At 69.4% G+C, this 54,066-nt stretch carries 59 protein-coding genes (1 of these 59 only partly in view); 32 read left to right on the forward strand and 27 right to left on the reverse strand.

Annotation, left to right across the window (positions count from 1 at the left end; translation table 11 throughout):
- Window positions 1-2,624 (forward strand): zinc-dependent metalloprotease (locus AC1DTW_RS09395; protein WP_477980789.1); only part of this gene is annotated, 2,624 nt, incomplete at its 5' end.
- Between the two features lie 34 nt (window positions 2,625-2,658).
- Here the strand turns inward: AC1DTW_RS09395 and AC1DTW_RS09400 are convergent.
- The 4 genes from AC1DTW_RS09400 to AC1DTW_RS09415 all read right to left on the reverse strand — a co-directional run bounded on the left by AC1DTW_RS09400 (window position 2,659) and on the right by AC1DTW_RS09415 (window position 6,265).
- Complete coding sequence (locus AC1DTW_RS09400; RefSeq protein WP_477980790.1) at window positions 2,659-2,883, reverse strand: hypothetical protein; 225 nt, start codon at window positions 2,881-2,883, stop codon at window positions 2,659-2,661.
- A 147-nt stretch (window positions 2,884-3,030) separates the two neighbouring features.
- A complete protein-coding gene (locus tag AC1DTW_RS09405; RefSeq protein WP_477980791.1) occupies window positions 3,031-3,987 on the reverse strand; it encodes an ROK family protein in 957 nt (318 codons plus the stop codon).
- A gap of 125 nt (window positions 3,988-4,112) precedes the next feature.
- Entirely contained in the window at window positions 4,113-4,295 is a 183-nt protein-coding gene (locus AC1DTW_RS09410) for a hypothetical protein (protein ID WP_477980792.1), read from the reverse strand.
- A 146-nt stretch (window positions 4,296-4,441) separates the two neighbouring features.
- Window positions 4,442-6,265 (reverse strand): aminopeptidase P family protein, encoded by a 1,824-nt coding sequence (locus AC1DTW_RS09415; RefSeq protein WP_477980793.1) that lies wholly within the window; start codon window positions 6,263-6,265, stop codon window positions 4,442-4,444.
- Between the two features lie 220 nt (window positions 6,266-6,485).
- On the opposite strand from AC1DTW_RS09415, the gene AC1DTW_RS09420 reads away from it, so the two are divergent.
- Entirely contained in the window at window positions 6,486-7,127 is a 642-nt protein-coding gene (locus AC1DTW_RS09420) for a hypothetical protein (RefSeq protein WP_477980794.1), read from the forward strand.
- Here AC1DTW_RS09420 and AC1DTW_RS09425 read toward each other — a convergent pair.
- Window positions 7,058-8,467, reverse strand: a complete 1,410-nt coding sequence (locus AC1DTW_RS09425) for an NAD(P)/FAD-dependent oxidoreductase (protein ID WP_477980795.1) — start codon at window positions 8,465-8,467, stop codon at window positions 7,058-7,060. The genes AC1DTW_RS09420 and AC1DTW_RS09425 overlap by 70 nt on opposite strands.
- Window positions 8,464-9,846, reverse strand: a complete 1,383-nt coding sequence (locus tag AC1DTW_RS09430; protein WP_477981059.1) for a TAXI family TRAP transporter solute-binding subunit — start codon at window positions 9,844-9,846, stop codon at window positions 8,464-8,466. Before AC1DTW_RS09430 ends, AC1DTW_RS09425 begins: the two co-directional genes overlap by 4 nt.
- A 41-nt stretch (window positions 9,847-9,887) precedes the next feature.
- Here AC1DTW_RS09430 and AC1DTW_RS09435 point away from each other — a divergent pair, with 41 nt between their 5' ends.
- The 3 genes from AC1DTW_RS09435 to AC1DTW_RS09445 all read left to right on the forward strand — a co-directional run bounded on the left by AC1DTW_RS09435 (window position 9,888) and on the right by AC1DTW_RS09445 (window position 12,503).
- On the forward strand, window positions 9,888-10,589 hold the full coding sequence (locus AC1DTW_RS09435) for a response regulator (RefSeq protein ID WP_477980796.1): 702 nt from the start codon (window positions 9,888-9,890) through the stop codon (window positions 10,587-10,589).
- A gap of 79 nt (window positions 10,590-10,668) precedes the next feature.
- Entirely contained in the window at window positions 10,669-12,075 is a 1,407-nt protein-coding gene (locus AC1DTW_RS09440; protein ID WP_477980797.1) for an ATP-binding protein, read from the forward strand.
- Window positions 12,072-12,503, forward strand: a complete 432-nt coding sequence (locus AC1DTW_RS09445) for a hypothetical protein (RefSeq protein WP_477980798.1) — start codon at window positions 12,072-12,074, stop codon at window positions 12,501-12,503. Before AC1DTW_RS09440 ends, AC1DTW_RS09445 begins: the two co-directional genes overlap by 4 nt.
- Here AC1DTW_RS09445 and AC1DTW_RS09450 read toward each other — a convergent pair.
- Complete coding sequence (locus AC1DTW_RS09450) at window positions 12,470-13,207, reverse strand: cyclic nucleotide-binding domain-containing protein (protein ID WP_477980799.1); 738 nt, start codon at window positions 13,205-13,207, stop codon at window positions 12,470-12,472. The genes AC1DTW_RS09445 and AC1DTW_RS09450 overlap by 34 nt on opposite strands.
- Window positions 13,208-13,350: 143 nt before the next feature.
- Between AC1DTW_RS09450 and AC1DTW_RS09455 the strand changes: the two genes are divergently transcribed.
- On the forward strand, window positions 13,351-14,106 hold the full coding sequence (locus tag AC1DTW_RS09455) for a DUF3047 domain-containing protein (protein ID WP_477980800.1): 756 nt from the start codon (window positions 13,351-13,353) through the stop codon (window positions 14,104-14,106).
- Here AC1DTW_RS09455 and AC1DTW_RS09460 read toward each other — a convergent pair.
- Window positions 14,090-14,812, reverse strand: a complete 723-nt coding sequence (locus AC1DTW_RS09460; RefSeq protein WP_477980801.1) for an aspartate/glutamate racemase family protein — start codon at window positions 14,810-14,812, stop codon at window positions 14,090-14,092. The genes AC1DTW_RS09455 and AC1DTW_RS09460 overlap by 17 nt on opposite strands.
- A 163-nt stretch (window positions 14,813-14,975) precedes the next feature.
- Here AC1DTW_RS09460 and AC1DTW_RS09465 point away from each other — a divergent pair, with 163 nt between their 5' ends.
- Both AC1DTW_RS09465 and AC1DTW_RS09470 read left to right on the forward strand, forming a co-directional pair.
- Window positions 14,976-16,490 (forward strand): Do family serine endopeptidase, encoded by a 1,515-nt coding sequence (locus AC1DTW_RS09465; protein ID WP_477980802.1) that lies wholly within the window; start codon window positions 14,976-14,978, stop codon window positions 16,488-16,490.
- A gap of 18 nt (window positions 16,491-16,508) precedes the next feature.
- Window positions 16,509-16,955 carry a carboxypeptidase regulatory-like domain-containing protein gene (locus AC1DTW_RS09470; protein ID WP_477980803.1) on the forward strand — a complete coding sequence of 149 codons (447 nt, stop codon included), beginning with the start codon at window positions 16,509-16,511 and terminating at the stop codon, window positions 16,953-16,955.
- 30 nt (window positions 16,956-16,985) lie between these two features.
- On the opposite strand, the gene kynA is transcribed toward AC1DTW_RS09470, so the two are convergent.
- The 7 genes from kynA to AC1DTW_RS09505 all read right to left on the reverse strand — a co-directional run bounded on the left by kynA (window position 16,986) and on the right by AC1DTW_RS09505 (window position 24,343).
- A complete protein-coding gene (gene kynA / locus AC1DTW_RS09475) occupies window positions 16,986-17,828 on the reverse strand; it encodes a tryptophan 2,3-dioxygenase (RefSeq protein WP_477980804.1) in 843 nt (280 codons plus the stop codon).
- Window positions 17,829-17,838: 10 nt separating this feature from the next.
- A complete protein-coding gene (kynU, locus tag AC1DTW_RS09480) occupies window positions 17,839-19,215 on the reverse strand; it encodes a kynureninase (protein WP_477980805.1) in 1,377 nt (458 codons plus the stop codon).
- Entirely contained in the window at window positions 19,212-19,844 is a 633-nt protein-coding gene (kynB, locus tag AC1DTW_RS09485) for an arylformamidase (RefSeq protein WP_477980806.1), read from the reverse strand. Before kynB ends, kynU begins: the two co-directional genes overlap by 4 nt.
- A 73-nt stretch (window positions 19,845-19,917) precedes the next feature.
- A complete protein-coding gene (locus AC1DTW_RS09490) occupies window positions 19,918-21,417 on the reverse strand; it encodes a serine/threonine protein kinase (protein ID WP_477980807.1) in 1,500 nt (499 codons plus the stop codon).
- The gene (locus tag AC1DTW_RS09495; protein ID WP_477980808.1) at window positions 21,407-22,150 is read right to left on the reverse strand and encodes a metallophosphoesterase family protein; all 744 of its coding nucleotides are present in this window, start codon (window positions 22,148-22,150) and stop codon (window positions 21,407-21,409) included. Before AC1DTW_RS09495 ends, AC1DTW_RS09490 begins: the two co-directional genes overlap by 11 nt.
- Window positions 22,151-22,184: 34 nt before the next feature.
- The gene (argF, locus tag AC1DTW_RS09500) at window positions 22,185-23,117 is read right to left on the reverse strand and encodes an ornithine carbamoyltransferase (RefSeq protein WP_477980810.1); all 933 of its coding nucleotides are present in this window, start codon (window positions 23,115-23,117) and stop codon (window positions 22,185-22,187) included.
- Window positions 23,114-24,343 carry an aspartate aminotransferase family protein gene (locus tag AC1DTW_RS09505; protein WP_477980811.1) on the reverse strand — a complete coding sequence of 410 codons (1,230 nt, stop codon included), beginning with the start codon at window positions 24,341-24,343 and terminating at the stop codon, window positions 23,114-23,116. Before AC1DTW_RS09505 ends, argF begins: the two co-directional genes overlap by 4 nt.
- A 249-nt stretch (window positions 24,344-24,592) precedes the next feature.
- Here AC1DTW_RS09505 and AC1DTW_RS09510 point away from each other — a divergent pair, with 249 nt between their 5' ends.
- Window positions 24,593-24,928, forward strand: a complete 336-nt coding sequence (locus tag AC1DTW_RS09510) for a DUF3579 domain-containing protein (protein ID WP_477980813.1) — start codon at window positions 24,593-24,595, stop codon at window positions 24,926-24,928.
- 66 nt (window positions 24,929-24,994) lie between these two features.
- Here the strand turns inward: AC1DTW_RS09510 and rpsT are convergent, their stop codons facing one another.
- Window positions 24,995-25,300, reverse strand: coding sequence for a 30S ribosomal protein S20 (gene rpsT / locus AC1DTW_RS09515; RefSeq protein ID WP_477980814.1), 306 nt, complete (start codon window positions 25,298-25,300; stop codon window positions 24,995-24,997).
- Between the two features lie 162 nt (window positions 25,301-25,462).
- Between rpsT and murJ the strand changes: the two genes are divergently transcribed.
- The 12 genes from murJ (at window position 25,463) to AC1DTW_RS09575 (ending at window position 36,514) form a co-directional block, all read left to right on the forward strand.
- A complete protein-coding gene (murJ, locus tag AC1DTW_RS09520) occupies window positions 25,463-27,019 on the forward strand; it encodes a murein biosynthesis integral membrane protein MurJ (RefSeq protein ID WP_477980815.1) in 1,557 nt (518 codons plus the stop codon).
- Between the two features lie 10 nt (window positions 27,020-27,029).
- On the forward strand, window positions 27,030-27,911 hold the full coding sequence (locus AC1DTW_RS09525) for a SirB1 family protein (RefSeq protein WP_477980816.1): 882 nt from the start codon (window positions 27,030-27,032) through the stop codon (window positions 27,909-27,911).
- A gap of 90 nt (window positions 27,912-28,001) precedes the next feature.
- Complete coding sequence (locus AC1DTW_RS09530) at window positions 28,002-29,063, forward strand: AI-2E family transporter (RefSeq protein ID WP_477980817.1); 1,062 nt, start codon at window positions 28,002-28,004, stop codon at window positions 29,061-29,063.
- Complete coding sequence (gene hda, locus AC1DTW_RS09535; RefSeq protein ID WP_477980818.1) at window positions 29,060-29,731, forward strand: DnaA regulatory inactivator Hda; 672 nt, start codon at window positions 29,060-29,062, stop codon at window positions 29,729-29,731. Before AC1DTW_RS09530 ends, hda begins: the two co-directional genes overlap by 4 nt.
- Window positions 29,728-30,411 carry an HAD family hydrolase gene (locus tag AC1DTW_RS09540; RefSeq protein WP_477980819.1) on the forward strand — a complete coding sequence of 228 codons (684 nt, stop codon included), beginning with the start codon at window positions 29,728-29,730 and terminating at the stop codon, window positions 30,409-30,411. The genes hda and AC1DTW_RS09540 overlap by 4 nt, the downstream gene beginning before the upstream one ends.
- Before the next feature lie 23 nt (window positions 30,412-30,434).
- On the forward strand, window positions 30,435-32,087 hold the full coding sequence (pcnB, locus tag AC1DTW_RS09545; protein ID WP_477980820.1) for a polynucleotide adenylyltransferase PcnB: 1,653 nt from the start codon (window positions 30,435-30,437) through the stop codon (window positions 32,085-32,087).
- A gap of 15 nt (window positions 32,088-32,102) precedes the next feature.
- The gene (locus AC1DTW_RS09550; RefSeq protein WP_477980821.1) at window positions 32,103-33,248 is read left to right on the forward strand and encodes a serine hydrolase domain-containing protein; all 1,146 of its coding nucleotides are present in this window, start codon (window positions 32,103-32,105) and stop codon (window positions 33,246-33,248) included.
- The gene (gene folK, locus AC1DTW_RS09555) at window positions 33,232-33,735 is read left to right on the forward strand and encodes a 2-amino-4-hydroxy-6-hydroxymethyldihydropteridine diphosphokinase (RefSeq protein ID WP_477980822.1); all 504 of its coding nucleotides are present in this window, start codon (window positions 33,232-33,234) and stop codon (window positions 33,733-33,735) included. Before AC1DTW_RS09550 ends, folK begins: the two co-directional genes overlap by 17 nt.
- A complete protein-coding gene (locus tag AC1DTW_RS09560; protein WP_477980823.1) occupies window positions 33,732-34,085 on the forward strand; it encodes a DMT family protein in 354 nt (117 codons plus the stop codon). Before folK ends, AC1DTW_RS09560 begins: the two co-directional genes overlap by 4 nt.
- Window positions 34,085-34,753 (forward strand): deoxynucleoside kinase, encoded by a 669-nt coding sequence (locus AC1DTW_RS09565; protein ID WP_477980824.1) that lies wholly within the window; start codon window positions 34,085-34,087, stop codon window positions 34,751-34,753. Before AC1DTW_RS09560 ends, AC1DTW_RS09565 begins: the two co-directional genes overlap by 1 nt.
- A gap of 96 nt (window positions 34,754-34,849) precedes the next feature.
- On the forward strand, window positions 34,850-35,497 hold the full coding sequence (locus tag AC1DTW_RS09570; protein ID WP_477980825.1) for a DUF47 domain-containing protein: 648 nt from the start codon (window positions 34,850-34,852) through the stop codon (window positions 35,495-35,497).
- A 3-nt stretch (window positions 35,498-35,500) separates the two neighbouring features.
- Window positions 35,501-36,514: an inorganic phosphate transporter gene (locus AC1DTW_RS09575; protein WP_477980826.1), complete on the forward strand. Its 1,014-nt coding sequence runs from the start codon at window positions 35,501-35,503 to the stop codon at window positions 36,512-36,514.
- On the opposite strand, the gene AC1DTW_RS09580 is transcribed toward AC1DTW_RS09575, so the two are convergent.
- Together AC1DTW_RS09580 and AC1DTW_RS09585 are read right to left on the reverse strand one after the other, a co-directional pair.
- On the reverse strand, window positions 36,484-36,975 hold the full coding sequence (locus tag AC1DTW_RS09580; protein ID WP_477980827.1) for a TM2 domain-containing protein: 492 nt from the start codon (window positions 36,973-36,975) through the stop codon (window positions 36,484-36,486). The genes AC1DTW_RS09575 and AC1DTW_RS09580 overlap by 31 nt on opposite strands.
- On the reverse strand, window positions 36,972-37,514 hold the full coding sequence (locus tag AC1DTW_RS09585; RefSeq protein ID WP_477980828.1) for a GNAT family N-acetyltransferase: 543 nt from the start codon (window positions 37,512-37,514) through the stop codon (window positions 36,972-36,974). Before AC1DTW_RS09585 ends, AC1DTW_RS09580 begins: the two co-directional genes overlap by 4 nt.
- Before the next feature lie 195 nt (window positions 37,515-37,709).
- On the opposite strand from AC1DTW_RS09585, the gene rpsP reads away from it, so the two are divergent.
- From rpsP to AC1DTW_RS09615, 6 genes are all read left to right on the forward strand, one after another.
- On the forward strand, window positions 37,710-37,958 hold the full coding sequence (rpsP, locus tag AC1DTW_RS09590) for a 30S ribosomal protein S16 (RefSeq protein ID WP_477980829.1): 249 nt from the start codon (window positions 37,710-37,712) through the stop codon (window positions 37,956-37,958).
- Between the two features lie 43 nt (window positions 37,959-38,001).
- Window positions 38,002-38,610, forward strand: a complete 609-nt coding sequence (rimM, locus tag AC1DTW_RS09595) for a ribosome maturation factor RimM (RefSeq protein ID WP_477980830.1) — start codon at window positions 38,002-38,004, stop codon at window positions 38,608-38,610.
- A gap of 14 nt (window positions 38,611-38,624) precedes the next feature.
- On the forward strand, window positions 38,625-39,383 hold the full coding sequence (gene trmD, locus AC1DTW_RS09600) for a tRNA (guanosine(37)-N1)-methyltransferase TrmD (RefSeq protein WP_477980832.1): 759 nt from the start codon (window positions 38,625-38,627) through the stop codon (window positions 39,381-39,383).
- 148 nt (window positions 39,384-39,531) lie between these two features.
- Entirely contained in the window at window positions 39,532-39,885 is a 354-nt protein-coding gene (gene rplS / locus AC1DTW_RS09605; RefSeq protein WP_477980834.1) for a 50S ribosomal protein L19, read from the forward strand.
- A gap of 88 nt (window positions 39,886-39,973) precedes the next feature.
- Complete coding sequence (locus AC1DTW_RS09610; RefSeq protein ID WP_477980835.1) at window positions 39,974-40,657, forward strand: CoA pyrophosphatase; 684 nt, start codon at window positions 39,974-39,976, stop codon at window positions 40,655-40,657.
- A 31-nt stretch (window positions 40,658-40,688) separates the two neighbouring features.
- Window positions 40,689-41,678 (forward strand): CobD/CbiB family protein, encoded by a 990-nt coding sequence (locus AC1DTW_RS09615; RefSeq protein WP_477980836.1) that lies wholly within the window; start codon window positions 40,689-40,691, stop codon window positions 41,676-41,678.
- Window positions 41,679-41,783: 105 nt separating this feature from the next.
- On the opposite strand, the gene rsgA is transcribed toward AC1DTW_RS09615, so the two are convergent.
- Genes rsgA through AC1DTW_RS09630 form a run of 3 tightly spaced genes read right to left on the reverse strand, consistent with a single transcriptional unit; the run spans window position 41,784 to window position 44,339 of the window.
- Window positions 41,784-42,701, reverse strand: a complete 918-nt coding sequence (rsgA, locus tag AC1DTW_RS09620; protein WP_477980837.1) for a ribosome small subunit-dependent GTPase A — start codon at window positions 42,699-42,701, stop codon at window positions 41,784-41,786.
- A gap of 12 nt (window positions 42,702-42,713) precedes the next feature.
- Entirely contained in the window at window positions 42,714-43,046 is a 333-nt protein-coding gene (locus AC1DTW_RS09625) for a 4a-hydroxytetrahydrobiopterin dehydratase (RefSeq protein ID WP_477980838.1), read from the reverse strand.
- 6 nt (window positions 43,047-43,052) lie between these two features.
- Window positions 43,053-44,339, reverse strand: a complete 1,287-nt coding sequence (locus AC1DTW_RS09630; protein ID WP_477980839.1) for a M48 family metallopeptidase — start codon at window positions 44,337-44,339, stop codon at window positions 43,053-43,055.
- 44 nt (window positions 44,340-44,383) lie between these two features.
- Between AC1DTW_RS09630 and orn the strand changes: the two genes are divergently transcribed.
- Window positions 44,384-44,953 carry an oligoribonuclease gene (gene orn / locus AC1DTW_RS09635; RefSeq protein WP_477980840.1) on the forward strand — a complete coding sequence of 190 codons (570 nt, stop codon included), beginning with the start codon at window positions 44,384-44,386 and terminating at the stop codon, window positions 44,951-44,953.
- Window positions 44,954-45,307: 354 nt separating this feature from the next.
- Window positions 45,308-46,849, forward strand: coding sequence for a DEAD/DEAH box helicase (locus AC1DTW_RS09640; protein WP_477980841.1), 1,542 nt, complete (start codon window positions 45,308-45,310; stop codon window positions 46,847-46,849).
- A gap of 73 nt (window positions 46,850-46,922) precedes the next feature.
- Here the strand turns inward: AC1DTW_RS09640 and AC1DTW_RS09645 are convergent, their stop codons facing one another.
- The 4 genes from AC1DTW_RS09645 to AC1DTW_RS09660 all read right to left on the reverse strand — a co-directional run bounded on the left by AC1DTW_RS09645 (window position 46,923) and on the right by AC1DTW_RS09660 (window position 50,206).
- Entirely contained in the window at window positions 46,923-47,807 is an 885-nt protein-coding gene (locus AC1DTW_RS09645; RefSeq protein ID WP_477980842.1) for a transglutaminase family protein, read from the reverse strand.
- Window positions 47,807-48,154: an FKBP-type peptidyl-prolyl cis-trans isomerase gene (locus AC1DTW_RS09650; RefSeq protein ID WP_477980843.1), complete on the reverse strand. Its 348-nt coding sequence runs from the start codon at window positions 48,152-48,154 to the stop codon at window positions 47,807-47,809. The genes AC1DTW_RS09645 and AC1DTW_RS09650 overlap by 1 nt, the downstream gene beginning before the upstream one ends.
- 86 nt (window positions 48,155-48,240) lie before the next feature.
- On the reverse strand, window positions 48,241-49,137 hold the full coding sequence (gene gluQRS / locus AC1DTW_RS09655) for a tRNA glutamyl-Q(34) synthetase GluQRS (protein ID WP_477981060.1): 897 nt from the start codon (window positions 49,135-49,137) through the stop codon (window positions 48,241-48,243).
- A gap of 16 nt (window positions 49,138-49,153) precedes the next feature.
- Entirely contained in the window at window positions 49,154-50,206 is a 1,053-nt protein-coding gene (locus AC1DTW_RS09660; RefSeq protein WP_477980844.1) for a LysR substrate-binding domain-containing protein, read from the reverse strand.
- Window positions 50,207-50,321: 115 nt separating this feature from the next.
- Between AC1DTW_RS09660 and AC1DTW_RS09665 the strand changes: the two genes are divergently transcribed.
- Genes AC1DTW_RS09665 through AC1DTW_RS09675 form a run of 3 tightly spaced genes read left to right on the forward strand, consistent with a single transcriptional unit; the run spans window position 50,322 to window position 52,244 of the window.
- The gene (locus AC1DTW_RS09665; RefSeq protein ID WP_477980845.1) at window positions 50,322-51,041 is read left to right on the forward strand and encodes a pirin family protein; all 720 of its coding nucleotides are present in this window, start codon (window positions 50,322-50,324) and stop codon (window positions 51,039-51,041) included.
- A 48-nt stretch (window positions 51,042-51,089) separates the two neighbouring features.
- Window positions 51,090-51,500, forward strand: a complete 411-nt coding sequence (locus tag AC1DTW_RS09670) for a DoxX family protein (RefSeq protein ID WP_477980846.1) — start codon at window positions 51,090-51,092, stop codon at window positions 51,498-51,500.
- Window positions 51,501-51,539: 39 nt separating this feature from the next.
- The gene (locus AC1DTW_RS09675; RefSeq protein ID WP_477980847.1) at window positions 51,540-52,244 is read left to right on the forward strand and encodes a DUF599 domain-containing protein; all 705 of its coding nucleotides are present in this window, start codon (window positions 51,540-51,542) and stop codon (window positions 52,242-52,244) included.
- A 15-nt stretch (window positions 52,245-52,259) separates the two neighbouring features.
- Here AC1DTW_RS09675 and egtB read toward each other — a convergent pair whose 3' ends face one another.
- Both egtB and AC1DTW_RS09685 read right to left on the reverse strand, forming a co-directional pair.
- Window positions 52,260-53,546 (reverse strand): ergothioneine biosynthesis protein EgtB, encoded by a 1,287-nt coding sequence (gene egtB / locus AC1DTW_RS09680; protein ID WP_477980848.1) that lies wholly within the window; start codon window positions 53,544-53,546, stop codon window positions 52,260-52,262.
- 52 nt (window positions 53,547-53,598) lie between these two features.
- Window positions 53,599-54,066, reverse strand: partial view of a sulfurtransferase gene (locus AC1DTW_RS09685; RefSeq protein ID WP_477980849.1) — the 3' portion only. The gene runs 273 nt beyond the window's last position; only the last 468 of its 741 coding nucleotides appear in the window; the start codon falls outside the window, past its right edge; the stop codon is at window positions 53,599-53,601.

The raw sequence follows: 54,066 nt of genomic DNA on the forward strand, positions 1-54,066 counted from the left end.
CGGCTGCCCCGGTGCCCGCCGCCTCGGGCGTGCCGCCGGGCACCCCGCAGCCGGCGATGCCGCCACCGGGCAGCCCGCAGGCGTTCGCGGCGGTGATCCGCGACGCGAAGAAGACCGACGGGCTGTTCACGCTGTACCAGAAGGATGAAAGGGTCTGGATCGAGCTGAAGCCCGAAGACTTCGACAAGCCGTTCTTCCTGTCGCCGAAGATCGCGACCGGCATCGGCGAGGCGCGGGTCTACAGCGGGCGGATGGACGACGAGCACGTGATCGAGTTCCGGCGGGTCCACAACCAGGTGCAGATGATCGCGCGCAACACCGAGTACACCGCGCGCGCCGGCACGCCCGAAGGCCGCGCGGTGGCCGCCGCGTTCTCGCCCAGCCTGCTCGCGAGCACGCCGGTCGCGAGCCAGCCGCAGCCCGAACGCAAGTCGGTGCTGGTCGACGCGAACGCGCTGTTCGTCAACGACATGCTGGGCATCGGCATGCAGCTGCAGCGCAGCTACCGCCAGGGCTACGCCTTCGACGGGCGCAACTCGGCGATCACCGCGGTGCGCGTCAAGCCCGAAGGCGTGGTACTCGAGGTGCTGCAGCATTTCGCGACCGGCTCGATCGCGGCGCGCCAGCCGAACACACCGCCCGGCGCGCCGGCGCCGATGGTGCCGGCCACGCTGCCCGACCCGCGCAGCCTGTTCGTCACCGCCCACTACACGATCGCGCCGCTGCCGGCCCGGCCGATGGCGGCGCGCGCCGCGGACGCGCGCATCGGCTACTTCACCGCCTCGCACTGGGACTTCAGCGACGACCTGAACCACACGCCGATCGTGCGCAACGTGAACCGCTGGCGGCTCGAGAAGAAGGACCCGGCGGCCGCGCTGTCGGAGCCGGTCAGGCCGATCGCCTACTGGCTCGACCGCACGATCCCGCTGAAGTACCGCGACACGATCAGCGCCGGCATCCTCGAATGGAACAAGGCCTTCGAGCGCATCGGCTTCAAGGACGCGATCCAGGTCAAGATCCAGCCCGATGACGCCGATTTCGACACGCTCGACGGCGGCGCCTCGGTGCGCTGGCTGACGAACGCCTCACCGAGCTTCGGTGCGATCGGGCCCAGCCATGTCGATCCGCGCAGCGGCGAGATCCTGGCCGCGAACATCGGCATCGAGAGCCTGTCGTCGCGCTCGATCCGCGCCTCGCGTGCGCAGATCCTGAACGGCAGCACGGCCGACATCGCGAAGCTGATGCAGTTCGGCGGCGCCGCGAGCGACGAGGCCTACGACGCGCACGCCTGCATCAACGCCGAGCAGGCCGCCGATCAGCTCAGCTACGCGCTCGACGTGCTCGCCGCGCGCGGCGATCTCGATCCCGACAGCCCCGAAGCGCAGGCCTTCGTGCTCGCCTACCTTAAGGACGTGACGATGCACGAGGTCGGCCACACGCTCGGGCTGCGGCACAACTTCCGTGCCTCGCGCGCGCTCACCGACCAGCAGCTCTCCGACCCCGAGTACACGAGCACGCACGCGCTGACCGGCTCGGTGATGGAGTACGCGCCGGTCAACCTCGCGAGCCCCGGCGCGAAGCCCGTCGCGCCGTTCCAGACCACGCTCGGGCCCTATGACTACTGGGCGATCGAATACGCCTACAAGCCGCTCGCCGCGGCCGACGAGAAGACCGCGCTGGAACGCATCGCCGCGCGCAACACCGAGCCCGCGCTCGCGTTCGGCACCGACGAGGACAACTACCTCGGCATCGACCCCGACGCGCTGCAGTTCGACCTCGGCAGCGACCCGCTCGCGTTCGCGCGCAAGCGGCTCGCGATCGCGCGCGACCTGTTCAACCGCCAGGAGACGCGTGCGCTCGCGCCGGACCGCGACTACGCGGTGCTGCGCCGCTCGCTGAACTATGCGGTCAACGACGTCGCGCGTTCGGTCGGCGTGCTGGCACGCCAGATCGGCGGCGTGCGCACCTTGCGCGACTTCCCCGGCTCGGGCCGCGACCCGCTGCAGCCGGTGCCGGCCGCGGTCCAGCGCGACGCGCTCGACCAGATCTCGCGCGGCCTGTTCGCGGCCGACAGCCTGATCGTCTCGCCGGCGCTGCAGCGCCGCCTCGCGCCCGACTTCCAGGAGCGCGTCGATGCGCTCGAACGCGGCGGCGCGCCGGTCGTCACCGAATTCTCGGTGCCGGAACGCCTGCTCGGCGTGCAGCGCGCGCTGCTGAACCAGCTCATGGGCGACGAGGTCGCGGCGCGCATCATCGACAGCCAGGGCAAGGCCGCGCAGCGCGCCGATGCGCTGCAGCTCGCCGATCTCTACGCGCGCCTGGGCGGCGACATCTGGAGCGAGCTCGGCGGCTTCGACACCGGGCGCACGATCGACATCCTGGCGCCGCGCCGGGCACTGCAGCGCGAGCACCTGAACCGCATCTCGGCGATGCTGCTGCGCCCCGGCAGCGCCGGCCGCGCCGATGCGCGCAGCCTCGTGCGCGAGCAGGCGCAGGCGCTGCTGGTGCGCCTGAACGGCGCGTCGCATCGCGCGAACCTCGCGGCCGACACGCGTGCGCATTTGCGCGACAGTGCCGACGCGCTGTCGCAAGCCCTGTCGGCGCGCATGATGCGGCCGAGCTGAAGTTCGGGCGTTCTCTGCCGCCCGGGCGCCCGGCTCACTGAACGCGCGGCGCCGTCGAGGCGCCGGTCTGCGCCACCTTGGTCGTCGGCGCGAGGCGCTTGGCGACGACCACGACGCGTTCGAGCTGCACGATGCGAACCGGCGCTGCCGTCGTGGCGGCCATGCGGCGATCCGTTCCGGACACCACCGAGTCGATCGCCAGCGCACCGGCGGCGAGCAGGCAGAAGGTGAGGGCAGCGGAGAGGGTGCGGTCGATCATGGAGGCTCCTTGGGGTTCTTCGGCGCGGCCCGAGGGCTGCGTTGGAATGAACTCTAGGAGACCGGTCGCGTGCGCGACAGCGGCTTGCGATGGGCTGCAGTTTGTCGCTGTCGAAGCGCAGGAAAACAGGCTCGGGCGGTGTCGTTCTCAGTCGCGCCAGAGCCAGGCCGCGCCGCGCACGCCCGACGAGTCGCCGTGGGCGCTCTTCACCAGCTGCGTGTGCACGCGCTCGTCGCGATCCGTGCCGCTGCCGGCCCCGAACACGAACGCCCCCCACAGCCGCGGCACGTTGACGAGCAGGCTCTCGAGACCCGAGACGCCGCCCGCGAGCACGATCACTTGCGGATCGAGCACGTTGATGACCTGCGCGAGGCTGCGCGCCAGGCGCGACTCGTAGCGCCGCAGGCTCGCTTCGCAGCCGGCATCGCCCAGCGCGGCACGCGTGCCGATCTGCCACGCCTCGAGTGACTCGCCGCTGTGGGCCGCATGGTCGCGCGCGAGCGCCGGACCGCTGAGCCAGGTCTCGATGCAGCCGCGCCGGCCGCAGTAACAGCGCGGGCCGACGAGTTCCTCGCCCAGCGCCCACGGCAGCGGGTTGTGGCCCCATTCGCCCGTCAGCCCGTTCGGCCCGTTCAGCAGCGCGCCGTTCACGACGATGCCTGCGCCGACCCCGGTGCCCAGGATCACCGAGAACGAAGTCGACGCGCCGGCCGCAGCGCCGTCGGTCGCCTCGGACAGCGCCAGGCAGTTCGCATCGTTCGCGATGCGCACCGGGCGGCCGAGCGCGTCGGACAGATCGCGCTGCAGCGGTCGGCCGTTCAGGCAGTTGGAGTTCGCGTTCTTGATCAGGCCGGTGTCGGTCGCGCTGCCCGGCGTGCCGACACCGACGCTGCAGCCCGCCAGACCGAGCTCCGCTTCGGCGCGCGCGACCAGCGCTGCCACCGCGGCGACGGTGGCGGCGTAGTCGCCGGCGGGTGTCGGCACGCGTTCGCGCCAGCGGCTCGCACCGTCGCGATCGAGCACGATCGCTTCGATCTTGGTGCCGCCGAGATCGACGCCGATCGCGAATGGAGAAGGCGAGGGGGAGGGCGAAGGGGAAGACATGGCTGCGAAGCGTAGCAGCCGAAACGGGTCGCCCAAAAAAACGCCCGAGGCCCGGAGTCCGGTGGGCCTCGGGCGCGTGGACCTGGCAACGAGCCACGCCGGCCGGGCGGCGCGCGAGTCGAGGTTCAGCGGCCGGCGCTGTCGGCGCGCTTCGCGGTGATCACGACGCGATCGAGCTGCACGACGCGCACCTGCTTGGCGGCACTCGGCGCCGAGTGCGTTGCGAGGTGCGTGCTCGCCGCGTAGGTCAGCGAGCCGGTCGTGAGGATCGCGAAGGTCGCGGCGAGGGCGGTGAGGCGGCTGATCATGGCGGGGCTCCGGGTTCGTTGCGCTTCGGGGTGCGATGGAACGAACTCTAGGGGCCGATCGCGGCCGCGCGAACCGGTCTGCGATGAACCGCGTTGCCGCGCGGATGAACTGCACGGGGCGCCGATGGGCAGCGCCGCGTGCGAGCTCAGATCGCTTCGGTGCGCGTCATCAGCCACGCCAGCGCGGCGCCGTCGACCAGCGGCGCGAGCCGCGCGCGCACCGTCGCGTGGTAGGCATTGAGCCACTCGACCTCGTCGGTGCGCAGCAGCGCGCGTTCGATGCAGCGCGTGTCGATCGGGCAGAGCGTCAGCGTCTCGAACTCGAGGAACTCGCCGAACTCGGTGTTGCCATCGCCGCCCAGCCCCGCCGCCGGCACGTTCAGCACCAGGTTCTCGATCCGGATGCCCCAGCGCCCCGGCCGGTACAGCCCGGGCTCGATGCTGGTGATCATGCCGGGCTGCATCGCCATGTGCGCGTCGGGCACGACCTTCGAGATGCTCTGTGGCCCCTCGTGCACGTTCAGGAAGTAACCGACGCCGTGGCCGGTGCCGTGGCCGTAGTCGAGCCCATGCGCCCACAACGGCGCGCGCGCGATCGCGTCGAGCATCGGCGCCAGCGTGCCGCGCGGAAAGCGCGTGCGGCTCAGCGCCAGCGTACCCTTCAGCACCAGCGTGTAGTCGCGGCGATGCTGCTCGGTGATCGAGCCGATCGGCCAGACGCGCGTGATGTCGGTCGTGCCGCCGAGGTACTGGCCGCCGGAGTCGATCAGCAGCAGGCCGCCCTCGCCGGGCTTCACCTCGATCACGGCATGCGACTCGGGCGTCGCGTGATAGTGCGGCATCGCGCCGTTCGCGTTGAACGCGGCGATCGTGTTGAAGCTCAGGCCCTTGAAGCCGGGGCGCTTCGCGCGCGCGGCGCTGAGCTTCTCGTCGATCGTCAGCTCGGTGATGCGCTCGCGGCCCAGCGCGGCCTCGAACCAGGCATAGAACTCGCACATCGCGGCGCCGTCCTGCGCCATCGCGTCGCGCACGTGCGCGGCCTCGGCGGCGCTCTTGCGGCTCTTCAGCAGCGTGCTCGGGTTGATCGCCTCGAGGACGCGAACCTTGACCTGCGAGCGCAGCCCGAAGGTCACCCGCTTCGGGTCGAGCGCCAGCACCGCGTCGGGAGGCAGCGCGGCCAGCGCTGCAGCGGCGCGATCGTACGGCGCGATGTTCACGCGGTCGCGCGCGAGTGCGGCCTGCAGCGCAGCGCCGACCTTGCCGTCGCCGACGAACAGGGTCACGCCGCTCGCATCGAGCAGCGCGTGGGCGAGGAACACCGGGTTGAAGTTGACGTCGGCGCCGCGCAGGTTGAACAGCCAGGCGATGTCGTCGACCGTCGAGATGAAGTGGTGCGTCGCCCCGAGCCGCGCGACGCCCGAGCGCACCTGCGCGAGCTTGTCGGCACGCGCCAGCGGCGCATGCGGCGCGAGGTGCTCGTAGACCGCCGCGCCGGGCAGGCCCGGGCGCTCGGGCCAGACCGCGGCGAGCGCGTCGAAGTCGGTGCGCAGCAGAACGCCGGCCTGCGCGAGCGTCGCCTGCAGCAGTTGCGCAGCGGCGAGCCCGAGCACGCTGCCATCGACGCCGACGGTCGCGCCGCGCGGCACGTGCTTCGCGAGCCAGTCGACGTGATCGGTCGCGCCACCGGTCGCGATCTTCACGAGCTCGGTGCCAGTGCCCGCGAGCTCGGCTTCGGCCTGCACCCAGTAGCGGCTGTCGGCGAACACGACGGTGGTATCCAGCGTGACGACGAGCGTGCCCATCGAGCCGGTGAAGCCCGAGAGCCACTGCCGTCCTTGCCAGCGCTCGGGCAGGTACTCGGACAGGTGCGGATCGCTCGATGGCACCAGCACCGCGGCCAGTCTGTGGCGCTTCAGTTCGTCGCGGACGCGCTCGATGCGCAGGCGGTGCGTGGAGGTGCGGGTGTCCATGGTGTGGCTCCGGAAATGGGGGTCGGTTGTGCCGACAGAAGATTCTAGGGGCGTGTCCGGTGGTCGCGTCGCGCCCCGTATTGCCCGATGAGGACGCGTGCGCCCTCGATCTTCATCCACAAGGAGCCCATCATGAACTGCCATATCCAAACCACCGCCCTGCGTTTCAGTTCCAGCCTGATCAGCGTCATCGCCGTTGCCCGCAGGGCGAGGAGGCGCGATGGCGGCTGAACTCGTCTGGCGCGGCCTGGCGAACGGCGCCGTCATCTTCGCCATCGTGTGGGTTCTCCGCCGACGCGGTCAGCGCGCGGCCGGATTGCTCGCTGCCTTGCCGGTGCTCTGCGCGCCGGCGCTCTTCACCCTCTCGGTCGACCCCAGCCCGATCATCGCCACGGCGGCTGCCGTCGCGGGGCTGCATGCCACTGGGTTGACCGCCTCCCTGGTGCTGCTCTATGGCGTCGCGCGGCGTCCGCTCGGCACGCCGCTGGCGCTGCTGTTCGGCGGCGTCGGCGCACTGCTGATCGCCCATCTCAGCGGCGCGCTCGGACACGACCTGGCGCCGACGCTGGCGCTGGCCTTTGCGGCGGTCGGCCTGGCGCGGCGATTCGTGCCGCGGCTCGCGCCTGACGCCTCGATCTGTCCGTTCGTGCGTGGCTACCTCGACGGCCTGCTCGTGCGCAGCAGCTTTCTTGCGGTGCTGGCGATCGCACTGGCACCGCTCGGCGGCTGGCTGGCGTTGCCGCTGGCGACGCTGACGGCGGTCGCGGTGCTGGCCGCGATCACCGGCCGGTGTCAGCCCGGCGGCGTCGCGGGCTGTGCCGCGGCCGGCGGCTCGGCCACGACACGCGCGGAGCGCTCGTAGGTCCAGTAGGCCCAGGCCCAGTCGAGCATCACGGTCAGCCGATTGCGGAAGCCGATCAGGAAGTAGATGTGCGCAAAAAGCCAGAACAGCCAGGCGAAGAGGCCGGAGAAGCGCAGCGCACCGAACCACGGCACGGTCAGGTCGACGACCGCAGCCTTGCGGCCCACGGTCGCGAGGTTGCCGTAGTCGACGTAGCGGAACGGAAGCGTCGGTTCGCCGCGCAGACGCCGCAGCAGGTTGGCCGCGGTCGCGCGGCCCATCTGCTTCGCGGCCGGGCTCACACCGGGGACCGGCGTCGGCTTGCCGCGCGCTGGATCGACCGGGTGGCTCATCGCCGAGGCCAGGTCGCCGATCACCGCGATCTCGGGATGCCCGGGCAGGCACAGGTCGGGCCCGACGAGCACGCGGCCGGCGCGGTCGAGCGTCGCGCCGGCGCTCGCGGCGAGCTCCCGGCCGAGGCGCGAGCCGGCGACGCCGGCGGCCCAGATCACGGTCTTGCTCGGCAGGCGGTGCTGCGTCACGGTTTCGCCCTCGCGCGTCTCGTAGTCGACGCCATCGGCATCGATGCCGGTCACCTTGCAGCCGGTGCGCACGTCGACGCCGAGCCGGGCGAGCTGCTCGCGCGCGCGCCGCGAGAGCTCGGGCACGAACGCGCCGAGCACGCGCTCGGAGCCTTCCATCAGCACGACGCGCGTGTGGGTCGAGTCGATGCGCCGGAACTCCTGCGGCAGCGTGTGCTGCGCGATCTCGGTCATCGTGCCGGCCATCTCGACGCCGGTCGGCCCGGCGCCGATCACGACGAAGGTCATCCACGGCTCGCGCTCGGCCGCGTCGGTCAGGCGCTCGGCGCGCTCGAATGCGCCGATCACGCGTGCGCGGATCTTGAATGCGTCGTCGAGCGTCTTCAGCCCCGGCGCGAAGCGGGCCCAGTCGTCGTGGCCGAAATAGCTGTGGGTCGCCCCGGCGGCGACGATCAGGTGGTCATAGGGCAGCGCGTCGGCGTCGTCGCGATCGCCGTCGAGCAGCACGCGCTGCGCGGCGACATCGATGCCGATCGCCTCGGCCTGCAGGATCGTCAGGTTGCCGCGCCGCATCTCGCGCCGCAGCGTGTGGCGGATCGGCGCGCTGACCGCCGGCGCCGACAGGCCCGCGGTGGCGACCTGGTACAGCAGCGGTTGGAAGAGATGGTGATTCGTGCGGTCGATCAACGTGATCTCGACCTGCGCCTTCGACAGGCTGCGCACCGCCTCGATGCCGCCGAAGCCGCAGCCGATGATCACGACCCGAGGGACGGCGGCCCCTCGAGCGACGAGTGCGCCGGTCGATCCCGCGGCGCTCATGCGCTGATCTCCGAGGCCTGGCCCATCGCGCGCAACCGGTTGCCGACCATCTGGATGTGGCTGCGCAGCGAGTACAGCTCGTCGGCATAGCTCAGTGGCACGGTCACGCCCTCGACGCGCGCCTCGATCGCGTCCAGGTCGTGCAGCAGCTCGGCCGGCGGCCGCTTGCCGACCGCGTCTTCGACCTCGCGCAGCTGCGCGTACCAGCGGAAGATGCGCGAGCGGATGCGGAACTGGTACAGCGGCGGCAGCATCCGCGAGAGCGGGATCAGGATCGCGATGATCGAGACCAGCACCGGCCACATGCGCTCGACCAGGTTCGCCAGCCAGAACGGCAGGTAGCGCTGCAGCACCGGCGTGCCGTTGGCGTAGAAGCGCTCGGCCTCCTTCGCGAGCGGCTGCTCGGTTCCGCTGGCCTTCGGGAAGTCGCCCTTGCGCTGGAACCAGCCGGCGCCACCATGCACCTGCTGCGCCGCCTGGATGAACAGCTGCAGCAGCGCCGGATGCGTGTTGGCGCGTGCCAGCAGCGTGGCCGTCGGCGCGAGCAGGTGCACGTCGCGCGGCGGCACGTCGCTGGCCAGGTCGACCACGCCGCGCGGCAGCACCACCGGCGCGAGGAACGGGAACTGGCGCGAGTAGGCGTCGGCCTGGGCGAAGTCATAGAGCGCGATGCCCGGCGTCTGCAGCAGCATCTGCACGATCAGCGCCTCGGGCGCCGACGCGAACACCAGCGCGTCGATGTCGCCGGCGAGCAGGTCGACGGTGGCTGGCGTCTGCGCCTTGCGCACCAGCGTCAGGCTCTTCGCGTCGATCCGGTTCGCCTCGATCAGCTTGCGCATCAGGTTGGGCGCGCCGCTGCCTTTCGCGCCGATGTTCAGGCGCCAGCCGGGCAGCTGCGACAGGCTCGTCAGCGTCGGCGTGTGCAGCAGGCGTTGCGCAGAATCGATGCGGTAGAACAGCCAGACCGGCTCGTAGAACAGGCTGCCGAGCGACACCAGCCCGGCCTCTTCGTCGTCGCCGTCGGCCGGCGCGAGCGAATCAGCCTCCTTGCGCTGGCGGTCGCCGGCGCCGCCTTGCACGAACGCGATGTCGACGCCCGAGTTCGGGTCGTGGAGGAGACGCAGGTTCTCGGCCGCGCCGGCGGTCGTGCGCAGCTCGACCGCGATGCCATAGCCCTTCAGGATCTGCGCATAGCGCTTGCCGAACTCGGCGTATGCGCCTTGCTCGGCGCCGGTCGCGAGGACGACCTTCTTCGGCGGCGTCGGATCGAGCACCCAGTAGGCGAGGGCGAGCAGCGCCAGCGCCAGCACGATGAACGGGCCGAAGGTCGCGAGCAGGTCGCGGAACGAGAGCAGGGTGTGGCGCAGCGTCGCAGGCATGGTCGGCACGATACATCGGGTATGCGGGGTATGCTTTTCGGATGCGACTGCTGCTGGTGGAAGACGACCGGATGATCGGCGAGAGCCTGCGCGGCGCGCTGCGCCTCGAGGGCCACGCGGTCGACTGGGTGCGCGACCTGGCCGCGGCGCAGGCCACGCTCGCGAGCGAACACTTCGACCTCGTGCTGCTCGACCTGGGCCTGCCGGCGAGCGGCGCGCCGGGCGCCGAGACGCGCGCCGGCGGCGGCCTCGAACTGCTGCACGCGCTGCGCGCGCGGCACGACGCGACGCCGGTGATCGTGCTGACCGCGCGCGACGGCCCGGGCGACAAGGTCGCCGGCCTCGACGCCGGCGCCGACGACTACCTCGTCAAGCCATTCGAGCTCGACGAGCTCGCCGCGCGCATCCGCGCCGTGTCGCGCCGGCACAGCGGGCGGGCCGAGCCGGCGCTGGCGTTCGGCAGCGTCACGCTCGACCCCGCGACGCGCCAGGTCACGCGCGGCGGCGTGCCGGTGCTGCTCTCGGCGCGCGAGTTCGCGGTGCTCGAGGCCTTGATGCTGCGGCCCGGCGCGCTGCTCTCGCGTGCGCAGCTCGAGGACCGGCTCTACGGCTGGGGCGAGGAGATCGAGAGCAACGCGGTCTCGGTCTACATCCACCAGCTGCGCCGCAAGCTCGGCGCCGATTTCATCCAGAACATCCGCGGTGTCGGCTATTTCGTCGGCGGCGAACCGCCCAAACCATGAGCCCCCACGTCGCTACGCTCCTGCCCCCCGAGGGGGCACCGCCCTACTTGGGGCGGCCCGGCGCTCGGGCGGTGCCGAAATGAACTCGATCCGCGTCCGGGTGCTGCTGTCGGTGCTCGGGATGCTCGTCGTCACGGCCGTCGTGATGGGTGCGGTGACCTATCGCAACGTGCTGGCCGAGACCGAGGCGCTGTTCGACTACCAGCTGCGCCAGATGGCGTTCTCGCTGCGCGACCAGGGCGAGATCGCGCCGGCGCAGGCGAGCACGCTGGCCGACGAGCAGCTCGACTTCGTCGTGCAGATCTGGACCGAGGACGGCCGCATCATCTACCCGCCGCGCCTGCGCAACGACCTGCCGACGCGCGCGCTGCTCGGCCTGGCCGACGTCACCGTGCGGGGCAAGACCTGGCGCACGTTCAGTGTCGCGACGCGCGACCGCGTGATCCAGGTCGCGCAGCCGCTGCAGATCCGGCAGAGCCTCGCGGCCGGCGCGGCGCTGCGCAGTGTCGCGCCGCTGCTCTTCATCGCGCCGGCGATGGCGCTCGTCTTCTGGTGGCTTGCGGCGCGCACGCTGGCGCCGCTGCGGCGCGTGGCCGACGGCGTGCGCACGCGCGACGAGCAGTCGCTGCAGCCTTTGCCGACGGTCGGCTTGCCCGACGAGGTCGCGCCGCTCGTCGGCGCACTGAACGGCCTGCTGCAGCGACTCGATGCCTCGCTCGGCGTGCAGCGCGCGTTCGTCGCCGACGCGGCGCACGAGCTGCGTTCGCCGCTGACGGCGCTGAAGCTGCAGATGCAGCTGCTGCAGCGCGCGCCCGACGACGCGGCGCGCGCGCAGGCCGCGCAGGCGCTGAACGCCGGCATCGACCGCGCGGCGCGGCTGGTCGAGCAGCTGCTGGCGCTGGCCCGCACCGAGCCCGGTGCGTCGCTGGCCCAACCGGTCGACCTCGAGCTGGGCGAGGTCGTGCGCGCCGCGGTGGCCGAGACCGTGCCATTCGCGCGTTCGCGCGGGACGACGATGGCGCTCTTCGCCGATGCGCCGGTGCCCATGCGCGGCGATGCCGCGGCGCTGGCGGTACTGGCGCGCAACCTCGTCGACAACGCCGTGCGCTATTCGCCGCACGGCTCGCGCGTGGAGCTGCGTGTGTCGCGCCCGGGCGGCGCAGCGCGGCTGTGCGTCGACGATGCCGGGCCGGGCATTCCGGTCGAGGAGCGCGCCCGGGTGTTCGATCGCTTCTACCGGCATGCGGCCGGCGGCGAGGCCGGCAGCGGGCTGGGCCTGGCGATCGTGCGCAGCGTGGCCGAGCGGCATGGCGCGACGGTGTCGCTGAGCGAGTCGCCGCTCGGCGGGCTGCGCGTGGCGGTCGGCTTCGGGCCGGCCTCCACAGAGAAAACGACGCCGCCGGCGCCGGCTCTGCCTACACTAGCGGCCGTGGCGCCGGCCGGCGCCATTTCCCATCACGACACTTCTCCCCGAGGCGATTCATGAAACCTGGCGTTGCGAGTCTGGCGGTCACACTGATGTTGGCGACGAGCGCGTTCGCCGCGCCCCCGAAACCCATCAGCGTCGACAAGTCGGCGAATTTCCTGATCGACCCCGAGATTGCCGAGAAGATCTGGAAAGACAACATGTCGGCGCGTGTCGCCAAGCTCTATCCGACGAAGAAGTTCCGCTTCGTCAGCGAGGTGACCGGCGGCTTCAACGAGGGCAAGACCTGTGTCGTGACGGCGCGCGCGATGCTGCTGCCGGTCGTGCTGCTGCCGATGCAGGGCCGCAAGGTCATCTACGCGCCGATCAAGTCGGCGACCGCGTTCGACGCGATACCCGGCCTGAGCCGCGAGCAGTGCCAGGATCTGGGCAAGACCAAGCTGAAGGAAGCCGTTCAGTCGGTCACGTCGGCGCTGGCCGCCGGCTGATCGCGCGCGCCGGCGTTTTCGGTGCGCGCCGCCAGCAATTCGGCGGTGAGCCGGCCGACGTCGGCCGAGAAGCGCGCCGCGACCAGCTCGATCATCTTGAAGCCGAAGGCCGGGTTCTGGTAATAGAGCTGCTTCACCGTGCTCTCGTCGATCGACAGCACCGTGCTGTCTTCGGCGCAGCGCGCCGTCAGGCGCCGGCGCCGGTCGGGCGAGAAGAACGCGAGCTCGCCGAAGATCTGCCCGGGGCCGATGCTGCCGCCGATCTCGACCAGCTCGATCCGGCCGTCGGCCAGCAGGTAGAGCCGGTCGCCGATGTCGCCCTGCTTGAACAGCACGCTGCCGGCGCGCATGCGCTTGCTGCGCATGTAGGGCCGCAGCCAGACGGCCGACATCTCACCCTGGATCCGCACCGCCTTGACGCGCCGCGTCAGCCGCACCATCTCGCCGAGGCGGTACAGGTTGATCGGCAGCAGCGCCGCGTGCAGCAGCAGCATCGGGTACGAGGGGTGCAGCGCGCCGTAGGCGACGAAACCGATGTTGCTGCCGATCGCGAGCCAGCGCAGCGGGATCATCGTCTTCACGAAACTGCTGACGAGCACGAACGCGCCGGCCACGACGACGGAGAGCACCGCCAGCATCTCACTCGGCGACTCCACCGCCTGCGCGCCATAGCGGCCGGCCTCGGAAATCAGGTCTGCAAACAAGACAGCGGCCCTCTCGGTGAACGGGCGGCACGGCCCGCGTTGCTTTTGATCACTGGTTCGACATTGTGCGGTCGGCTCGCACGAATCGGTCAATCTCGGGTACAACTGCGGCGATGCGCCACCTCCGTACCCCCCACCGTCTCGTGAGTGCTGCGGCGCTCGTCGCCTTCGCGTTCGGCCCCGCCGGCGGCCTGACGGCGCGCGCCGCCGACGACCCGGCTTCGGCGGGCGCGGCCAGCGCGGCGATCGCGCCGTTCTCGAGCGCCGCGGTGGGCGAACCGCCGGCGGCCTGGAAGTTCGCGACCCTGCCGAACAAGGTGCCGACGAAGTACACGATCGCCGATCTCGCCGGCACGCGTGTGCTGAAGGTCGAGTCCGACGAGTCCTACGGCAACCTCGTGCACGCGATGCGCGTGCCGGTCAGCGAACGCGCCGTGCTGGCCTGGCGCTGGCGCGTCGACAAGCTGCTCGAGGAGGCCGACCTCAAGGCCCGCGGCGGCGACGATTCGGCGGCCAAGCTGTGCGTGTTCTTCGGCTTCGACGGCAGCAAGCTCCCGTTCGGCGAGCGCACCAAGCTCGCGCTGGCGCGCTCCAGCACCGGCCAGGACGTGCCGACCGAGACGCTGTGCTACGTCTGGGACAACAAGCTCGCGATCGACACCTCGCTCGCGAGCCCGTTCACGAAGCGCATCCGCTACATCGTGCTGCAGAGCGGCGCGTCGAAGCTGCGGCAGTGGATCGCACAGAAGCGCGACCTGGTCACCGATTACCAGCGCGTGTTCGGCGACGAATCCGAGGGCAAGACGCCCGACGTCACCGGCGTCGCGGTGCAGGCCGACGCCGACAACACGCACGGCCACGGCCTGTCGTACTTCGGCGACATCACGCTGACGCCTTGATCGTCGGCCCGGCGGCACGCCGCAGCGCGGCGCGTGCCAGCAGGCGGGTCGAGTCGAGAGTCGGCAATGGCGAGTTCGCGTCGTCGATGATCAACGGGATCTCGGTGCAGCCGAGCACGACCGCATCGCAGCCCGCGTCGCGCATCCGCGCGATCACGCGCCGGAAGCTTGCGATCGACGCGGGCTTGAAGACGCCGGCGACGAGCTCGTCCATGATGATGCGATCGACCTCGTCGCGTTCGGCGTCGTGCGGGCGCAGGTACTGCAGCCCGACGGCGCCGAGCTTCTCGGGGTAGACCTCGCTGTCGACGAGCCAGCGCGTGCCCGTCACGGCGAGGCGCCGAAAGCCGCGCGCGAGCGCTTCCGCGGCGACGACCTCGGCGATGTGCAACCACGGCAGCGGCGAGCGCGCTTCGATCTGCGGCAGCGCCTGATGGATCGTGTTGTCGGGGCAGATCAGGAAGTCGGCGCCGGTCTTCGCGAGCTTGGCGGCGGACGACAGCATCAGCGCACCGACACCCTCCCAGTCGCCGCGTTCGAGGCAAGCCACGTAGTCGGCGAGCGAGTGCGTGTGCAGCGAGATCTCGGGATGCGCATGCGCGCCGAGCCAGCGTGCGCCCTCGGCGCAGATCGTGCGATAGCACAGTGCGGCGCCTTCAGCGGAGCAGGCGACGATGCCGATGTGCTGCAGGTGGGTGGGCTTCATCGGAACTCGCTCGAGGGCTGGCACGAAGGGCCTCCAAAGCATAGGCCATCGCCCGGCCTTCTTAACCTTCGCTTAACCCGGCGCTAACCCAGCCCTAACCGGGCGCCCCTATCTTTGCTCGCATGCGGAATGTTCCGCGATGCTGTCCGAGCAAGGAGCGAACATGAAACTCAAACCCCTGAGCGCGGCGCTGGCCGCCGCGGGTGTGCTGGCCGTCGGAACGGCCGGCGCGATCGATTTGCCGGGCTGGCTGAAGGGCAAGCCCGCCGTCACGCAGGAGTCGCAGAACTCGGCCTCGGCCTACAAGGCCGTGTCCGACATCTCCGCGCCGCCACCGGTGCCGATGCTCGCGGCGCAGAACGTGCCGAACTACCGCGCGATCGTGAAGACCTTCGGCCCCGCGGTCGTCGGCGTCACGGTCGCCGGCATGCACCAGGCCACGGCGCAGGAGCAGGGTGGCTTGCCGCCCGGACTGGAAGACGACCCGTTCTTCCGCTTCTTCCGTGGCATGCCGGGCTTTCAGCAGCGCGGCCGCCAGGGTGGGCAGGTGCCGTTCAAGGGCATGGGCTCGGGCTTCATCATCAGCGCCGACGGGCTGATCCTGACCAACGCGCACGTCGTGCGCGAAGCGAAGGACGTGACCGTCAAGCTCAGCGACCGCCGCGAGTTCACCGCGAAGGTGCTGGGCTCGGACCCGAGCACCGACATTGCCGTGCTGCGCATCAACGCGAAGGATCTGCCGACCGTGCGGATCGGCGACGCGCGCAACCTCGAGGTCGGCGACCCGGTGCTCGCGATCGGCGCGCCGTACGGTCTGGAGCAGACCGCGACGCAGGGCATCGTCAGTGCGAAGGGCCGCTCGCTGCCCGGCGACAACACGGTGATCCCGTTCATCCAGACCGATGCGGCCGTGAACCCCGGCAACTCCGGCGGGCCGCTGTTCGACGGCAGCGGCACGGTGGTCGGCATCAACGCGCAGATCTACTCGCAGAGCGGCGGCTTCCAGGGCCTGTCGTTCTCGATCCCGATCAATGTCGCGATGAAGGTGAAGGACCAGATCGTCGCAACCGGCAAGGCCTCGCACGCGCGGCTCGGCGTGACGATCCAGGATCTGAACCAGTCGCTCTCCGAATCGTTCGGCCTGAAGCGGCCGGATGGCGCGCTGATCGCGAACGTGGCGCCGAACAGCGCGGCGGCAGCGGCCGGGCTCAAGTCGGGCGACGTGGTCACCGAGGTCAACGGTCAGCCGGTCGTGCGTTCGGGCGAGCTGTCGAGCCTGATCGGCCTGTCGGCGCCGGGCGACAAGGTCAAGCTGAAGGTCTGGCGCGACCGCACGGCGCGGGACGTCGAGGTCAAGCTCGGCGGCACCGACGCGCGCACGCAGCTCGCCGAGGCCGAGGACGGCGCGCAGCCCGGCCAGCTCGGCCTCGCGATGCGGCCGCTGACGCGCGACGAGCGCAAGGAGGCGAAGGTCGAGCAGGGCTTGGTGATCGAAAACGTCAGCGGCGCGGCCGAGGCGGCGGGCATCCAGCCGGGCGACGTGCTGCTCGCCATCAACGGCCGGCCGGTGCAATCGGTCGATCAGGTCAAGCAGGTGCTGCAAGGCAAGCCGAAGAGCGTTGCGCTGCTCGTGCAGCGCGATGGCGACAAGATCTTCGTGCCGGTGAACCTCGGCTGATTGGCGAAGGAGCGAGTCATGAGCAGGATCTTCCAGCGCGGCGGCGCCGCCTTTGCAGCGCTCCTCGGTGCGGTGATCGCGCTGCCAGCCGGCGCGGCCGACGGCCAGCTGCCGCCGGAGCGCCGGGCGGGCGTTGCGTCGTACTTGTCGGGCGGCATCGGCGCGGGCGAGGCCGAACGCTTCCAGGCGGCGTTCAAGCGCTACCCGCTGGTGGTACAGCTGTTCGAGAACGCCGGCGCGCGCGACGAGTACACCGCCGACGCACGCGTCAGGATCACCGACACGAAGGGGCAGCTGGTGCTCGACGAGCAAGCCGACGGCCCGTTCATGCTGGTGCACCTGCCGGCGGGCGACTACCGCATCTCGGCCACGCTGAAGGGCCGCAGCCTGGCCGAACACGTCGTGCATGTGACCGACAGCGGCCACGCGAAGACCACGTTCGTGTTCCCGAAGGACGTCGACTGAGTCAGACGAAGCGGGCGCGCCGAAGCCCGATCACAGATCGGTGCGCAGCTTCCAGATTTCGGGGAACAGCACGACGTCGAGCATCTTGCGCAGGTAGCCGACGCCCGAGGTGCCGCCGGTGCCGCGCTTGAAGCCGATCACGCGCTCGACCGTCGTGACATGGCGGAAGCGCCAGAGCCGGAAGGCATCTTCGAGGTCGGTGAGTTCCTCGCCGAGCTGGTAGAGGTCCCAGTGCGCTTCGGGGTCGCGGTAGGCGACCAGCCAGGCCTGCTCGACGGCGTCGCTCGACACGTAGGGCTGGGTCCAGTCGCGCTCGAGGTGCGAGGCCGGAACCGGCAGGCCGCGCCGCGCGAGCAGGCGCAGCGATTCGTCGTACAGCGACGGCGCCCGCCACGCTGCCTCGACGCGCGCGAGCAGGTCGGGCCGATGCGCATGCGGCTTCAGCATCGCGGCATTCTTGTTGCCGAGCATGAACTCGATGCAGCGGTACTGCGCGCTCTGAAAGCCGCTGCTGTTGCTGAGGTAGGGCCGGATCGCCGAGTACTCCGGCGGCGTCATCGTCGCGAGCACGTCCCATGCGTGAACCAACTGCTCCATGATCTTGCTGACGCGCGCGAGCATCTTGAACGCGCTCCCGAGCTCGTCGCTCGCGACGCACTTCACCGCGGCCGTCAGCTCGTGCAGCAGCAGCTTCATCCACAGCTCGGTGGTCTGGTGCTGCACGATGAAGAGCATCTCGTTGTGCGACGGCGAAAGCGGATGCTGCGCGTTCAGGATCTCGTCGAGGTGCAGGTAGTCGCTGTAGCTCATGTCCTTCGAGAAGTCGAGCTGCGCGCCTTCGTCGGCGACGATCTTTTCGGTTGGGTCGGTCATGGCCGTGTGCTCAGGTGACCGCGGCGCGCTGGTTGAAGCGGGCTTCGCGCCATTCGCCGCCGGCCAGCACCCCGCTCAGGTGATCTGCCGCGTCCCACACGTCGACGAAGCGCGTGTACAGCGGCGTGAAGCCGAAGCGCAGCAGGTCCGCGGAGTCGACGTCGACGGCGTCGGCGGGCCCAGCGCCGGGCCGCCCCAAGCGGGCCCGCACCCCCTCGGGGGGTGGCGTGGTACTCCGCGCCGGGGGTCCCATCGCACCGGCGCGGAAGTCGCCGATGACCTCCCGCGCGATGAGGGCCTGCATGATCGCGTAGCCACTCGGATGCGCGAAGCTGACCTGGCTGCCGCGCAGCGCCGCGTCGCGCGGCGTCACGAGCGCCAGGCCCTGGTCTTTGCAGCGCGCTTCGACGAGCTCGATGAACAGCGCCGTGAGCGCGGTCGACTTGCGCCGCAGCGCCGCCATGCCGCCGTGCGCCTCGGCCTTCAGGAACACATCGACACCGCATTCGAGCGCCGCCATCGACAGCACCGGCGGCGTGCCGCAGACGAAGCGCTGAATGCCCGACGCCGGCCGGTAGTCGGTCGTGAACGCGAACGGCGCCGCGTGGCCGAGCCAGCCCGAAAGCGGCTGGCGCAGCTGCTCGCGATCCATGCGGGCCGTGTGGCGCGGGTGCGCCCAGACGAAGGCCGGCGCGCCCGGGCCGCCGTTCAGGTACTTGTAGCCGCAGCCGACCGCGAAGTCGGCGTCGGCGAGCCGTAGATCGACCGGCAGCGCGCCGGCGGAATGGCAGAGATCCCAGATCACGAGCGCACCGGCAGCGTGGGCCGCCTGCGTGATCGGCGCGATGTCGTGGACACGCCCGGTACGGTAGTTGACCTGCGTCAGCATCAGGATCGCGAGCTCGTCGTTCAGGTGTGCGGGAATCTCGTCCGCATCGACCAGCTTCAGCACCAGGCCATGCTCGCGCGCGACGCTGTCGGCGATGTACAGATCGGTCGGGAAGTTGCTGCGCTCGGAGACGATGCAGCGGCGCGCCGCCGACGCCCCGCCCAGCGCGACCGCCGACTTCAGCGCCTTGTACAGGTTCACCGAGGTCGAGTCGCCGACGATCAGCTCGCCGGGGCCGGCGCCGACCAGCCTGGCGATCTTGTCGCCGATGCGCTGCGCGAGGTCGATCCAGCCGGCGGTGTTCCAGCTGCGGATCAGGTCGTTGCCCCATTCACGCTGCACGACTTGCGCGATGCGCGCCGGCGCGGCCTTCGGCAGCACGCCGAGCGAATTGCCGTCGAGGTAGATCACGCCGTCGGGCAGCAGGAACTCGTCGCGCAGCGAGGCGAGGGTGTCGGCGGCGTCGAGCGCGGCGCAGTCTTGTCGGGTCGTCGTCATGGCAGTTCTCGCAGGATCGCGCGCACCGGCGAGGCGTCGGCCAGCGTCAGTTTCAACGGCAGGGCGATCAGTTCGTAGTCGCCCGCGGGCACCTCGTCGAGCACGAGGTTCTCCAGCACGCGCAGGTCGTGCCGCAACAGCAGCGAGTGGCTTTCCAGCGTCTTGCTGTCGGCCGGGTCGACCGACTGGCTGTCGATACCGACCAGGCGCACGCCGAGCGACGCGAGCCACGCGATCGTCTCGGGCGCGAAGGCCGAGAACTCGGGCGACCATTGCGTCGGTGCCTTCCGGCAGGTGCGCACCAGCACGCGCGGCGGTAGCCGGTCGGCCGCGTGGGCGAGATGCGCTGGGCACACCAGCGGCCCGCAATCGATCGCATGGATCACGCGGCACGGGCCGAGGTACGGCGCGAGATCGACCGCGCCGATCGTCGGCGCACCGGGCCCGTAGTGCAGCGGCGCATCGGCATGCGCGCCGATGTGCGGCGACATCGTGATCGCGCTCAGGTTGACCGGGCAGCCGGGGGCGATCTGCGCGGTCCATTGCTGCGAGTAGCCGGTGTCGCCGGGGAACAGCGGCGAGTCGGGTGCGATCGGCGGGGAGATGTCCCAGAGCTTGGCAGTCGTCATGGCGAAGCGAAGGTAGCACCGGCGAATCGGGCGTGGTGTCGGTTTTTTCGCACACCGACCGTCGGCGTGCAGCTCAGTCGAGGGCGTCGCCGCGAGCCGCGGCCACGCGCACCACGGTCACGCTGCACTCGGCCTCGGCGGCGACCCGGGCCGAGACGCTGCCGAGGTGGCGCCTGAAGCTGCCGCTGCTGCGCGCGCCCATCACGATATGGTCGACCTGGTTCTTGCGCGCGTAGTCGATGATCGCCGTCGCCACGTCGGGTGCCTCGAGCACGTGGCAGGTCGCACGGCCCTCCGAACCTTCGCCGCCGGCGGCGGCGCGTGCCTGCTGCACCGGCCGGGCCCAGTGCTTGAGCTGCACCAGCAGGTTCACGTGCCGGCTGCCGCCGTCTTCGTCGAGCAGGTCGTCCATCCCGATGCGGTTCGTCTTCATCACCGTGACGCAGGCCAGCCGCGCACCGGGCTCGGTGTGCAGCAGCCGCTGCACGGCGGTGCGCACCGCGTCGAGCAGCCGCGGCTCGGCACCGGCGACGTCGATGGCGGCCATCACGATCGGGCTGCGCTCGGTCTGCGCGACGGCGCCGGCATCGGTGGCCGGCTCGGCGCCGATCGCGGCGAACCAGCGCCGGGCCCGTTGCAGCGCGCCATTGCGTGCCGTGCGCGTCGCCCGTTCGGTGAGCGCGACCTGGTCGGGGTGCTGCAGGTCGAACGCGAGCTGCGCCGCACTCTGGTGGCGGCGCTCCGGCTTGACCTCGAGACAGCGCAGGATCAGCTCCTGCAGCCACGGCGGGCAGTCGGGCCGCAGCGTGCGCGGCGGCACCGGATCGCGGTACAGGCGCTGGCGCAGGCCGCGAACGCTGCTCGGTGCGCCGAACGGCCGCATGCCGGTGGTCAGGTGGTAGAGCATCGCGCCGAGCGCGAAGAGGTCGCTGCGCGGGTCGTTGCGGACGAACTGGATCTGCTCGGGCGACATGTAGGGCCCGGTGCCCATCGGCAACTCGAATTCCTCTTCGAGCAGATCGGGCAGGTCGTCGTGGCGCGACAGGCCGAAGTCGATCAGCACCGCGTCGCCGAGCGCGCTGCCATCGGTGGGCGCGCGGAACATGATGTTGCTCGGCTTCACGTCGAGGTGGATCACGCGCTGGCGATGCAGCTCGTGCAAGGCCGTGGCGACCCGCGTGGCGATCAGCGCGATCTCGGCCAGCGGCAGCGGCGCGGCATCGAAGCGCGCTTTCAGCGAGTCGCCGGCGATGCGCTCCATCACGATGTAGGGCTGGCGCGTGAAGTCGCCGTGCGCGACGTAGCGCGGCACATGCGGGCCATTGAGCGCCGGCAGGATCATCTGCTCGACCTCGAAGCCGACGATCGTCGTCGGGTCGTCGCCGCCCATGATGCGCGGCACTTTCATGATCAGCGGCAGCGGCAGCGGCAGCGGGTCGGTCGAGTCGATCCGCGTGACGCGCCACAGCTGCGCCATCCCGCCCCGGTGCGTGCGCTCCTCGAGGCGGAAGCCGTCGATGACCTGGCCTGGCTCGAGCGGCGCGCTGCGGCTGGCGGGCTCGTCAGTGACCATCGATCAGGCGCGCGGCGAGCGACTCGGGCAAACCGGCGGCGCGCACCTTGGCGGCGGCGGTCTCGTGGTCGTAGGGCACGCGGTGAAAGGTCAGCGTGGCCGAATCGATCTCGAAGATGGCATAGCACGCGGCCGGATTGCCGTCGCGCGGCTGGCCGCACGAGCCGGGGATCGCGAGCCAGCGGCGCTGCGGCGACAGCGGGATCGGCACGCCCGGCACCGGCACGAAGCTGCCGGACTTGCCGGTGCCGGTCAGGTGGAAGAGCCGCGGCTCGTGCACATGGCCGCAGAACGTGAAGCGGCGCTTGCTCGCCTGCAGGCTGCGCACGGCCTCGGCCTGCCCGACGATGTACTCCCAGTCGGCGGGCGTGTGGGCATTCGCGTGCACGAAAAGCAGCTCGCCGTCGCTCAGCGACATCGGCAGCGCCGCGAGGAAGTCGAGCTGCTCCGGCGAGAGCCGCGAACGCGTCCATTCGACGACGAGCCGCGCGTCGGCGACCATGCTCGGCCGTGGGCCGCGCACGGCCGCCTCGTCGTGGTTGCCCTTGACCGCGATCGCGCCCCGGGCGATGTGGTCGCGCACGCGCTCGACGACCCAACCCGGGTCGGCGCCATAGCCGACGAAGTCGCCGAGAAACGCGAAGCGCTGCGCGCCCTGGCCGAGCGCATGCGCCAGCACCGCTTCGACGGCCTCGCGGTTGGCGTGCAGGTCGGCGATCAGCGCCAGCTTCATCGGCCTGCCTCTTGTCGCTCGGCCGCTCGGGCTCTCAGCCGATGCGCCCGAGCACCAAATACTCCATCAGTGCCTTCTGCGCATGCAGCCGGTTCTCGGCCTCGTCCCAGACGACCGACTGGGGGCCGTCGATCACCTCGGCGTCGACCTCCTCGCCGCGATGCGCCGGCAGGCAGTGCATGAAGAGGGCATCGGGCTGCGCCGCGGCCATCATGTCGGCATCGACGCACCAGTCGACGAAGGCCTTCATGCGAGCCTCGTTCTCGGCCTCGAAGCCCATGCTGGTCCAGACGTCGGTCGTGACCAGGTGGGCGCCGGCGCAGGCGTCCATCGGATGATTGAAGGTCTTCACGCAGGCGGGGTTCTTCACGCCGGCCAGCAAGGGATCGATCTCGTAGCCGCTTGGCGTGCTGACGTGCAGCGTGAAGCCGAGCAGGTCGGCGGCCTGCAGCCAGGTGTTGGCCATGTTGTTGCCGTCGCCGACCCACGCGACGACCTTGCCCTGGATGCTGCCGCGGTGCTCGATGAACGTGAAGATGTCGGCCAGGATCTGGCACGGGTGGTACTCGTTCGTCAGGCCGTTGATCACCGGCACGCGCGAGTTCGCCGCGAAGGCCTCGATCTTGGTCTGCTCGAAGGTGCGGATCATCACGATGTCGACCATCCGGCTGATCACGCGCGCGCTGTCCTCGACCGGCTCGGCGCGGCCGAGCTGGCTGTCGCCGGTCGTCAGGTTCACGACCGAGCCGCCGAGCTGGTACATCCCCGCCTCGAAGCTGACGCGGGTGCGCGTGCTCGCCTTCTCGAAGATCATCGCCAGCGTGCGGTCGACCAGCGGCGTGTATTTCTCGTAGTTCTTGAAGCGCTTCTTGATCGTCGCGGCGCGCTCGAACAGGTACGTGTACTCCTCGGCGCGGAAGTCCTTGAACTGCAGGTAGTGTTTGATCAGGCTCATGCCGGGCTTCATGTCGGCGTGGGTTTCGAAAGGGGTTCGGCGAGGAACGTCTTGATCAGCGGCGCGAGGATCGCGACGATCTGCGCGGCCTCGTCCGGGCTCAGGATCAGCGGCGGCACGAGGCGGATCACCTTGTCGGCGGTCACGCTGAGCATCAGCCCGGCGGCCGCGGCGCGGCCGAGGATATCGCCGCACGGGCGATCGAGTTCGATGCCGAGCATCAGGCCCTGGCCGCGGATCTCGGCGACGCCGGGAACGCCCGCGAGCTCGCGCTCGAGGCCGGCCTTCAGCGCCGCGCCGACGCTCGCCGCATTCGCGAGCAGGCCTTCTTCTTCCATGATGCGGATCGTCTCGACACCGGCGCGCATCGCGAGCGGGTTGCCGCCGAAGGTCGTGCCGTGGTTGCCGGGTCCGAACACGTCGGCCGCCTTCGGGCCGCAGACGATCGCGCCGACCGGCACGCCGGAGCCGAGGCCCTTCGCGAGCGGCATCACGTCGGGGCGGATGCCGGCCCACTGGTGTGCGAACCACTTGCCGGTGCGCCCCATGCCGCACTGCACTTCGTCGAGCATCAGCAGCCAGCCGTTCGCGTCGCAGATGCGGCGAACCTCCTGCAGGTACGCGATCGTCGCCGGCCGGATGCCGCCTTCGCCCTGGATCACTTCGAGGAACACCGCGACGACGTTCGGGTTCGTCGCGGCCACCTTCTCGATCGCTGCCGCGTCGTTCAGCGGGACGCGCACGAAGCCTTCGACCAGCGGGCCGAAACCGGCCTGCACCTTCGGGTTGCCGGTGGCCGACAGCGTCGCGATCGAGCGGCCGTGGAACGCGGCCTCGTAGACGACGATCTCCGGGCGTTCGATGCCCTTGTCATGGCCGTACTTGCGCGCGATCTTCAGCGCCGCTTCGTTCGCCTCCAGGCCGGTGCTGCAGAAGAACACATTCGTCAGGCCCGACAGCTCGCACAGCTTGGCGGCGAGCTTCTCCTGCAACGGCACGAGGTAGTAGTTCGAGCTGTGGATCAGCTTGCCGATCTGCTCCTGCAGCGCCGGCACCAGCTTCGGGTGCGCGTGCCCCAGGGTGTTGACGGCGATGCCGCCGAGCCCGTCGAGGTACTTCTTGCCGTCGGTGTCCCAGACCCAGCAGCCTCGGCCATGCGAGAGCGCCAGCGGCAGTCGGCCGTAGGTCTTCATCACGTGGGGTTCGGGGGCGGCGGGCAGCTTGTCCGGGGCATTCATCAAAGTGTCACTCCGAGGGGAGAAAAGAATGAGCGGGGCTGCGCGCCATCGAGAAACGGCCAGCACCCCGCTCGCGATGAATTCTAAATCCGGCCCGGAAAATGCCGATGAATACCAATGCAACCGAACCCCATCGGCACAGATCGTGCTGCACTGCAACACATTCGCGGCACAATGGTGCGTCTCGCGCGCCGGCCCCTGTGGCAAGAGCGCCCTGCGTGGCCACGCAGCCTCGTCCGAATCGACCCGATGACCATCCCCCTGCCGCGCGAATTCTTCATCCAGGGCATCACGCTCGAGGGCCAGCCGTTTCGCCCCAGCGACTGGGCCGAGCGGCTGGCGGGCGCGATGTCATGCTTTCGCCCCGAAGGCGTGCAGGGCGGGCTGGCGTCGTTCATCGGCTACTCGCCGCTGTGCGTGCCGCGCGTGATCAATGGCGTCAAGTGCGTGATCGTCAGCGAGGCGCTGCGCGATGTCGAGCCGATGGCCTGGGACTTCGTGATGAACTTCGCCCGCGACAACCACCTGCAGCTCAGCGAAGCCTGTCTCGTGCCCGAGCCGCCGGTCGTCAAGAGGATCGACTGACCCGTCGGGGCACCAATGCAAAAGGGCTCGCAGTGCGAGCCCTTCGTTCCCCACCCTCGAAGCAGATCAGGCTGCGGGAGCCGCCAGCGCCTTGACCTTGGCCGACAGGCGGCTCTTGTGGCGCGCGGCCTTGTTCTTGTGGAACAGGCCCTTGTCGGCGACCGAGTCGATCACGGCCTGGGCGGTCTTGAACAGATCGGCGGCCTTCGCCTTGTCGCCGGCGACGACGGCCTTCTGGACGTTCTTGATCACGGTGCGGAACTTCGAACGCAGCGCGGTGTTGGCGGCGTTGAGCTTCACGTCTTGCCGCACGCGCTTCAGGCCCGAAGCGATGCGAACGGTTTTCTTCTTGGCTTTGGACGAGGTGGCCATGGCTTAACTTCTCTTATTGAGGGTGGAGCAAAGACCGCGAGTATAGCAGTCGGCGGCACCTGCCTGCAAACCGCGGCGCGGCGCGTGAGCGGGTGCTACCTATAATCGGCCGGCTCCGTCTTTCCTCCGCGAGCGCCCAGCGCGCCCCGCACCACGCCAGTCATGAACCTGCTGCGGGCCGCATCCACCATTTCGCTGCTCACGCTGGTTTCGCGCATCTCCGGGCTGGCCCGCGACGTGGTCGTGGCCGGCGCGTTCGGCAACAGCGCCTGGATGGACGCCTACAACGTCGCGTTTCGCATCCCGAATTTCCTGCGCCGGCTGTTCGGCGAAGGCGCGTTCCAGCAAGCCTTCGTGCCGGTGCTTGGCGAGACCCGGGCACGCGACGGCGACGCCGTCACGCAGGCGTTGATCGATGCGGTCGCGACGATCCTGTTCTGGGTGCTGGTGCTGACCTGTGTCGTCGGCATCGTCGCCGCGCCGCTGATGGTCTGGCTGATGGCCTCCGGGCTGAAGCAGTACGACGACGCGGTCGTGATGACGCGGATCATGTTCCCGTACATCGGGCTGATCTCGCTGGTCTCGCTCGCGGCCGGCATCCTGAACACCTGGAAACGCTTCGTCGTGCCGGCCGCGACGCCGGTGCTGCTGAACCTCGCGTCGATCGGCGCGGCCTGGTGGCTGGGTCCGGTGTTCAAGCATTGGGGGATCGAGCCGATCTACGCGCAGGCGGTCGGCGTGATCGTCGGCGGCGTGCTGCAGTTGGCGGTGCAGGTGCCGGCGCTGCGCCGCCTCGGCGCGCTGCCGCGGATCGGTGTGGTGCCAGGCCGCATCCGCGCCGCCTGGGCGCACCCGGGCGTCGGCCGCGTGATGCGCCAGATGGCGCCGGCGCTGCTCGGCGTCTCGGTCGCGCAGATCTCGGTCGTGATCAACACGCAGATCGCGTCGCACCAGGGCGTCGGCGCGGTCTCGTCGCTCGACTGGGCCTCGCGCCTGATGGAGTTCCCGACCGGGCTGCTGGGCGTCGCGCTCGGCATCGTGCTGATCCCGCAACTCTCGGCCGCGAACGGGCGCAACGACGCGCAGGCCTATTCCGGCCTGCTCGACTGGGGGCTGCGGCTGGTGCTGCTGCTCGCGCTGCCCTGCGCGGTCGCGCTGCTGGTGTTCCCGAACGCGCTGCTGGCGGTGCTGTTCCAGCGCGGCGCGTTCGATGCGGCCGCGGTGCAGCAGACCGCCAGCGCGCTGATGGGCTACGGCGTCGGGTTGATGGGGCTGGTGGGCGTGAAGATCCTCGCGCCTGGCTACTACGCGCGGCAGGACACGCGCACGCCGGTGAAGATCGCGATCGCCGTGCTGGTGCTGACCCAGGTGATGAATGCGATCTTCGTGCCGTTCATCGGCCACGCCGGGCTGGCGCTGTCGGTCAGCCTGGGCGCGATGATCAACGCGTTCTGGCTGTTCAGCGGCCTGAAGCGCTCGGGCGCCTATGTGCCCGAGCCCGGCTGGCCCGGCTTCGCGCTGCGTGTGTTCGGGGCCAGCGCGCTGCTCGGCGGCCTGCTGGTGTGGGCCGAACGCCGGATCGACTGGGTCGGCCTGGTCGACCACCAGGTGCAGCGCATCGGCTGGCTCGCGCTGTGCCTGGCCGCGGCCGCGCTGCTGTACTTCGGCACGCTGCGAATGAGCGGTTTGAAACTTCAACAGTTCGTGCGCCGCGGCTAAACTTGGGGGCATGCCGGGTCCCTTGACATTCGAGACGCCGACTGCGCTCGAATACTTCGCCTCCCTCGTGGCCGACGACGCCAGCCTGTCGCTCGTCGAAGCTGCGGTGTCGATTGCGCAAGACGACTTTCCCCAGCTCGACACCCAGGCCGTGCTGGCCGAGATCGACGCGCTCGCGGTGCGGCTGAAGCGGCGCTTCCCGGCCGACGCGGTGCCGGTGCAGCGCCTGCGCTGGCTGAACCGCTTCTTCTTCCAGGAGCTCGGCTTCGCCGGCAACATCAACCATTACTACGACCCGGACAACAGCTACCTGCACCGGGTGCTGAGCACGCGGCGTGGGATCCCGATCACGCTGGCGATCCTGTACATCGAACTGGCATCGCAGATCGGCCTGACGGCGCGCGGGGTCTCGTTCCCCGGGCACTTCCTGATCAAGCTGCGGATGGCGACCGGCCAGCAGCAGGGCGAGGTCGTGATCGATCCTTTCACCGGCCAGTCGCTGTCGCGCGACGAGCTCGACGACCTGCTCGCGCCCTACAAGCGCCATCGCGGGCTGCAGGGCGAGTTCGACGTGCCGCTCGGGCTGTTCCTGCAGGCCGCGAGTGCGCGTGAGGTCGTCGCGCGCATGCTGCGAAACCTGAAAGAGATCCACCGCGGTGTGCACGACTGGCGCCGTCAGCTGCAGGTGCAGGAGCGCCTGGTCGTGCTGTTGCCGCAAGCCTGGGAGGAGCGGCGCGATCGTGGCCTCGTCCACGCCGAGCTCGGCGCGAATGCCGCCGCCGCCCGCGACCTGGCCGACTACCTCGAGCATGCGCTCGATGCGTCCGACCGGGTGGAGATCGCGCGGCGCCTGGCCGCGCTGCGCGGCGGCGGGCCGCTGCGGCTGCACTGAGGCTGCGGCGCGACGGCGCGCGGGCGACGCACAGGCCCGTAGAATTCCCGCACCCTTCACATGGTGAGCGCCACCGCGCCAGCCATCACCATGACACCCACCCCTGCGCAGCGCCAAACCCTCACCTGGATTGCCATCAGCCTTGCCGCCGCGCTGGTCGTGTGGCTGCTCGGGCCCGTGCTGACGCCGTTCATCGTCGGCGCGGTGCTCGCCTACGTGCTGCACCCGCTGGTCGAGCGGCTCGCGGTGCGGCGCGTGCCGCGCATCATCGCGGTGGCGCTGGTCGAGGTCGCCGCGATCGTCATCGTGCTCGCGGTGCTGCTGCTGATCGTGCCGATCCTGTCGAAGCAGCTGCCGCTGCTGCGCGAGCAGATCCCGCTGCTGGCGGATCGGCTGAATGCCGAGCTGGCGCCGTGGCTCGCGCGCTTCGGCATCGATGTGGCGCTCGACACCACGAGCATCAAGGCCTTCGTGCTGAAGTACCTCGACGCCAACGTCGAAGACTGGATCGCCGCCGCGCTGAGCTCGGCGCGCATCGGGGGCAGCATCCTGCTGGCGATCGTCGGCAACGTGTTCCTGGTGCCGATGGTGCTGTTCTACCTGCTGATGGACTGGAACCACCTGGTCGCGCGCGCCGCCGGCCTGATCCCGCCGCGCATGCGCCTGCGCGTCGACGGTTTCATCGAGGAGTGCGACAGCACCCTCGGCCAGTACCTGCGCGGCCAGCTGCTCGTGATGGTCGTGCTCGCGGTGTACTACAGCACCGGGCTGGCGCTGTTCGGCTTCGACCTGGCGGTGCCGGTCGGCGTGTTCACCGGGCTCGCAGTGTTCATCCCGTACGTGGGCTTCGGGCTCGGCCTGGTCCTCGCGCTGCTCTCGGGCGCGCTGCAGTTCGCCGGCTGGCACGGGCTGATCAGCGTCGCGGTGGTGTACGGCATCGGCCAGATGCTCGAGGGCTTCGTGCTGACGCCGCGCCTCGTCGGCGAGCGCATCGGCATGAGCGCGCTGACCGTGATCTTCGCGCTGCTCGCGTTCGGCCACCTGTTCGGCTTCGTCGGCGTGCTGATCGCGCTGCCGGTCAGCGCCGTGCTGGTCGTCGCGGTGCGCCGCCTGCGGGCGACCTACGTCGAGAGCGAGCTGTTCGGCGGATGAGGCAGATTCCGCTGGCGATCGGCATCGAGGCGCGGCGCAGCTTCGCGACCTTCGTCGCTGGCGCGAACGCGCCGGCGGTTCAGCACCTGCAGGCGCTCGACGCGCAGGCTGCTCCCGTCTACCTGTGGGGCGACAGCGGCGTCGGCAAGACGCATCTGCTCGAAGCGCTCGTGCACCGCTTCGACACGCAGGGCCTGCGCGCCGGCTGGTTCAGCGCCGCCGACCCCGCGCCATGGCCGTTCGAGGACGCCTGGGCGCTTGTCGTGATCGACGCTTGCGAGCTGCTCGACCCGGCGCAGCAGCACGCCGCATTCGCGCTCTTCGTCGAGGCCGCGACGCGCGGTGTGCCGGTCGCCGCAGCCGGGCGCGTGCCGCCGGTCGATCTGCCGCTGCGCGAGGACCTGCGCACGCGCCTCGGCTGGGGCCACGTTTTCGCGCTCCGGCCGCTCGCCGAGCCCGAGGTGCGTGCGACGCTGCGCCGCGTCGCCGACCAGCGCGGCATCTTTCTCTCCGACGACGTGATGGACTATCTGCTGACGCGCTTCGCGCGCGACCTGAAGCACCTGATCGCGCAGCTCGATCGGCTCGACACGTTCTCGCTCGCGACCAAGCGCCAGATCACGGTGCCGCTGCTCAAGCAGATGCTGGCCGAAGAGAGTGGACCATGACCGAAGCGCTCCCCAACCTCTGCCTGTTCGACCTCGACGACACCTTGCTGCCGCTCGACTCCGACCACGCCTGGGGCGAGTTCATCGTGCGCTCGGGCTGGGTCGAGGCGGCCGAATTCGCGCGCCGCAACGACGCGTTCTACGCGCAGTACAAGGCGGGTCTGCTCGACATCCACGAGTACATCGCGTTCGCGACCGAGCCGCTGCGTGCGCGGACGCCCGTCGAGGCCGAGGCCGCGCACCGCCGGTTCATGGCCGAAGTGATCGCGCCGCAGCTGCGTCCGGTGGCGCTCGACCTCGTGCGCGCGCACCAGGCGCGCGGCGACCTGGTCGCGCTCGTCACCGCGACCAACGACTTCATCACCGCGCCGATCGCCAGCGCCTTCGGCATTGCCGATTTGCTGGCCGTGCGGCTCGAGCACGGCGCCGGGGGTACCATCACGGGCCGCATTGCCGGCACGCCGAGCTACCGCGAGGGCAAGGTGACCCGGGTCCAGGAGTGGCTGGGCGAACGCGGCAAGACCTGGGGCCACTTCGGGCGCATCAGCGTCTACAGCGACTCGGTCAACGACCTGCCGTTGCTGGAGCGCGCCACGGATCCGGTCGCGACGAACCCGACGCCCGCGCTGCGGCGCATCGCCGAGGCGCGCGGCTGGCGCATCCTGAACCTGTTCGACTGATCGAGAACGAAACAAGACTCGCAATGATCAAGAAATTCATCGACAAGCTGCTCGGCAAGGGGCCCAAGGCCGATGCCGCGAAGAATCGCGGGGCTGCGCCTTCTGCCAAGCGCGTCGAGGTGCCGAAGAGCGAGCACCACATCGACCCGTCGCTGGTCGACGAGCGCGCGGTCAGGGTCGTCAGCACGCTGGCCGATGCCGGCTTCGAGGCCTACATCGTCGGCGGCGCGGTGCGCGACCTGCTGGTCGGCATGCGGCCGAAGGATTTCGACGTCGCGACGAACGCCACCCCCGAGCAGGTCAAGGCGCTGTTCCGACGCGCCTTCATCATCGGCCGGCGCTTTCGCATCGTCCACGTGGTGTTCGGGCGCGGCCGGCAGGAGCGCGGCCTGTCCGAGGTGATCGAGGTCTCGACCTTCCGCGCGATGGTCGATGCGGCGGCTGCCGAGCAGGTGAGCGGCAACGAGTTGACCTCGCGCAGCGATCTGGCCGGCCGACTTGCAAAAAACAGCCACGTGGTCGATGCCGAAGGCCGGGTGCTGCGCGACAACGTCTGGGGCCCGCAGATCGAAGACGCCGCACGGCGCGACTTCACGATCAACGCGATGTACTACGACCCGGTGCGCGAGATCGTCGTCGACTACCACGGCGGCATCAAGGACGTGAAGAAGAAGCTGCTGCGCATGATCGGCGACCCGGCCGCGCGCTATCGCGAGGACCCGGTGCGCATCATCCGCGTCGTGCGTTTCGCGGCCAAGCTCGGCTTCGAGATCGAGGCCAAGACGCGCGCTCCGATCAAGGAGATGGCCGGGCTGCTCGACAACGTCCCGGCCTCGCGCACCTTCGACGAGATGATCAAGCTGCTGCAGACCGGCCACGCGCTGGCCAGCATCGAGGAGCTTCGCAAGCAGGGCCTGCACCGCGGCGTGTTCCCGGTGCTCGATGTCGCACTCGACGAGGCGCATCGGCACGACGGCCGCGAGAAGTTCGTGCAGCTGGCGCTCGCCGACACCGACCGGCGCGTCAACGAGGGCAAGCCGGTCGCGCCGAGCTTCATGCTCGCGTGCATGCTGTGGCACGACGTGCTCGATGGCTGGCAGAAGCTCAAGGCGAAGGGCGAGGCGCCGTTCCCGGCGCTGCAGCAGGCCGTCGACACGGTGTTCGACGCGCGCATCGGCGACATCTCGGGCCGCGGCAAGCTCGGCGCCGACATGCGCGAGATCTGGCTGATGCAGACCCGTTTCGAGCGCCGCCAGGGCAACAGCGTCGCGACGCTGATCGAGCAGCCGCGCTTTCGTGCCGGCTTCGATTTCCTGCGCCTGCGTGGCGATGCCGGTGAGATCGACGCCGAGCTCGCGAACTGGTGGGAAGACTTTTCGCTCGCCGATGAAGCCGGGCGGCGCGCGCTGCTCGATGCTGCGCGCGCCCAGGGCGCGCCGCGGCGCGTGCGCACGAGCACGCCGCGGGCACCCGCGAGTGAAGCGACGCCCCGTGCGCCTGCGAGCGAAGCGGCCGGCGCACCGTCATCGGCCGACGACGACGGGGGTGCCCCCGGCGAGGCGACCGACGCGCCGAAGAAGCGCCGGCGCCGGCGCCGCAAGCCAGCGGCCACCGACGGCGGCGAATCGGTCGCGGCGTTCGAGACCGGCACGCCGAACCCGTCGCACGACATCTGAGCCTGGAGCCGAGCCGTGGGCGAGCCTGAATCTGCCGGCTTGAACGGGCCGGCGCTCGAGCGGCTGACGGCCGCGCTGAACGCATGGATCGCGGCCGGCCGCGTCCCCGGTGCGGTCGTGATGATCGAGCGCCACGGCGCGTGCGGCCTGTTCGAGGCACTCGGCCAGCAGGACCCGGCGCGCGGTATCGCGATGGGCCGCGATTCGATCTTCCGCATCTACTCGATGACGAAGCCGATCGTGTCGGTCGCGTTGATGCAGCTGGCCGAGCGGGGTGCGGTGCTGCTGCGCGACCCGGTCGCGCGCTACCTGCCCGAGTTCGCGGGCGCGAAGGTCGGCATCGACGGCGCGGCGCCGAAGCGCGCAATGACGGTCCACGATCTGTTGCGCCACACCGCGGGCCTGACCTACGAGTTTCACGAACCGTCGCCGGTGCGCCGGCTGTACGCGCAGGCGAACCTGTACTCGCGCGCACAGACGAGCGTCGAGCACGTGCGGCGTCTCGCGAGCCTGCCGCTCGCGCACGAGCCGGGAGAGGTCTGGGACTACAGCCGCGCCACCGACGTGCTTGGCCGCGTGATCGAAGTGATCGCCGATGCGCCGCTCGGCGATCACCTGAGGGCTGCGGTCTTCGATCCGCTGGGCATGGTCGACACCGGCTTCGCGGTGCCGGCCGAGCAACAGCATCGCATCGCCGAACCGTTCGCGAAGCCGCCCGAAGGCGTGCCGCTGGTGCCGGTCTTCGATGCGCGCGTGCCGGCCCCGCTGCAAGGTGGCGGCGGGGGGCTGCTGTCGACCGCCGCCGACTACGCGCGTTTCGTGCGCATGCTGCTGAACGGCGGGCGGCTCGAAGGCGTGCGCCTGCTGGGCCGCAAGACGGTCGAGTTCATGACCGCCGACCACCTCGGGCCGATCGCGCGCGCCAACGATCTGCTGCCGCCGGGCCACGGCTTCGGGCTCGGCTTCGCGGTCAAGACCGCGCTCGGCGAGCACACCGAGCCGGGATCGATCGGCAGCTACGGCTGGAGCGGTGCGGCCGGCACGGCCTTCTTCGTCGATCCGCCGGAGGCGATGTTCGCGATCGTCCTGACGCAGACACCTGGGCTGCTCGACGACGTGCGCGAGTTGTTCCGCCAGGCGGTGTATGCCGCGCTCGACTGAGCGGCCCGCGACCGCGGCGTTCATCGCGCTCGGCGCGAACCTGGGCGACGCGCGCGCCACGCTCGATGCCGCTTTCGTCGCGCTCGCCACGCTGCCCGAGACGCAGCTGCGCGCGGCCTCGTCGATCTACCGCAGCGCGCCGATCGACTCGAGCGGGCCGGACTATCTGAACGCCGTCGTGCTGATCGACACCGGCCTCGCGCCGCAAACGCTGCTCGCCGAGCTGCAGCGCATCGAGCGCGTGCACGGCCGCGAGCGCCCGTACCGCAACGCACCGCGCACGCTGGACCTCGACCTGCTGCTGTACGGCGACCAGCGCATCGCGACGCCCGCGCTGACCGTGCCGCACCCGCGCGCGCACGAACGCGCCTTCGTGCTCGCGCCGCTGGCCGAGATCGCGCCGCAGCAGGTCATTCCCGGTCTCGGGCCGATCGCCGGCCTGCTGCCGCGGGTGGCCGACCAGCGGATCGATAAACTGCCTCGATGAATGTCATTCCCGCCTCGCTGAAGATGGTGCTGCTGCTGGCCGCGTCGAACGTCTTCATGACCTTCGCGTGGTACGGCCACCTGAAGAGCCTTGCCGACCGGCCCTGGTACTGGGCCGCGATCGTCAGCTGGGGCATTGCGCTGTTCGAGTACCTGCTGCAGGTGCCGGGCAACCGCATCGGCTTCGCCGGCGGCATGAGCCTGTCGCAGCTGAAGATCACGCAGGAGGTGGTCACGCTCGCGGTCTTCATGCCGTTCGCGTGTCTCTACATGGACCAGCCGTTCAAGCTCGACTTCGTCTGGGCCGGCTTGTGCATGGTGGGCGCGGTGTACTTCATCTTCCGCAGCTGATGTCGAACCCCTCCGCGCTGCAGCGCTTTCGGCACATCGCGATCGAGGGTCCGATCGGGGTCGGCAAGAGCACGCTGGCGCGCCGGCTCGCGGCGCACCTCGGTGCCGAGCTGCTGCTCGAGCAGCCGCACGAGAACCCGTTCCTCGACCGCTTCTACGAAGACATGCCGGGCTACGCGTTCCAGACCCAGCTCGCGTTCCTGTTCCAGCGCGTCAAGCAGATGCAGGCCGCGGTGCAGCCGGGGATGTTCACCAGTGCCGTGATCAGCGATTTCCTGTTCGAGAAGGACGCGATCTTCGCGCGCCTGAACCTCAGCGACGACGAGTTCCGGCTGTACACGCAGATGTACGAGCAGGTCGCGCCGCAGGTGCGCGAGCCCGACCTCGTGATCTGGCTGCAGGCCTCGCCGCCGACGCTGCTGCGGCGCATCCAGCGGCGTGCGATCCCGATGGAGCAGGGCATCGCGTCCGAGTACCTGCAGCGCCTGTGCGATGCCTACGTCGAGTACTTTCATGCCTATGACGGCGCGCCGGTGTTCGCGCTCGGCACCGAGCATTTCGACCCGGTCGATCGCGACGCCGATTTCGCGGTGCTGCTCGAACGGTTGGCCGCCTTTCGCGGCCGACGCGAGTTCTTCAACTCGCACGTCGAGATTCCGTTCGGGTAGGGCCTGTTAGCGCGATGCACCCGGCAAGTACACTCCCGCCGAGTCAATTTGATGACGGTTTCGTGACTTTCGCGGAGCCCAGGGAGAGAACACCACATGCTGTTCGGCAAGCTGCTTCCGCGCGAAGGCAATTTTTTCGAGCTGTTCAACCAGCACGGTGACTTCATCGTTGCCGGTGCGCGCTCGTTCATCCTGTTGATCCAGAACTACGCCGATCCGACGCTGCGCGAGAAGTACGCGAGCGAGGTCGGCACCGCCGAGCGCCAGGCCGACCGGATCACCGCCGAGGTGAACCGGCTGCTGCACAAGACCTTCATCACGCCGATCGACCGCGAGCAGATCCACGGCCTGATCAACGCGATGGACGACATCCTCGATCTGCTGCAGGACGCGTCGGAAACCATGTCGCTGTACGACGTGCGCGCGATGACCGAAGACATCCTGCGCCTGGGCGACATCAGCGCGAAGTGCTGCGAGCGCGTGCAGCATGCGGTCGCGCTGCTGCCGAAGATCAGCCAGGCCGAGGCGGCCGAGGCCGCTATCAAGACCTGCGAAGAGATCGACAAGCTCGAGTCCGACGCCGACCGCGTGATGCGCTCGGCGATGTCGAAGCTGTTCCGCGAAGAGAAGGACGTGCGCGAGCTGATCAAGCTGAAGGCGATCTACGAACTGCTGGAGTCGATCTCGGACCGTTGCGAGGACGTGGCGAATCTCATCGAAGGCGTGGTTCTCGAGAATTCCTGACCGATGACCTCTGTCCAGACCGCCTTCTGGGTCGTCGCGCTGCTCGTGATCCTCGCGGTCGCGTTCGACTTCATGAACGGCTTCCACGACGCGGCCAATGCGATCGCCACCGTCGTCTCGACCGGCGTGCTGAAACCGCAGCAGGCGATCGTGTTCGCGGCGTTCTTCAACGTCGTCGCGATCGCGATCTTTCACCTGAACGTCGCCGCGACGATCGGCAAAGGCATCGTGCTGCCCGGTGTCGTCGATCACCACGTCGTGTTCGGGGCGCTGATCGGCGCGATCTTCTGGAACGTCGTCACGTGGTGGTACGGCATTCCGTCGAGCTCGTCGCATGCGCTGATCGGCGGCATCGTCGGCGCGGTGATCGCGAAATCGGGCGCCGGCTCGCTGATCGCCGGCGGCATCGGCAAGACGGTGCTGTTCATCTTCCTGTCGCCGTTGCTGGGCTTCCTGTTCGGCTCGCTGCTGATGGTGGCGGTCGCGAATCTGTGCCGGCGCACGTCGCCGCTGCGGGTCGACAACCTGTTTCGCCGGTTGCAGCTGATCTCGGCCGGGCTGTACAGCCTCGGCCACGGCGGCAACGACGCGCAGAAGACGATCGGCATCATCTGGATGCTGCTGATCGCGAGCGGCTACGCGAGCGGCGCCGACAAGCTCCCGCCGACCTGGGTGATCTGGGCCTGCTACCTGGCGATCGGCGCCGGCACGATGTTCGGCGGCTGGCGCATCGTCAAGACGATGGGGCAGAAGATCACGAAGCTGAAACCGGTCGGCGGGTTCTGTGCCGAGGCGGGCGGGGCGGCGACACTGTTCCTCGCGACCGCGTGGGGCGTGCCCGTCTCGACGACGCACACGATCACCGGCGCGATCGTCGGCGTCGGCTCGGTGCAGCGTGCCGCCGCGGTGCGCTGGGGCATTGCCGGCAACATCGTCTGGGCCTGGATCTTCACGATCCCGGCCTCGGCCTTCGTCGCCGGTGTCTTCTACTGGATTGGTCTGGCGCTGCTGCCCTGAGCCTGCGCGGCTCTCGCCTCGGCTTCGTGTTCGAAGTAGCGCTGGGCGCTGAACGCCAAGGTCGCCATCAGGATCCCGCCGCCGACGATCAGCGCGGAGGCGACGCCGATCACGGTGGCCCAGTTCATCCGGTGCTGCGGCCCGTCCGGGTTGAAGCGGGCGTTCCACGTCTCGTCGGGCGTCAGGCCGTAGACGATCGCGCTGAGCATCGCGATCGACAGCATCACGCCGAGAAAAGGGATCAGCACCCAGGCGAGGTGGTCATCGGCGCCGAGGTGGCGCATGCGCTGCACGCCGTACAACCCGATCAGGCTCGGCCAGACGAACAGCCAGCCCCAGAGGTCGCGAAAGCCGTGCAGGTAGAAGCGGTGCAGCCCGACGCCGCCGCCGACCAGCGCGAGCCAGGTCGCCAGCGTCTTCGACTTGTAGCCCGGCGAACGCGCGACGGCGAGATCGGTCATGCGAGGTCGACTCCGCCGGTCGTGTCGCCCGGGCCGAGCGCCTTCTGCATGACGACGACGTCGATCCAGCGGTCGAATTTCCAGCCCACCGACTTCATCACGCCGACGTGCTCGAAGCCGAGCGTTCGGTGCACGCCGAGCGAGCCGAGGTTTTTCGAGTCGCCGATCACCGCGAGCATCTGCCGCGCGCCGAGCGCTTCGCAGCGCGCCATCAGTTCGGCCAGCAGCAGCCGGCCCAGACCCTGGCCCCTGGCGCCGTCTGCGAGGTAGACCGAGTCCTCCAGGCAGAAGCGATAGGCCTTGCGCGGCCGAAAGTGGTTCGCGTACGCGTAGCCGAGCACCTGGCCGTCGCGCTCGGCCACGAGCCAGGGGAGGCCCTTGCCGAGAACGTCGTCGCGCCGCCCCGCCATCTCGGGCTCGTCGGGCGGGTCCAGCTCGAAAGTGCCGGTGCCGTTGAGCACGTTCCAGCCGTAGATCGCGGTGATGGCGGGCAGGTCGGCGGGCGTGCTCGGGCGGATCAACAAATCGGGGATGCTCATCGGGTTCCTTCTGGGCGGAATGCTGAGTTTATAATGCGCGGTTTCGTTGGTGGTCGGCCGAGTGGCCGGCGTATCTACATCGACGAATCACCGAGATATCCGCAAAGATAGCTCCCGATCTGCCTGCCCTGCGTGCTCCGTTGGAGCGCGGTGTCCTCGGCGCGGTGGATGCTTCGAACCTATTCAGGAACAGTCATGGTCGTGATCCGTCTTTCTCGTGGTGGTGCCAAGAAGCGCCCGTTCTTCAACATCGTCGTCGCCGATTCGCGCACCCGCCGCGACGGCCGCTTCATCGAGCGCGTGGGTTTCTACAACCCGGTCGCCGCCGGTGGCGAGCAGCCGCTGCGCGTCGCGTTCGATCGCATCGAACACTGGACCAGCACCGGCGCGCAGATGTCGCCGACGGTGCAACGTCTGGTCGCGCAGGCCAAGGCCACGGCCTGAGGCACTGCCGCCGCCGGGTGACGCGGGCCGCGGATCTGCTGCCGTGACGGCCGCCTCGCGACCCGCAGGCGCCGATGCCGCCTGGCCCGCCGACGCGATCGAGGTCGGTCGCATCGTCGATGCCTGGGGCCTGAAGGGCTGGATCAAGGTCCAGCCGTTCGCCGCCGACCCGCAGGCGCTGTTTTCATCGCGGCGCTGGTTCCTGCTGCCGTCCGAGAAGGCCGGGCCGCTGCGCCCCGCGACCGCCGCCGCGGCGATGCCGTCGTTGCTGAAGGTCACGCAGGTCAAGGAGCATGGCGACGTCGTCGTCGCGCTCGCCCAGGAAGTCCCTGACCGCAGCGCCGCCGAGGCGCTGCGCGGCGCGCGCGTCTTCATCGGCCGCGCCAGCTTCCCGACGCCCGACCCGGACGAGTTCTACTGGGTCGACCTGATCGGCCTCGCGGTCGTGAACCGTGCCGGCGAGGCACTCGGCACGGTGGCGGGATTGATCGACACCGGCCCGCACAGCGTGCTGCGCGTGGCGCCCGCGGTCGCGCCCGCCGGCGTCAGCGCGCAGGAGGCCGAGCGGCTGATTCCGTTCGTCGGTGCCTACATCGACGAGGTCAGCCTCGAGCAACGCCTGATCACGGTCGACTGGGGCCTGGACTACTGAACCGGGCCGTCCACATGCGCTTCGACGTCATCACGCTGTTCCCCGAACTGTTCGCGCCGCACCTGACCCAGGGCATCACGCGGCGCGCGTTCGAATCCGGCCATGTCGATGTCACGCTGTGGCCGCTGCGCGACTTCGCCGACAACGCCTACCGCCGCGTCGACGACCGCCCGTACGGCGGTGGGCCCGGCATGGTGATGCTGGTCGAGCCGCTCGAACGGGCGCTCGAAGCGGTGCGGGTCGCGCGTGCCGAGGCGGCTCCGGCGCCGCTCGTGCATTTCACCCCGACGGGCCGGCGCATCGACCAGGCCGTCGTGCAGGAACTCGCGACCTCGCCCGGTGCGGTGCTGCTGTGCGGGCGTTACGAGGGCGTCGACCAGCGCTTCGTCGACCGCCATGTCGATGTCGAGCTGAGCCTGGGCGACTTCGTGCTCTCCGGTGGCGAACTGCCCGCACTGGCGCTGCTCGACGCCGTCGCGCGGCTGCAGGACGGCGTGCTCGGCGATGCGCAGTCGCATCAGCAGGACAGCTTCTCGGACGGCCTGCTCGATTGCCCGCACTACAGCCGCCCGGAGGTCTGGACCTCGGGCAGCGACGAGCAGGCCGTGCCGGCGGTGCTGCTGTCGGGCCACCACAAGGACATCGCGCGCTGGCGCCGCGAACAGTCGCTGGCACTGACCGCGCGGCGGCGGCCGGACCTGCTCGCCGCGGCGCGCGCCGCGGGGCGCCTGACGGCGGTGGACGAGAAGTATCTGGCCGGCCTTGTGCCATAATCGTAGGCTTTTCGATCCTCTGCCCCGCAGGTGCGCCGGCCGATATCACAGTGGTGACTTAAGTCAAGCGACAAGTCGAGACTGCGACAACGGCCAACGCGCCACCCAACTCCATCAACCGCGTTGGCATGATCACTTGGAGAAACCCATGGATCTGATCCAGACCCTCGAGCGCGAAGAAATCACGCGCCTCAACAAGACCATTCCCGAGTTCGCTCCCGGCGACACCGTGATCGTCAGCGTCAACGTCGTCGAGGGCACTCGCAAGCGCGTCCAGGCCTTCGAAGGCGTCGTGATCGCGAAGCGCAATCGCAGCCTGAACTCGAGCTTCATTGTGCGCAAGATTTCCAGCGGCGAAGGTGTCGAGCGCACGTTCCAGCTGTACAGCCCGCTGATCGCGTCGATCGAAGTCAAGCGCCGCGGCGACGTTCGCCGCGCGAAGCTGTACTACCTGCGCAGCCGCTCGGGCAAGTCGGCGCGCATCAAAGAGAAGCTCGCCTGACGAACGCGGGTGCGGCGAAAGTCGCTCCCGGTTCCGATCGCCTCAAGGCCGCCCCGACGGGCGGCCTTTTGCCTTTCCAGAATTCACCATGGCCCTCGGCTTCGACCCGCAAAAGCTCCCTGTCCTCGGCATCGACGACCACCTGCCTGCCGTGACGCCAGCGGTGCTGCACAGCGATGCGTTGCGCCAGCGTTTCCTCACGCCGCCGGTGTGGTCGCCCGAGGTCAAGACCGAGCAGCGCTTCAGCGATCGCGCGCCGGCGCATGCGTCGGTGCTGATCGCGCTGGTGCCGCGCAACGAGACCACCGTGCTGCTGACGCAGCGCACCGCGCACCTGACCGATCATCCGGGCCAGATCAGCTTCCCCGGAGGCCGTGTCGAACCCGAGGACCGCGACGCCGCCGCGACCGCGATGCGCGAGGCCCATGAAGAGATCGGCCTCGAAGCGTCGTTCGTCGATGTGCTCGGCGCGTTGCCGACCTATACCACCGGGACCGGCTTCATCGTGACCCCGGTCGTCGCTCTCGTGCGCCCGGGCTTCGCGGTGCAGGCCGAACCGTTCGAGGTCGCCGAGGTCTTCGAGGTACCGTTGGCGTTCCTGATGAACCCTGCGAACCACCAGCGGCACGCGGTCGACGTGAACGGCGTCGTGCGCGAATTCCTGTCGATCCCCTGGGATGGCCTCGACGAAGCCGGCGAGCCGCGCCGCTACTTCATCTGGGGCGCGACCGCGGCGATGTTGCGCAACTTCTATCGCTTTCTCGCGGCGTGACTTTCGACCTGCGTCGTTATCATCGACGCGCATGAGTTTCTTCGCCGTCCTGTTCGCGTTGCTGATCGAGCAACTCAAACCGCTGCCGCGCGGCAATGTCGTCCACGATTCGCTGACCGGCTGGATGCGCTGGACCGGCCGCAACTTCGATGCCGGCCGCGACCACCACGCCTGGGTCGTCTGGAGCATCACCTGCGCGTTCCCGGCGCTGGTCGCCTGGGGCGTGGACGCCGGGCTCGCACACTTCAACGTGCTGTTCGCGCTGGCCTGGAACGTCGCGGTGCTCTACCTGACGCTCGGGTTCCGCCAGTTCAGCCACTACTTCACCGACATCCGCGACGCGCTCGATCGCGGTGACGAGGCGCAGGCGCGCCGGCTGCTCTCGGAGTGGCGCCACCTCGACGCGAGCGAGCTGCCACGTGCCGAACTGCTGCGTCATGTGATCGAGCACTCGCTGCTCGCCGCCCACCGGCATGTGTTCGGCGTGTTCTTCTGGTTCGTGCTGTTGTCGTCGTTCGGCTTCGGCCCGGCCGGCGCGGTGCTCTACCGCATGGCCGAGTTCGCGAGCCGGTACTGGGCCTTCAAGAGCCGCACGATCGACGCGCCGGTCAACGATCGGCTGCTGAACCTGTCGCAACGCCTGTTCAACCTGCTCGACTTCGTGCCGGCGCGGCTCACCGCTTTCGGCTTCGCGGTCGTCGGCAATTTCGAGGAGGCCGTGACCTGCTGGCGGCGCGATGCCGGGCTGTGGAAGCACCCGAACGAAGGGATCATCCTCGCGGCGGCCGCAGGGGCGGTCGGCGTGCAGCTGGGTGGCAGCGCCGCACCCGGCGTCACGCCAGACCGCTCTCAGACCTTCGAGGCCGGAGTCGCGCCCGAGGCCGTGATCGCCGACGGCTCGACACCGGGCCTGGCGCCGGTGCCCGGCCACCTGCGCAGCGTCGTCGGGCTGGTCTGGCGCTCGGTCGTGCTGTGGATGCTGCTGCTGGCGCTGCTGTCGCTCGCGAACCTGGTGGGATGACGCCCCTCGACCGACGAGTACGTCGGTCGATCCCCCAAGGGGATGTGGGCCGGCAAGGGCCACGAAGGGGCCCCTTCGTGGCCCAAAGCGGCCCGGCGCTCGGCCCTATCGTCGGTCGACCAACTCGTCGAGGATCTCGCCGTAGATCCGGTAGCGCGATTCGCTGATCTCGCCGCGTTGCAGGGCGTCGCGAACGCCGCAGCCGGGTTCGTGCAGGTGTGTGCAGTTGTAGAAGCGGCAGGCCGATGCGTGCAGGCGCAGGTCGGGCATCAGCGAGGCCAGTTGCTGCGCGTCGATCTGACGCAGGCCGAACTCCTGGAAACCCGGCGAATCGATCAGCGCGCTGCGGCGCTCCGTGCCGTCGATCCAGTACCACTGCGTCGTCGTCGTCGTGTGCCGGCCCGAGTTCAGTGCCTGCGAGATCTCGCCGACCTGCGCCGCGGCGAACGGTGCGAGCAGGTTGATCAGCGTGCTCTTGCCAGTGCCGCTCGGGCCGAGCACCAGCGTGGCCCGACCGTCGAGCAGCGGCCACAGGATCGCGCGCGCTTCCTTGCCGTGCGTCTTCAGCGCGAGCTCGACGACCTCGGCGCCCATCGCGACATATGGCTTCAGCCGCGCGCGCGCCGTTCCGATCGTCGGCAGGTCGGCCTTGTTCAACACGATGCGCGCCGGGATCTCGGCGCTCTCGGCCGCGATCAGCGCGCGCGCGAGCTGGGACTCGCTGAACACCGGCTCGGCAGCGACCAGCACGATCAGCTGGTCGAGGTTCGCCGCGAACGACTTGGTCTTCCATTCATCCTGCCGGAACAGCAGGTTGCGGCGCGGCTCGACATGCTCGATCACGCCCTCGTCGCCCGAGGGCTGCCAGCGCACCCGATCGCCGACGACGCAGTCGCCGCTCTTGCCGCGGCCCTTGCCGCGCGGGTGGCAGATCAGGCGCTCGCCTTCCGGCGTCTCGACGATGTAGTGGCGGCCGTGCCCAGCGACCACGAGACCGAGGTCGAGCGTGACGGTCTTGCTCAAGAAGGCAAGGTCTCAGGCAACGAATGCCACCAATGCATCGGTCTTCGCCGCGCAGATGAAGTCGTTGATCGAGATGCCGCCGACCGAGTGCGTGTCGAAGCGCACGACGCAGCGGTCATAGCTGACCACGAGCTCCGGGTGGTGATCCTCGGTGTTGCAGATCCAGGCCAGTGCGTTGACGAAGGCGACTGTCTCGTAGAAGTTCTTGAAACCGAACGACTTCTCGATCGCGCCGCGGTTCAGGTGCCAGCCACTGACTTGCGCGAGGTGGTCGCGAATCGCGGCGTCGCTCATCGCGTGTCCGGCCCCCAGCGCTTGGCATTTCTGGTGCAGCAGGTTGCTCATGGCAGATCAGGCAGGTTGCGGTGAAGAGGGTGCCCGCGCCAGTGCCGCGAGTCGTTCCGACGCCGGCGGGTGCGAGTAGTAGAAGCGAACATACAACGGATCGGGCGTCAGCGTCGCGGCGTTGTCTTCGTGCAGCTTCAGCAGCGCGGCGGCGAGATCGCTGCCGCTGGCCTGCTGGCACGCATAGGCATCGGCCTCGAATTCGTGCTTGCGCGAAAGCTGCGCGAAGAGCGGCGAGACGAAGAAGCCGAACACCGGCGTGACGAGCAGGAACAGCAGCAGCGCGACCGCATCGTTCGGTGCGCCGAGCGAAGGCCGCACGCCCAGGCCCGCATAGAACCAGGTCTGCGCCGACAACCAGCCGAGCAGCGCGAAGGCGGCGAGGCTGAGCGCGAACATCGCGACGATGCGTTTGATCACGTGCCGGTGCTTGAAGTGTCCGAGCTCGTGCGCGAGCACCGCCTCGACCTGGCCGGGCGTCAGCTGCTTCAGCAGCGTGTCGAAGAAGACGACCCGCTTGCTCGCGCCGAAGCCGGTGAAATAGGCATTCGCGTGGGCCGAGCGCCGGCTGCCGTCCATCACGAACAAGCCCTTCGCGGCGAAACCGCAGCGCGCCATCAGCGCCTGCACGCGCGCCTTCAGGGATTCATCGGCGAGCGGCTCGAACTTGTTGAACAACGGCGCGATCACGGTCGGGTACAGCACGAGGACGAGCACGTTGAACACCATCCACGCGCCCCAGGCCCACAGCCACCACAGGCCGCCGGTCGCGGCCATGATCCACAACATCAGCGCGGCGATCGGCAGGCCGATCACGGCACCGATCGCGAGACCCTTGAGCATGTCGAGCAGGTACAGCTTCCAGGTCATCCGGTTGAACCCGAAGCGCTGCTCGATGCGGAAGGTGCGGTAGAGCTCGAACGGCAGGTCGAGCAGGCCGCCGATCGCCGCGAAGCAGGCGAGCAGCGCCAGTTGATAGGCCATCGCGCCGAACCTCGGCTGGACTGCGCCGTGCACGGCTTCGTTCAGCGCATCGATGCCGCCGAGGAGCGTCCAGCCCAGCAGAACGACCGCGCCGAAGGCTGCGCTGAGCAACCCGAAACGGGCCTTCACGAGCGTGTAGTCGGCGGCGCGCTGGTGCGCGGCGAGCGTGATCGTCGCGGCGAATGCCGCGGGCACCTCGTTGCGGTGCGCGGCGACATGGCGCATCTGGCGCGTCGCGAGCCAGAACTTGACGAGCAGCGACGCGAGCAGGGCGGCGGCGAAGACGAGCGTGAGTGCGAGGGCTTGCATGGCGCGAGTGTAGGGTCTGCCAAAATCCCCGCAGGAGAACCCGTATGACCGAACCCATCGAACCCACGCTCGTCAGCAGTGATCAGAACCTCGTCTGGATCGACCTCGAGATGACCGGCCTGTACCCGGACACCGACCGCATCATCGAGATCGCCGTCGTCGTCACCGACGCACAGCTCGGCAACCGCGTCGAGGGCCCGGTCTTCGCGGTGCACCAGAGCGACGCGACGCTCGACCGCATGGACGCCTGGAACAAGGGCACGCACGGCAAGAGCGGCCTGATCGACCGCGTGAAGGCTTCGCTCGTCGACGAGGCACAGGCCGAGGCCGCGGTGATCGAGTTCCTGAAGCGCTACGTGCCCAAGAGCAGCTCGCCGATGTGCGGCAACAGCATCTGCCAGGACCGGCGCTTTCTCGCGAACTACATGCCCAGGCTCGAAGGGTTCTTCCATTACCGCAACCTCGACGTCAGCACACTGAAGGAGCTGGCCAAGCGCTGGAAGCCGGAGATCCTCGCCGGCTTCAGGAAGGCGCAGGCGCACACGGCGCTGGCCGACATTCGCGAGTCGATCGAGGAACTCGCGTACTACCGCGAGCACCTGCTCGCGAAGTGACCGGCAGAGCTTGCGGGAAAACCCCGATCGTCATAGAATGCGAGCTTCGCCGGGAATCCAAAAGGGCTCCTCGCGTTTCGTTCATCCCCTCTGACCTCATCGAGTCTTCGCCCGTCGCATCCGCAGCGGGCTCTGTTCGAACCCAAGCCGCGGAGCGGGCTTGCGGGAATGGTTGGCGGCGATGCCGTCGCTTTGACTGTTCCCGAGTTCCGGCGCCGCCCTGGCGCTGATTCGGACCTTCTCCCCAGCGACTTATTGGGTTGCCACGTTCGCGTGGTGGCCGGCGCGTTGTCGCACGTTTTTCGCCCACAAGGCGGCGTGCGCTCGCGCGGTGTTTGAATCAGAAAGTTGACCATGAGTTTTGAGAACCTGGGCCTGAATGAAGCCCTCACGAAAGCCGTTGCCGCCACGGGCTACGAATCCGCCACCGAAGTGCAGATGCAGGCGATCCCGCCGGCGCTGGCAGGCGCCGACCTGATGGTCTCGGCCAGCACGGGCAGCGGCAAGACCGCGTCGTTCATCCTGCCGGCGCTGCAGCGCGTGCTCGCTTCGCGCGCCGACACCACCCAGAAGCGCGAGCGCGGTGTGATCTACGGCCCGCGCGTCCTCGTGCTGTGCCCGACCCGCGAGCTCGCGATGCAGGTCGCGAAGGCCGCGACGATCTACGGCCGTTTCGTGCCGGGTCTGCGCGTCGCGACGGTGGTTGGCGGCGTGCCGTACCCGGCGCAGATCGCCGCGCTGCGCGGCCCGCTCGACATCCTGATCTCGACCCCAGGCCGCCTGCTCGATCACCTGCAGACCGGCAAGGCCGTGCTCGAGAACGTCGAGATGCTGGTGCTCGACGAAGCCGACCGCATGCTGGACATGGGCTTCATCGACGACATCAACACGATCTCGGATGCGATTCCCCCGGCGCGCCAGACCGTGATGTTCAGCGCGACCTTTGCCGGCCACGTCGGCCGCCTCGCGCAGAACCTGCTGCGCGACCCGAAGCGCATCGATGTCTCCTCGCACACCGACACGCACGAGAACATCGAGCAGCGCCTGCACTGGGCCGACAACGTGAACCACAAGAACGCGCTGCTCGACCACATCCTGACGACCAAGGAGATGGAGCAGGCGCTGGTGTTCACGAGCACGCAGCGCGACGCCGACTGGCTCGCCGACCGCCTCGCCGACATGGGCCACCATGTCGCGTCGCTGCACGGCGGCCACCCGCAAGGACGCCGCAACCGCGTGCTGCAAGGCCTGCGCAACGGCCAGCTGAAGATCCTGATCGCCACCGACGTCGCCGCGCGCGGCATCGATGTGCCGACCATCAGCCACGTCATCAACTACGGCCTGCCGATGAAGGCGGAGGACTACGTCCACCGCATCGGCCGCACCGGCCGCGCCGGGCGCAACGGCCTGGCGATCACGCTCGGCGAGCGCATGGATGTCGGCATGATCCGCCGCATCCAGCAGTTCACGACGCAGAGCATTCCGGTCGCTGTCATCGAAGGCCTCGAGCCGAAGAGCCCCGAGCCGAAGATGTTCGCGGTGCGCCCGGAAGGTGCCGGCCGCTTCGGCAACAAGCCGTTCGGCAAGCCGAGCTACGGCAAGAAGCCGTTCGAGCATCGCGGCCAGGGCTTTGCGCCGCGTGGCGAGGGCTTTGCACCGCGCGGCGGCGAGGGCTTCGCACCGCGCGACCGCGCGCCGTTCGACCGCAATGCAGCACCGCGCTTCGAACCGCGTGCCCCGCACGGCGATGCGCCGCGCAGCCCGTTCGACCGCGGCGCCGCGACCGGCCGTGTCGATCACAAGCCGGCAGGCTTCGCACCGCGCAAGCCGGGCGCGCCCGCCGGCAAGGGCGGCTTCAAGCCGCAGCGGCCGCGCCCGAACGGCTTCACGCGCTGAGTTCGGCATCCGCTGAAAGACAAAAGGCCCGCACTGCGGGCCTTTTCTTCTGGGCAGCGCGCCGAGCCGCCGCTCAGCGCCGCTTCACCTCGACATTGACCGTCATGCCGAGGTAGTCGCCCGGCTCGCCGTACCAGCTGCCGGCGATCGGCGGCGCCTGCGCCGGATCGCGTGCGACGCCGACGCGAATCAACTGGTTGCCGCCGAGCAGGTTGTTGGTCGGGTCGAACGGCACCCAGCCGGCGCCTGGCAGGTAGGCCTGCAGCCACGCGTGCGTCGAACCGGCGCCGACCGTGTTGCCGTCCGGGCCGCCGTCGAGCGCCGGGTCGTACAGGTAGCCGGAGACGAAGCGCGTCGCGATGCCCAGGCGCCGCACCGCCTCCATCATCAGCAGCGCGAAATCGCGGCACGAGCCGCTGTTGAGCTTCAGTGTCTGCTGCGGCGTCTGCGTGCCTTCTTCGTCGCGTGCGGCGTAGCGGAAGTTGTCGCGGATCGCCTGGTTCATCTTCACCAGCAGATCGCGCGTGCCGGTCAGGCCGTCGGTGCGCAGGAACTGGCGCGCCCAGGCCGTCAAATGGCCGCCCGGATCGTCGTGGTGCGGTCGCAGGTACTGCTCGAGGTCGAAGCGCTCTTCCAGGCTGTAGGCGAACGGGAAGACCTCGGCGCTCGGCGACAGCGGCAGCTCCAGGTTGTTCGTCTGCACATGTTCGATCGCGAAGCTGCAGACGATCTTCAGCTCGGTCGCCGGCACAAGCGGCTGGACCAGCGCGACCGAGTTCGAGTGCGGGTCCTGGATCATCCGCACCATCGCCTCGGGCTCGACCTGCAGGTCGGTTGCGAGCACGCGCAGGTCGTGGCTGTCACGCGGGCGAAACATCACCCGGTGTTCACCGAAGGTCACCGGCTGCTCGTAGCGGTAGACCGTCGTGTGGACGATTTCGTATTGGACCGGTGGCATCAGACGCCCAGCAATTCGACCTCGAACAGCAGTGTCGCATTCGGCGGAATCACGCCGCCGGCACCGCGCGCGCCGTAGCCGAGCTGCGGCGGGATCACGAGGGTGCGCGTGCCGCCGACCTTCATGCCCTGCACGCCCTCGTCCCAGCCCTTGATGACCTGGCCGCCGCCGAGACCGAAGTCGAACGGGTCGTTGCGATCCTTGCTCGAATCGAACTTCGCGCCCTTGACGCCGTTGTTGTAGAGCCAGCCGGTGTAATGCACCGACACATGCTGGCCGGCCTGCGCGGTGGCGCCGGAGCCGACGGTGGTGTCTTCGAATTGCAGACCGGATTCGGTGGTGACCATGACGAACTTTCGAGGGTGATTGAACAGAGTTCGCCATCATGCCAGCGCGCGGCGCCGGGCATGCAGGCCGATCTCTGATAACGCGGTCATTCGAGCGGCCACGCGTCGCGCCAGCGGGCGGTTGCGGCGCCGAGCCACACGGCCACGCTGTCGCTCGGTACGTCGATGCTGAGCACACGACCCGCCGCGCGCAACGCCGCGAGCGGATCGGCGCTCGCGACCGGCGTGGCGCCGTTCTGCTTCGAGAGTTTTTCCCCGTCGGCGCCGAGCACGAGCGGCGTGTGCAGGTAGCCCGGTGTCGGCAGGCCGAGCACGCGCTGCAGGTGGATCTGGCGCGGCGTGTTGTCCGCCAGGTCGACGCCGCGCACGACGTGAGTGATGCCTTGCGCCGCGTCGTCGACGACGACGGCGAGTTGGTACGCCCACAGCCCGTCGGCGCGCTGCAGCACGAAATCGCCGACGGCATCGCTGACATCCTGGTGTTGTGCGCCGAGGCGGCGGTCGTGCCAGTCGATGCGCAGCGGTACATCCGGCGCGTCAAGCGATGCAGCGACGCGCAGCCGCATCGCCCGCGCCGGCTTGTCATGCAACCCGTCGCGGCAGGTGCCGGGGTAAACCAATTCGCCGTGGCGCTCGCGCGCGAGCCCGCGCGCGGCCAGCGCCTGCGCGATGTCGGCGCGGGTGCAGCCGCAGGGGTAGGCCCAGCCTTCGGCAACGAGATGCGCCAGCGCGGCCTCGTAGCGGGCGTTTCGGGTCGACTGCCGGACTGGCGCTTCGTCCGGCACGAGGCCGAACGCTGCGAGCTGTTCGAGGATCGCCCGCTCGGCGCCGGGCACGCAGCGCGGGCCGTCGATGTCTTCGATGCGCACGAGCCAGCGCCCGCCGTGCGCGCGCGCATCGAGCCACGAGGCGAGTGCCGCGACCAGCGAGCCGGCGTGCAGCGGCCCGGTCGGCGAGGGCGCGAAGCGGCCGACGTACTGCACCTGCGTCACGGGTGCCTCACATCCCGGCCATCGGCGCCATGCTGTGCCGCTCGAGCAGGGCCTGGCGTGTCGTCGGGCTCTCGAGCTGCGTCAACCACCAGCGCAGCGCGAGGCCGAGCTGCGGCTTGCGGGCGGCGCCCGGCGCGTGGCCGTCGGGCGCACGCCATGCGTAGCCGAGCCGCCCGGCGAGGTTCGTGCGCTGCACCGGCTTCAGCACCAGCCGGCCCGCTGCAACGTGCTCGCGCACCATCGGCTCGGGCACGAAGCCACAGCCCATGCAGCGCAACAGCGCCTCGATCTTCAGCTGCATGCTGCCGACGGTCAGCACGTCCTGCCCGGGCAGCAGATTGATCGTCGCCGGCGCCATGCGCTGCGCCGAGTCGGCGACGGCCACCGCGCGGTGGCGCAGCAACTCGGCATCGGTGAGCGGCTGGGTCGCCGCCGCCAGCGGATGGTGCGGCGCGACCGCGAACAGGAACGGCAATTGCCCGAGCTCCCTGATCTGCACGCCGGGCATCGCCGTGCGGTCAATGCCGACACCGATCGCCAGATCGGCCTGGCCCGAGGCCAGCGCCTCCCAGGTGCCGGTCATCACCTCGGTGCGCAGCCGCAGGCGCGTGCCGGGGTTGCCATGTCCCGCGGCATCGGCGGCCGGCGGGGTGGCGCCGGCGCGCGGCTTCGCGATCTGCGACGACGCGCACAGCGCATAGAACGACTCGCACAGCTCGAACATCGTCAGCCGCGAGATCACGCCGTCGACGGCGATATTCAGGCGCGTCTCCCAGCCGGTCGCGACACGCTTCACGCGGTTCGCGACGGCGTCCATCTGCTCGAGCAGGCGCCGCCCTTCGTTCAGCAGCTCCTCGCCGGCAGGGGTCAGGCGCGCCTGGCGCGAACGCCGGTCGAAGAGCAGCACATCGAGCGAATCCTCGAGCTGTCGCACGCTGTAGGTCAACGACGACGGCACCTTGCCGAGCGCGCGCGCCGCCGCGGCGAAGCTGCCGGTGCGTGCGATCACGTCGACCATCGTCAACGCATCGGGTGTCAGAACACTGCGGCTTTCGGTCATGGTGTCACGGGGGAGGAAAAGTCGTTCATCTTATTTGAACGGTCACTTCAACGTACGCTGGTCGATGGCGCGGGGTGCGCACCCTACATTCTCGGCACCGAAAGGAGCGACGACCATGATTAGCGTTCGCAGATCCGCCGACCGCGGCCAGGCCGACCACGGCTGGCTCAAGAGCTTTCACAGTTTCTCGTTTGCCGACTACCACGACCCGCGCCACATGGGTTTCGGCAACCTGCGCGTCATCAACGAAGACCGCATCGCCCCGGGCACCGGCTTCGGCACGCACGGCCATCGCGACATGGAGATCGTCAGCTACGTGCTCTCGGGCGAGCTGGCGCACAAGGACAGCATGGGCAACGGCCAGGCCGGGGCCGCCGTCAGCGGCGTCATCAAGCCCGGCGACGTGCAGCGCATGAGCGCGGGGCGCGGCGTGATGCACAGCGAGTTCAACCACGCGCCGGACCAGACGACCCACTTCCTGCAGATCTGGATCGAACCGAGCGAGCGCGGCATCGAGGCCGGCTACGAGCAGAAGCATTTCGATGCAGCATCGAAGCGCGGCACGCTGCGCCTGGTCGCGTCACCCGATGGCCGCGACGGCTCGGTGACGATCCACGCCGATGCCGCGATCTACAGCGGCCTGTTCGACGGCGAACAGCCGCTGCAGCGCCCGCTCGATCCGCGCCGCAAGGCCTATGTGCACGTCGTGCGCGGCAGCGTCACGGTCAACGGCCAGTCGCTGCAGGGTGGCGACGCCTTGCGGATCGAGAACGAGAGCGAGTTGACCATCGAGCAAGGCCGCGATGCCGAGTTGCTGGTGTTCGATCTGCGCTGAAGCCTGAATCCCCTTTCCCTCAACCTTTCCGACAAACCAAGGATCACCATGCTCAACAACCTCCAGAACCCGCTCGCGTTGCTCGGCCGCCTCCTGCTCGCGCTGATGTTCATCACGTCCGGATTCGGCAAGATCGCGGGCTTCGCGGGCACCGCCGGCTACATCGCGTCGAAGGGCTTGCCGATGGCCTCGGTGGTCGCGGCACTGACGATCCTCGTCGAGCTCGGCGGCGGCCTCGCCATCGCGTTCGGCTTCATGACGCGCTGGGCCGCATTGGCGCTCGCGGTCTTCACCGTGCTCGCCGGCGTGATCTTCCACAACTACTGGGCCGTGCCGCCCGAGCAGGTGATGATGCAGCAGATCAACTTCTGGAAGAACATCTCGATCGCCGGCGGCTTCCTCGTGCTCGCCGCGTTCGGGCCCGGCGCGATCAGCATCGACGCGAAGCGCAGCCGCTGAGCACCGCCCCCCGGCGCGGCCCTTGCTACAGTTCCGCGCATGGAACTGATGTTCAAGGGCCTGACGCTGCTGCCGTGGATCGACTGGGTCGCGGTGGCAGTGTTCTTCGTCGGCTGGGGCGTCTACGCGCACTTCTCGCGTCACGGCGCGGGCTCGAAGCGTTCGGTACTGGCCGCGACCAACGCGGTGCGCCGGCAGTGGATGCTGCAGACCACCTACCGCGAGGTGCGGGTGATCGACGGCATCGTGATCCAGAACCTCTCGACCAGCCCGTCGTTCTTCGCGTCGACGACGATCCTGATCATCGGCGGGCTGCTGGCCGTGCTGGCCGGCGACAAGGTCAACGAGCTGGTGCGCGAGCTGCCGTTCGCGCAGCGCACCAGCGCGCTGATCTTCGACCTGAAGCTGATCCTGCTGCTCGGGATCTTCGTCTACACGTTCTTCCGCTTCACGTGGTCGATGCGTCAATACACCTTCGGCGCGTTGCTGGTCGCCGCCGCGCCGGAAGCCGAGCGCTTCATCGCCGAAGGCCTCTCGCGCGAGGCCTTCGCCGACAAGGCCGGGCGCGTCGTCGGCCTGGCCGCCGAGACCTTCAACGACGGCCTGCGCGGCTACTACTTCGCGTTCGCCGCGATCGGCTGGTTCTTCTCGCCGTTCGTGTTCATGCTCGCGACGCTGGGCGTGATCTACATCCTGTACCAGCGCGAGTACCGCTCCGAGGTATTGAGCGTTTTGACTTCGTGAAGCGCACTGCGGCGTTCAGACGTCGCGGGCAAGACGCAGGCCGCTGAACTGCCACTGGGCGTCGGTCGGGAAGAAGTTGCGATAGCTCGCGCGCACGTGGCCGGCCGGCGTCGCACATGAGCCGCCGCGCAGCACGTACTGGTTGCTCATGAACTTGCCGTTGTACTCGCCGACCGCGCCGGGCGGCGTGCGGTAGCCGGGATACGCGCTGTAGCTCGATTGGGTCCACTCCCAGACGTCGCCGAACAGCTGCACCGGTTCGTCGGCCGGCTCGTCCTCCGCCGGCAGCGGGTGGAACGCGCCGCGGTCCGCGAGGTTCGGCCGGCCGGGCGCGCGCAGCTGGCGCGCCGCGTGTTCCCACTCAACCTCGGTCGGCAGCCGCGCGCCGGCCCAGCGCGCATAGGCGTCCGCCTCGAAATAGCTCAGGTGGCACACCGGCGTGCGCGGGTCGATCTCGACGCTGCCCTGCAAGGTGTGGTTCATCCATACGCCGTCGACGTGGTGCCAGTACAGCGGCGCACTGCGCTGCCCGGCGCATACCCAATCCCAGCCCATCGCCAGCCACAGCTCGGGGCGCCGGTAGCCCGCGTCTTCGATGAATTCGAGGTACTCGCCGTAGTTCACGGGCCGCGACGCGAGCTCGAACGGCGCTGTGTAGACGCCGTGGCGCGGCGTCTCGTTGTCGAAACAGAAAGGGCCGTCACGTTCGGCATCGAAGCCGTGTTCGATCAGCCCGCCGGTCTGCGCGAACCAGCGCAGGGGCTGGGCGCGCACGCTGGTCATCGGCCAGCGCTTTGCGTATGGCGCGTGCGTCGGGTTGAGGCTCAGCGCGTGCTTGATGTCGGTCAGCAGCAGCTCCTGGTGCTGCTGCTCATGGTGCAGCCCGAGCACGATGAGTTCGCGCAGTGCCGCATCGCAGCCACGCGCTGCGAGCAGGTGCTGCACGCGCTCGTCGACCTCGGCGCGGTAGCGCTTCACCTCGGCCAGCGTCGGCCGCGTGATCAGGCCGCGCTGCGCGCGCGGGTACATCTCGCCGACGCCCTGGTAGTAGCTGTTGAACAGCACGCGGAAGCTCGTGTCGAAGGGCTTGAACGAGCGCTCGTGGGGCTCGAGCACGAAGGTCTCGAAGAACCAGGTGACATGCGCGAGATGCCACTTGGCCGGGCTCGCGTCCGGCATCGACTGCACCTGGCAATCCTCGGTCGTCAGCGGCGCGGCCAGGTCCAGCGTGGTCTGGCGTATGGCCCCGTATGCAGCGGCGAGATCGGGGTGGGACGGCGCGGGCCAATGAGCAATGTTCATGGCGTCGGCTCCGTGCGGTCGGCACGAAGAGTCGTTGCGAAGCTTGCGAACCTTACACCGCCCGCACTGGCGCCAGTGTGTCACTCAGCGTGCCGCGTTCGTCGAAGACGAAACAATCCCCTTCAAAGTGTTTGCCGCCGGTTTCCTCGAAGTACTTCAGGATGCCGCCGTCGAGCTGCAGCACGTTCGCGATACCGGTCTCGGCCATCCACAGCGCCGCCTTCTCGCAGCGGATGCCGCCGGTGCAGTAGCTGACGATCGTCTTGCCGTCGAACTCGGCACGGCGCTCTTGCAGCGCCTGCGGAAACTCGCTGAACTTCGTGATGCGCAACGAACGCGCTCCGCGGAACCGACCGTGCTCGACCTCGAAGGCGTTGCGCGTGTCGAGCGTGACGACCGCGCGCCCGGTGTCGTCGACACCCGCATCGAGCCAGCGCGCCAGTGTCTTCGCATCGACGACCGGCGCGCGTGCGGCCTGCGGGCGGATCGTCGGGTGGTTCATGCGGATGATCTCGGGCTT

This window comes from Rhizobacter sp. P5_A1 (assembly GCF_056400745.1).

Coding starts and splice junctions, on each gene's coding strand:
- AC1DTW_RS09400 (WP_477980790.1), bottom strand. CDS start 2,883: ATGATCGACCGCACCCTCTCCGCTGCCCTCACCTTCTGCCTGCTCGCC.
- AC1DTW_RS09405 (WP_477980791.1), bottom strand. CDS start 3,987: ATGTCTTCCCCTTCGCCCTCCCCCTCGCCTTCTCCATTCGCGATCGGC.
- AC1DTW_RS09410 (WP_477980792.1), bottom strand. CDS start 4,295: ATGATCAGCCGCCTCACCGCCCTCGCCGCGACCTTCGCGATCCTCACG.
- AC1DTW_RS09415 (WP_477980793.1), bottom strand. CDS start 6,265: ATGGACACCCGCACCTCCACGCACCGCCTGCGCATCGAGCGCGTCCGC.
- AC1DTW_RS09420 (WP_477980794.1), top strand. CDS start 6,486: ATGGCGGCTGAACTCGTCTGGCGCGGCCTGGCGAACGGCGCCGTCATC.
- AC1DTW_RS09425 (WP_477980795.1), bottom strand. CDS start 8,467: ATGAGCGCCGCGGGATCGACCGGCGCACTCGTCGCTCGAGGGGCCGCC.
- AC1DTW_RS09430 (WP_477981059.1), bottom strand. CDS start 9,846: ATGCCTGCGACGCTGCGCCACACCCTGCTCTCGTTCCGCGACCTGCTC.
- AC1DTW_RS09435 (WP_477980796.1), top strand. CDS start 9,888: ATGCGACTGCTGCTGGTGGAAGACGACCGGATGATCGGCGAGAGCCTG.
- AC1DTW_RS09440 (WP_477980797.1), top strand. CDS start 10,669: ATGAACTCGATCCGCGTCCGGGTGCTGCTGTCGGTGCTCGGGATGCTC.
- AC1DTW_RS09445 (WP_477980798.1), top strand. CDS start 12,072: ATGAAACCTGGCGTTGCGAGTCTGGCGGTCACACTGATGTTGGCGACG.
- AC1DTW_RS09460 (WP_477980801.1), bottom strand. CDS start 14,812: ATGAAGCCCACCCACCTGCAGCACATCGGCATCGTCGCCTGCTCCGCT.
- AC1DTW_RS09465 (WP_477980802.1), top strand. CDS start 14,976: ATGAAACTCAAACCCCTGAGCGCGGCGCTGGCCGCCGCGGGTGTGCTG.
- AC1DTW_RS09470 (WP_477980803.1), top strand. CDS start 16,509: ATGAGCAGGATCTTCCAGCGCGGCGGCGCCGCCTTTGCAGCGCTCCTC.
- kynA (WP_477980804.1), bottom strand. CDS start 17,828: ATGACCGACCCAACCGAAAAGATCGTCGCCGACGAAGGCGCGCAGCTC.
- kynU (WP_477980805.1), bottom strand. CDS start 19,215: ATGACGACGACCCGACAAGACTGCGCCGCGCTCGACGCCGCCGACACC.
- kynB (WP_477980806.1), bottom strand. CDS start 19,844: ATGACGACTGCCAAGCTCTGGGACATCTCCCCGCCGATCGCACCCGAC.
- AC1DTW_RS09490 (WP_477980807.1), bottom strand. CDS start 21,417: ATGGTCACTGACGAGCCCGCCAGCCGCAGCGCGCCGCTCGAGCCAGGC.
- AC1DTW_RS09495 (WP_477980808.1), bottom strand. CDS start 22,150: ATGAAGCTGGCGCTGATCGCCGACCTGCACGCCAACCGCGAGGCCGTC.
- argF (WP_477980810.1), bottom strand. CDS start 23,117: ATGAAGCCCGGCATGAGCCTGATCAAACACTACCTGCAGTTCAAGGAC.
- AC1DTW_RS09505 (WP_477980811.1), bottom strand. CDS start 24,343: ATGAATGCCCCGGACAAGCTGCCCGCCGCCCCCGAACCCCACGTGATG.
- AC1DTW_RS09510 (WP_477980813.1), top strand. CDS start 24,593: ATGACCATCCCCCTGCCGCGCGAATTCTTCATCCAGGGCATCACGCTC.
- rpsT (WP_477980814.1), bottom strand. CDS start 25,300: ATGGCCACCTCGTCCAAAGCCAAGAAGAAAACCGTTCGCATCGCTTCG.
- murJ (WP_477980815.1), top strand. CDS start 25,463: ATGAACCTGCTGCGGGCCGCATCCACCATTTCGCTGCTCACGCTGGTT.
- AC1DTW_RS09525 (WP_477980816.1), top strand. CDS start 27,030: ATGCCGGGTCCCTTGACATTCGAGACGCCGACTGCGCTCGAATACTTC.
- AC1DTW_RS09530 (WP_477980817.1), top strand. CDS start 28,002: ATGACACCCACCCCTGCGCAGCGCCAAACCCTCACCTGGATTGCCATC.
- hda (WP_477980818.1), top strand. CDS start 29,060: ATGAGGCAGATTCCGCTGGCGATCGGCATCGAGGCGCGGCGCAGCTTC.
- AC1DTW_RS09540 (WP_477980819.1), top strand. CDS start 29,728: ATGACCGAAGCGCTCCCCAACCTCTGCCTGTTCGACCTCGACGACACC.
- pcnB (WP_477980820.1), top strand. CDS start 30,435: ATGATCAAGAAATTCATCGACAAGCTGCTCGGCAAGGGGCCCAAGGCC.
- folK (WP_477980822.1), top strand. CDS start 33,232: ATGCCGCGCTCGACTGAGCGGCCCGCGACCGCGGCGTTCATCGCGCTC.
- AC1DTW_RS09560 (WP_477980823.1), top strand. CDS start 33,732: ATGAATGTCATTCCCGCCTCGCTGAAGATGGTGCTGCTGCTGGCCGCG.
- AC1DTW_RS09565 (WP_477980824.1), top strand. CDS start 34,085: ATGTCGAACCCCTCCGCGCTGCAGCGCTTTCGGCACATCGCGATCGAG.
- AC1DTW_RS09570 (WP_477980825.1), top strand. CDS start 34,850: ATGCTGTTCGGCAAGCTGCTTCCGCGCGAAGGCAATTTTTTCGAGCTG.
- AC1DTW_RS09575 (WP_477980826.1), top strand. CDS start 35,501: ATGACCTCTGTCCAGACCGCCTTCTGGGTCGTCGCGCTGCTCGTGATC.
- AC1DTW_RS09580 (WP_477980827.1), bottom strand. CDS start 36,975: ATGACCGATCTCGCCGTCGCGCGTTCGCCGGGCTACAAGTCGAAGACG.
- AC1DTW_RS09585 (WP_477980828.1), bottom strand. CDS start 37,514: ATGAGCATCCCCGATTTGTTGATCCGCCCGAGCACGCCCGCCGACCTG.
- rpsP (WP_477980829.1), top strand. CDS start 37,710: ATGGTCGTGATCCGTCTTTCTCGTGGTGGTGCCAAGAAGCGCCCGTTC.
- trmD (WP_477980832.1), top strand. CDS start 38,625: ATGCGCTTCGACGTCATCACGCTGTTCCCCGAACTGTTCGCGCCGCAC.
- rplS (WP_477980834.1), top strand. CDS start 39,532: ATGGATCTGATCCAGACCCTCGAGCGCGAAGAAATCACGCGCCTCAAC.
- AC1DTW_RS09610 (WP_477980835.1), top strand. CDS start 39,974: ATGGCCCTCGGCTTCGACCCGCAAAAGCTCCCTGTCCTCGGCATCGAC.
- AC1DTW_RS09615 (WP_477980836.1), top strand. CDS start 40,689: ATGAGTTTCTTCGCCGTCCTGTTCGCGTTGCTGATCGAGCAACTCAAA.
- AC1DTW_RS09625 (WP_477980838.1), bottom strand. CDS start 43,046: ATGAGCAACCTGCTGCACCAGAAATGCCAAGCGCTGGGGGCCGGACAC.
- AC1DTW_RS09630 (WP_477980839.1), bottom strand. CDS start 44,339: ATGCAAGCCCTCGCACTCACGCTCGTCTTCGCCGCCGCCCTGCTCGCG.
- orn (WP_477980840.1), top strand. CDS start 44,384: ATGACCGAACCCATCGAACCCACGCTCGTCAGCAGTGATCAGAACCTC.
- AC1DTW_RS09640 (WP_477980841.1), top strand. CDS start 45,308: ATGAGTTTTGAGAACCTGGGCCTGAATGAAGCCCTCACGAAAGCCGTT.
- AC1DTW_RS09645 (WP_477980842.1), bottom strand. CDS start 47,807: ATGCCACCGGTCCAATACGAAATCGTCCACACGACGGTCTACCGCTAC.
- AC1DTW_RS09650 (WP_477980843.1), bottom strand. CDS start 48,154: ATGGTCACCACCGAATCCGGTCTGCAATTCGAAGACACCACCGTCGGC.
- AC1DTW_RS09660 (WP_477980844.1), bottom strand. CDS start 50,206: ATGACCGAAAGCCGCAGTGTTCTGACACCCGATGCGTTGACGATGGTC.
- AC1DTW_RS09665 (WP_477980845.1), top strand. CDS start 50,322: ATGATTAGCGTTCGCAGATCCGCCGACCGCGGCCAGGCCGACCACGGC.
- AC1DTW_RS09670 (WP_477980846.1), top strand. CDS start 51,090: ATGCTCAACAACCTCCAGAACCCGCTCGCGTTGCTCGGCCGCCTCCTG.
- AC1DTW_RS09675 (WP_477980847.1), top strand. CDS start 51,540: ATGGAACTGATGTTCAAGGGCCTGACGCTGCTGCCGTGGATCGACTGG.
- egtB (WP_477980848.1), bottom strand. CDS start 53,546: ATGAACATTGCTCATTGGCCCGCGCCGTCCCACCCCGATCTCGCCGCT.